The sequence below is a fragment of the Microvirga sp. jy35 genome, assembly GCF_056148915.1.
Genome location: NZ_JBWBEW010000042.1, coordinates 1 through 45,048, shown reverse-complemented (window position 1 = coordinate 45,048; position 45,048 = coordinate 1). Strand labels below are relative to the sequence as shown.

At 62.4% G+C, this 45,048-nt stretch carries 48 protein-coding genes and 2 tRNA genes; 21 read left to right on the top strand and 29 right to left on the bottom strand.

Features of this window, described 5'->3' with window-relative positions; genetic code table 11:
* Positions 1–243 precede the first annotated feature (243 nt).
* A tRNA-Ser gene (locus tag AC0QTX_RS22740) sits at positions 244–333 on the bottom strand.
* Between the two features lie 263 nt (positions 334–596).
* Between AC0QTX_RS22740 and rplU the strand changes: the two genes are divergently transcribed.
* The 5 genes from rplU (at position 597) to proB (ending at position 4,411) form a co-directional block, all read left to right on the top strand.
* The gene (rplU, locus tag AC0QTX_RS22735) at positions 597–908 is read left to right on the top strand and encodes a 50S ribosomal protein L21 (RefSeq protein WP_036355934.1); all 312 of its coding nucleotides are present in this window, start codon (positions 597–599) and stop codon (positions 906–908) included.
* A 116-nt stretch (positions 909–1,024) separates the two neighbouring features.
* On the top strand, positions 1,025–1,291 hold the full coding sequence (gene rpmA / locus AC0QTX_RS22730) for a 50S ribosomal protein L27 (RefSeq protein WP_036355650.1): 267 nt from the start codon (positions 1,025–1,027) through the stop codon (positions 1,289–1,291).
* A 177-nt stretch (positions 1,292–1,468) separates the two neighbouring features.
* Entirely contained in the window at positions 1,469–2,119 is a 651-nt protein-coding gene (locus AC0QTX_RS22725) for a GNAT family N-acetyltransferase (protein WP_474606090.1), read from the top strand.
* A 145-nt stretch (positions 2,120–2,264) separates the two neighbouring features.
* The gene (obgE, locus tag AC0QTX_RS22720; protein ID WP_474606089.1) at positions 2,265–3,299 is read left to right on the top strand and encodes a GTPase ObgE; all 1,035 of its coding nucleotides are present in this window, start codon (positions 2,265–2,267) and stop codon (positions 3,297–3,299) included.
* A complete protein-coding gene (proB, locus tag AC0QTX_RS22715; RefSeq protein WP_474606088.1) occupies positions 3,296–4,411 on the top strand; it encodes a glutamate 5-kinase in 1,116 nt (371 codons plus the stop codon). The genes obgE and proB overlap by 4 nt, the downstream gene beginning before the upstream one ends.
* Here the strand turns inward: proB and AC0QTX_RS22710 are convergent.
* On the bottom strand, positions 4,381–5,145 hold the full coding sequence (locus AC0QTX_RS22710) for a DUF72 domain-containing protein (protein WP_474606093.1): 765 nt from the start codon (positions 5,143–5,145) through the stop codon (positions 4,381–4,383). The two genes, proB and AC0QTX_RS22710, sit on opposite strands and share 31 nt — an antisense overlap.
* A 187-nt stretch (positions 5,146–5,332) precedes the next feature.
* Here AC0QTX_RS22710 and AC0QTX_RS22705 point away from each other — a divergent pair, with 187 nt between their 5' ends.
* The 8 genes from AC0QTX_RS22705 to AC0QTX_RS22670 all read left to right on the top strand — a co-directional run bounded on the left by AC0QTX_RS22705 (position 5,333) and on the right by AC0QTX_RS22670 (position 12,736).
* On the top strand, positions 5,333–6,574 hold the full coding sequence (locus AC0QTX_RS22705; RefSeq protein WP_474606092.1) for a glutamate-5-semialdehyde dehydrogenase: 1,242 nt from the start codon (positions 5,333–5,335) through the stop codon (positions 6,572–6,574).
* 68 nt (positions 6,575–6,642) lie between these two features.
* A complete protein-coding gene (locus AC0QTX_RS22700; RefSeq protein WP_474606091.1) occupies positions 6,643–7,227 on the top strand; it encodes a nicotinate-nucleotide adenylyltransferase in 585 nt (194 codons plus the stop codon).
* Positions 7,228–7,325: 98 nt separating this feature from the next.
* The gene (gene rsfS, locus AC0QTX_RS22695) at positions 7,326–7,706 is read left to right on the top strand and encodes a ribosome silencing factor (RefSeq protein ID WP_190846999.1); all 381 of its coding nucleotides are present in this window, start codon (positions 7,326–7,328) and stop codon (positions 7,704–7,706) included.
* Between the two features lie 74 nt (positions 7,707–7,780).
* Positions 7,781–8,275 (top strand): 23S rRNA (pseudouridine(1915)-N(3))-methyltransferase RlmH, encoded by a 495-nt coding sequence (rlmH, locus tag AC0QTX_RS22690; RefSeq protein ID WP_474606087.1) that lies wholly within the window; start codon positions 7,781–7,783, stop codon positions 8,273–8,275.
* Positions 8,276–8,279: 4 nt separating this feature from the next.
* A complete protein-coding gene (locus AC0QTX_RS22685) occupies positions 8,280–9,623 on the top strand; it encodes a murein hydrolase activator EnvC family protein (RefSeq protein WP_474606086.1) in 1,344 nt (447 codons plus the stop codon).
* Positions 9,623–10,939, top strand: coding sequence for a S41 family peptidase (locus AC0QTX_RS22680; RefSeq protein ID WP_474606085.1), 1,317 nt, complete (start codon positions 9,623–9,625; stop codon positions 10,937–10,939). The genes AC0QTX_RS22685 and AC0QTX_RS22680 overlap by 1 nt, the downstream gene beginning before the upstream one ends.
* Before the next feature lie 225 nt (positions 10,940–11,164).
* Positions 11,165–11,713: an RNA pyrophosphohydrolase gene (locus AC0QTX_RS22675; protein WP_474606084.1), complete on the top strand. Its 549-nt coding sequence runs from the start codon at positions 11,165–11,167 to the stop codon at positions 11,711–11,713.
* Between the two features lie 267 nt (positions 11,714–11,980).
* The gene (locus tag AC0QTX_RS22670; RefSeq protein ID WP_474606083.1) at positions 11,981–12,736 is read left to right on the top strand and encodes a DUF1236 domain-containing protein; all 756 of its coding nucleotides are present in this window, start codon (positions 11,981–11,983) and stop codon (positions 12,734–12,736) included.
* Positions 12,737–12,865: 129 nt separating this feature from the next.
* Here the strand turns inward: AC0QTX_RS22670 and AC0QTX_RS22665 are convergent, their stop codons facing one another.
* Positions 12,866–13,060: a hypothetical protein gene (locus AC0QTX_RS22665; protein ID WP_474606082.1), complete on the bottom strand. Its 195-nt coding sequence runs from the start codon at positions 13,058–13,060 to the stop codon at positions 12,866–12,868.
* A gap of 506 nt (positions 13,061–13,566) precedes the next feature.
* Here AC0QTX_RS22665 and AC0QTX_RS22660 point away from each other — a divergent pair.
* The 3 genes from AC0QTX_RS22660 (at position 13,567) to AC0QTX_RS22650 (ending at position 16,676) form a co-directional block, all read left to right on the top strand.
* Entirely contained in the window at positions 13,567–14,772 is a 1,206-nt protein-coding gene (locus AC0QTX_RS22660) for a tyrosine-type recombinase/integrase (RefSeq protein ID WP_474606081.1), read from the top strand.
* A 97-nt stretch (positions 14,773–14,869) separates the two neighbouring features.
* A complete protein-coding gene (locus tag AC0QTX_RS22655; protein WP_474606080.1) occupies positions 14,870–15,571 on the top strand; it encodes a hypothetical protein in 702 nt (233 codons plus the stop codon).
* 517 nt (positions 15,572–16,088) lie between these two features.
* Complete coding sequence (locus AC0QTX_RS22650; RefSeq protein ID WP_474606079.1) at positions 16,089–16,676, top strand: helix-turn-helix domain-containing protein; 588 nt, start codon at positions 16,089–16,091, stop codon at positions 16,674–16,676.
* Positions 16,677–16,785: 109 nt separating this feature from the next.
* On the opposite strand, the gene AC0QTX_RS22645 is transcribed toward AC0QTX_RS22650, so the two are convergent.
* From AC0QTX_RS22645 to AC0QTX_RS22620, 6 genes are all read right to left on the bottom strand, one after another.
* Positions 16,786–18,597 carry an ABC-three component system protein gene (locus AC0QTX_RS22645; RefSeq protein WP_474606078.1) on the bottom strand — a complete coding sequence of 604 codons (1,812 nt, stop codon included), beginning with the start codon at positions 18,595–18,597 and terminating at the stop codon, positions 16,786–16,788.
* Complete coding sequence (locus tag AC0QTX_RS22640; protein ID WP_474606077.1) at positions 18,594–18,848, bottom strand: ABC-three component system middle component 6; 255 nt, start codon at positions 18,846–18,848, stop codon at positions 18,594–18,596. The genes AC0QTX_RS22645 and AC0QTX_RS22640 overlap by 4 nt, the downstream gene beginning before the upstream one ends.
* Positions 18,845–19,786, bottom strand: coding sequence for an ABC-three component system protein (locus tag AC0QTX_RS22635; protein WP_474606076.1), 942 nt, complete (start codon positions 19,784–19,786; stop codon positions 18,845–18,847). Before AC0QTX_RS22635 ends, AC0QTX_RS22640 begins: the two co-directional genes overlap by 4 nt.
* A 199-nt stretch (positions 19,787–19,985) precedes the next feature.
* The gene (locus AC0QTX_RS22630) at positions 19,986–20,843 is read right to left on the bottom strand and encodes a toll/interleukin-1 receptor domain-containing protein (RefSeq protein WP_474606075.1); all 858 of its coding nucleotides are present in this window, start codon (positions 20,841–20,843) and stop codon (positions 19,986–19,988) included.
* A 628-nt stretch (positions 20,844–21,471) separates the two neighbouring features.
* Positions 21,472–22,257: a hypothetical protein gene (locus AC0QTX_RS22625; protein WP_474606074.1), complete on the bottom strand. Its 786-nt coding sequence runs from the start codon at positions 22,255–22,257 to the stop codon at positions 21,472–21,474.
* Positions 22,258–22,516: 259 nt separating this feature from the next.
* Positions 22,517–22,601: transfer RNA gene (locus AC0QTX_RS22620), tRNA-Leu, on the bottom strand.
* 147 nt (positions 22,602–22,748) lie between these two features.
* Between AC0QTX_RS22620 and AC0QTX_RS22615 the strand changes: the two genes are divergently transcribed.
* Positions 22,749–23,330, top strand: a complete 582-nt coding sequence (locus AC0QTX_RS22615) for a YqaA family protein (RefSeq protein WP_474606073.1) — start codon at positions 22,749–22,751, stop codon at positions 23,328–23,330.
* Positions 23,331–23,342: 12 nt separating this feature from the next.
* Positions 23,343–23,843: a disulfide bond formation protein B gene (locus AC0QTX_RS22610; protein WP_474606072.1), complete on the top strand. Its 501-nt coding sequence runs from the start codon at positions 23,343–23,345 to the stop codon at positions 23,841–23,843.
* A gap of 21 nt (positions 23,844–23,864) precedes the next feature.
* Here AC0QTX_RS22610 and AC0QTX_RS22605 read toward each other — a convergent pair whose 3' ends face one another.
* From AC0QTX_RS22605 to AC0QTX_RS22565, 9 genes are all read right to left on the bottom strand, one after another.
* Positions 23,865–24,434 (bottom strand): HNH endonuclease, encoded by a 570-nt coding sequence (locus tag AC0QTX_RS22605; RefSeq protein ID WP_474606071.1) that lies wholly within the window; start codon positions 24,432–24,434, stop codon positions 23,865–23,867.
* Positions 24,435–24,579: 145 nt separating this feature from the next.
* Positions 24,580–25,461, bottom strand: coding sequence for a 3-hydroxybutyryl-CoA dehydrogenase (locus AC0QTX_RS22600; RefSeq protein ID WP_474606070.1), 882 nt, complete (start codon positions 25,459–25,461; stop codon positions 24,580–24,582).
* Between the two features lie 73 nt (positions 25,462–25,534).
* Positions 25,535–26,479: an electron transfer flavoprotein subunit alpha/FixB family protein gene (locus tag AC0QTX_RS22595; RefSeq protein WP_474606069.1), complete on the bottom strand. Its 945-nt coding sequence runs from the start codon at positions 26,477–26,479 to the stop codon at positions 25,535–25,537.
* 14 nt (positions 26,480–26,493) lie between these two features.
* Complete coding sequence (locus AC0QTX_RS22590; protein WP_474606068.1) at positions 26,494–27,243, bottom strand: electron transfer flavoprotein subunit beta/FixA family protein; 750 nt, start codon at positions 27,241–27,243, stop codon at positions 26,494–26,496.
* A gap of 104 nt (positions 27,244–27,347) precedes the next feature.
* Complete coding sequence (locus tag AC0QTX_RS22585; protein WP_474606067.1) at positions 27,348–28,055, bottom strand: rhomboid family intramembrane serine protease; 708 nt, start codon at positions 28,053–28,055, stop codon at positions 27,348–27,350.
* Positions 28,056–28,222: 167 nt separating this feature from the next.
* Positions 28,223–28,798 (bottom strand): cob(I)yrinic acid a,c-diamide adenosyltransferase, encoded by a 576-nt coding sequence (locus AC0QTX_RS22580; protein WP_474606066.1) that lies wholly within the window; start codon positions 28,796–28,798, stop codon positions 28,223–28,225.
* Between the two features lie 85 nt (positions 28,799–28,883).
* The gene (locus AC0QTX_RS22575; protein ID WP_474606065.1) at positions 28,884–29,480 is read right to left on the bottom strand and encodes an acyloxyacyl hydrolase; all 597 of its coding nucleotides are present in this window, start codon (positions 29,478–29,480) and stop codon (positions 28,884–28,886) included.
* A 206-nt stretch (positions 29,481–29,686) separates the two neighbouring features.
* On the bottom strand, positions 29,687–29,878 hold the full coding sequence (locus AC0QTX_RS22570; protein ID WP_190847014.1) for a twin transmembrane helix small protein: 192 nt from the start codon (positions 29,876–29,878) through the stop codon (positions 29,687–29,689).
* 75 nt (positions 29,879–29,953) lie between these two features.
* Complete coding sequence (locus AC0QTX_RS22565) at positions 29,954–32,575, bottom strand: TIGR02302 family protein (RefSeq protein WP_474606064.1); 2,622 nt, start codon at positions 32,573–32,575, stop codon at positions 29,954–29,956.
* Positions 32,576–32,840: 265 nt separating this feature from the next.
* Between AC0QTX_RS22565 and AC0QTX_RS22560 the strand changes: the two genes are divergently transcribed.
* Both AC0QTX_RS22560 and AC0QTX_RS22555 read left to right on the top strand, forming a co-directional pair.
* Entirely contained in the window at positions 32,841–35,138 is a 2,298-nt protein-coding gene (locus AC0QTX_RS22560) for a VCBS domain-containing protein (RefSeq protein ID WP_474606063.1), read from the top strand.
* Positions 35,139–35,394: 256 nt separating this feature from the next.
* The gene (locus AC0QTX_RS22555) at positions 35,395–36,192 is read left to right on the top strand and encodes a cadherin domain-containing protein (protein WP_474606062.1); all 798 of its coding nucleotides are present in this window, start codon (positions 35,395–35,397) and stop codon (positions 36,190–36,192) included.
* Positions 36,193–36,265: 73 nt separating this feature from the next.
* On the opposite strand, the gene lysA is transcribed toward AC0QTX_RS22555, so the two are convergent.
* Together lysA and lptM are read right to left on the bottom strand one after the other, a co-directional pair.
* Positions 36,266–37,534 (bottom strand): diaminopimelate decarboxylase, encoded by a 1,269-nt coding sequence (gene lysA, locus AC0QTX_RS22550; RefSeq protein WP_474606061.1) that lies wholly within the window; start codon positions 37,532–37,534, stop codon positions 36,266–36,268.
* A 10-nt stretch (positions 37,535–37,544) separates the two neighbouring features.
* Entirely contained in the window at positions 37,545–37,790 is a 246-nt protein-coding gene (gene lptM, locus AC0QTX_RS22545) for an LPS translocon maturation chaperone LptM (protein ID WP_474606060.1), read from the bottom strand.
* Between the two features lie 170 nt (positions 37,791–37,960).
* Between lptM and tlpA the strand changes: the two genes are divergently transcribed.
* Complete coding sequence (tlpA, locus tag AC0QTX_RS22540; protein WP_474606059.1) at positions 37,961–38,608, top strand: thiol:disulfide interchange protein TlpA; 648 nt, start codon at positions 37,961–37,963, stop codon at positions 38,606–38,608.
* A gap of 16 nt (positions 38,609–38,624) precedes the next feature.
* Here tlpA and AC0QTX_RS22535 read toward each other — a convergent pair whose 3' ends face one another.
* From AC0QTX_RS22535 to AC0QTX_RS22495, 9 genes are all read right to left on the bottom strand, one after another.
* On the bottom strand, positions 38,625–39,362 hold the full coding sequence (locus AC0QTX_RS22535; protein ID WP_474606058.1) for an adenylate/guanylate cyclase domain-containing protein: 738 nt from the start codon (positions 39,360–39,362) through the stop codon (positions 38,625–38,627).
* A 136-nt stretch (positions 39,363–39,498) separates the two neighbouring features.
* Positions 39,499–39,813, bottom strand: coding sequence for a hypothetical protein (locus tag AC0QTX_RS22530; RefSeq protein WP_474606057.1), 315 nt, complete (start codon positions 39,811–39,813; stop codon positions 39,499–39,501).
* A 237-nt stretch (positions 39,814–40,050) separates the two neighbouring features.
* Positions 40,051–40,386 (bottom strand): Grx4 family monothiol glutaredoxin, encoded by a 336-nt coding sequence (gene grxD / locus AC0QTX_RS22525; protein ID WP_183452452.1) that lies wholly within the window; start codon positions 40,384–40,386, stop codon positions 40,051–40,053.
* A gap of 102 nt (positions 40,387–40,488) precedes the next feature.
* Positions 40,489–40,725: a BolA family protein gene (locus AC0QTX_RS22520; RefSeq protein WP_474606056.1), complete on the bottom strand. Its 237-nt coding sequence runs from the start codon at positions 40,723–40,725 to the stop codon at positions 40,489–40,491.
* Between the two features lie 26 nt (positions 40,726–40,751).
* The gene (gene purL / locus AC0QTX_RS22515) at positions 40,752–42,962 is read right to left on the bottom strand and encodes a phosphoribosylformylglycinamidine synthase subunit PurL (protein ID WP_474606055.1); all 2,211 of its coding nucleotides are present in this window, start codon (positions 42,960–42,962) and stop codon (positions 40,752–40,754) included.
* Between the two features lie 278 nt (positions 42,963–43,240).
* Positions 43,241–43,939, bottom strand: coding sequence for a phosphoribosylformylglycinamidine synthase subunit PurQ (gene purQ, locus AC0QTX_RS22510; RefSeq protein WP_474606054.1), 699 nt, complete (start codon positions 43,937–43,939; stop codon positions 43,241–43,243).
* Positions 43,940–43,946: 7 nt separating this feature from the next.
* Complete coding sequence (gene purS / locus AC0QTX_RS22505) at positions 43,947–44,186, bottom strand: phosphoribosylformylglycinamidine synthase subunit PurS (protein WP_190847026.1); 240 nt, start codon at positions 44,184–44,186, stop codon at positions 43,947–43,949.
* Between the two features lie 123 nt (positions 44,187–44,309).
* A complete protein-coding gene (locus AC0QTX_RS22500; RefSeq protein ID WP_474606053.1) occupies positions 44,310–44,849 on the bottom strand; it encodes a hypothetical protein in 540 nt (179 codons plus the stop codon).
* 4 nt (positions 44,850–44,853) lie between these two features.
* On the bottom strand, positions 44,854–45,048 hold a 195-nt coding region (locus AC0QTX_RS22495; RefSeq protein WP_474606052.1), incomplete at its 5' end, for a hypothetical protein.

The window sequence follows — 45,048 nt, the reverse complement described above, 5'->3', positions numbered from 1 at the left end:
GCCCGATCCTCCGCTGAGAATGCCCGATCAGGGAATCACGATCCGTCGCTAATCACGAGGACTTTTTCAACGAAATCGGCACATCCTGGAAGTACGTCGAATTTCCGTAAAGGCGTGGTTAGCCGACTACTCGTATCACACGCAGAGAAGCGGAGCCGTGCTTCGATGTTGGGGCCAATGTTAGGGCCAAATCTGAGGCTTCGGAAATTTCTGGAGGAGTTTCAATGTCTTATCATGAAGTTATGGCGGAGAGGGGGAGATTCGAACTCCCGATACGGTTCCCCGTATGCCGCATTTCGAGTGCGGTGCATTCAACCACTCTGCCACCTCTCCGGGGTGCGAAGGCCTGGAGGCCCGCTGGTTGAGGCGGGGTGGATATCATGGGCTTGGCGGGTCTTCAAGCGCCAAAAGCAAGGTTTTTGATTGACAAGGACGGGGGGCGCCGGTAGGTAGGCGTCCTCTATGGGCGGGCACGAGTGCCTGCGCATATCCATGCGGCGGCTTGAGCCTGCCGTGAACCGAAGCCGGAAACTGCCAAAAAGCCAATCCGGCGGGTCTTTCCCCGCTGAGACTTGGGTTTGAACACGAGGATCAAGATGTTCGCAGTGATCAAGACCGGCGGCAAGCAGTATCGCGTTGCCGCCAACGACGTCATCACCGTCGCCACGCTCGCAGGCGAGCCGGGCACCGCCGTTACGTTCGACCAGGTTCTCATGGTCACGAACGACGGCAAGACCCAGGTGGGCGCCCCCCTCATGCAGGGCGTGACCGTGGCGGGCGAGGTGGTGGAACACACCCGCGGCGAGAAGGTCATCTCCTTCAAGAAGCGCCGTCGGCAGAATTCGCGCCGCAAGCGCGGGCATCGCCAGGACTACACCGTGGTGCGGATCACCGAGATCCGCGCGTAAGGTGAGGCGAGAGCCGCTCAGCGGCTCAAATTTGGTAGAACACAAGGCTGCGGCCGAAAAGGCTGCGCCGGCTCCGCCGAAAGGCAGGGCTCATTCAAGGAACACGGGAGTTACCCATGGCTCATAAAAAAGCAGGCGGTTCGTCTCGCAACGGTCGCGACTCGGCAGGCCGTCGTCTGGGCGTCAAGCGCTTCGGCGATCAGCAGGTTGTCGCCGGCAACATTATTATTCGTCAGCGCGGCACCAAATGGCATGCCGGCGCGAATGTCGGCATGGGCAAAGACCACACCCTCTTTGCCACGGCCAATGGCCGAGTCCGATTCCTGACGCGTCAAGGCCGAGCCTTTGTATCGGTCGTACCGGCCCAAGAGGCCGCAGAGTAAACGGCGAGAGCGAAACGAAGGAGCTCCCGCCGGCATCACACCGACCCGGCGGATGAAGAGCTCCAGACAGGCCCCATAAAGGCCAAGCTCCAATCCGAAACGACAGGGGAGGTGGGATGTCCACCTCCCCTTCGTGTTTTCCGGGCCAGGGAGGCCCATTCGGATCGGAGCAAGACGATGTTTCCCGACCTCACCCGTGACGATGTTTTCCGCCTCGAGACCCGCCGCCTGTGGCTGCGCTGGGCCCGTCTTGCGGATGTCCAAGCCATCGTACGCCTCGCCGGGGAGAAAACGGTCGCGGAGATGACGGCGCGAATTCCGCATCCGTACCATCCGGACGCCGCCGAGCGGTTCATCTACCAGTCCCGGCGGTCCAATGCGGACGGCCAGGGCCTGCAGCTCGCCATCACGCCGGTGGCTAAGCCCAACAGCCTCATCGGCATGGTGGGCATCGGGCCGGACCCGGACACGGGCAAGCCGAACCTGGGCTACTGGCTCGGCACCCCCTACTGGGGCAAGGGCTATGCCACGGAAGCCGTCCGCGCGATGATCGACGCCTTCTTCGCCTATGGCGAGGAGGATGAGATCACGGCCTGCGCTCGGGTGATCAATCCGGGGTCCCGGCGGGTGCTGGAGAAGTGCGGCTTTGCCTATCAGGGAGCCGGGCTCTCCGAGCTGCCCGCCCGGTGCGGCCTCTATCCGGTGGATCACTTCCGGCTCGACCGGCGCACCTGGGAGAGCCTGAAGAGCTGGGGTCATACCGGATTCGTGCGCGAGCCTCTCTCCGTGGAGGTCGAGGTGGAGCGGGAGATGTCTCTCGCCAGCTAGCATCGAAGTGCTCCCGAATGGGTTCGGGAGCACTTCTCTTTTGTCCGCGTTGCTCCCGCACGATCGACGTGGACGGCAGCATTTTAACCGCGAGAGCAGATCCGCTTTTGCGAAAAATGCTCCGGTCTCGTAAAGGATGCGGGTTATGAAATTCCTCGACCAAGCCAAGATCTATATTCGCTCCGGCAATGGCGGTGGCGGCGCCATCTCCTTTCGCCGTGAAAAATTCATCGAGTTCGGCGGGCCGGACGGCGGCGACGGCGGCCGCGGCGGCGACGTGTGGGCGGAATGCGTGGAGGGTCTCAACACCCTCATCGACTACCGCTACCAGCAGCATTTCAAGGCCAAGACCGGCGGCCACGGCATGGGCAAGAACCGGCATGGCGCCAAGGGGGCCGATGCGGTGCTGAAGGTTCCGGCCGGCACGGAAATCCTGGAGGAGGACGGCGAGACCGTCATCGCCGACATGACCCATGTGGGCCAGCGGGTCCTGCTGGCGAAGGGCGGCAATGGCGGCTTCGGCAATGCCTATTTCACCTCCTCGACCAACCGTGCGCCGCGCCGGGCCAATCCCGGTCAGGAAGGCATCGAGCGCACGCTCATCCTGCGCCTCAAGCTGATTGCGGATGCGGGCCTGGTCGGGCTTCCCAATGCCGGCAAGTCCACGTTCCTGGCAACGACCACGGCGGCCAAGCCGAAGATCGCCGATTACCCCTTCACCACGCTTCATCCCGGTCTCGGCGTGGTGCGCGCCTATAACCGCGAGTTCGTGCTGGCCGACATTCCCGGCCTGATCGAAGGCGCGTCGGAAGGCGTGGGACTCGGCGACCGATTCTTAAGCCACGTGGAGCGCTGCCGGGTACTGCTGCATCTGGTCGAAGGCACCAGCGAGAATGCGGGCGAGGCCTACAAGACCGTGCGCCACGAGATCGAGGCCTATGGCCATGGCCTGGACGAGAAGCCCGAGATCGTTGCCCTGTCCAAGGCGGATGCCCTCGACGAGGATACTCTGAAGGACCAGCTGAAGAAGCTGAAGAAGGCCAGCAAGCGGACGCCCTATGTGATCTCTTCCGCATCAGGCCAAGGCGTCCAGGAGGTGCTGCAGGCGCTCCTCGCCGTGATCGATCAGGCCAAAATCGAAGACGAGCCGGCTCAAACCCAGGACGAGTGGCATCCGTGAGACCGCAACTCAGCCAGTTCCGCCGCGTCGTCCTGAAAGTCGGCTCCGCGCTGCTTGTGGATCGCGGGAGGGGACGGCTGAACCATGCCTGGCTTGCGGCGCTCGCCGAGGACATTGCCGATCTCCATGCCAAGGGCGCCGACGTTCTCGTGGTCTCCTCCGGGGCCATCGCCATGGGCCGCACGGTGCTGGGGCTCCCGTCCGGGCCCTTGCGTCTGGAGGAGAGCCAGGCGGCCGCGGCCGTCGGACAGATCGCGCTCGCGCGCATCTGGTCGGAGGTGCTGGCCCATCACGGCATCACGGCAGGGCAGATCCTGGTGACGCTCGCGGATACCGAACAGCGGCGGCGTTACCTGAACGCCCGCGCAACGACCCTGAAGCTCCTGGAAATGCGCGCCGTTCCGGTGATCAACGAGAACGACACGGTTGCAACGTCCGAGATCCGCTACGGCGACAACGACCGGCTGGCGGCCCGGGTCGCCACCATGATCGGCGCCGACCTCCTGGTGCTGTTCTCAGACATCGATGGCCTCTATACGGCGCCGCCAGCCTCCGATCCGAAGGCCGAGCACATCCCGGTGGTCGAGCGCATCACGCCGGCCATCGAGGCCATGGCGGGCGGCGCGGCCTCCGAACTGTCGCGCGGCGGCATGCGCACCAAGATCGAGGCCGGCAAGATCGCCACGGCCGGCGGCACGCACATGATCATCGCCGACGGCCGCACGAAAAATCCCCTCAAGCGCGTGGCCGAGGACGGGCGCTGCACCTGGTTCCTCACGCCGTCCAATCCCGCCACCGCCCGCAAGACCTGGATCGCCGGAGCCCTTGAGCCGCGCGGCACGCTCACTGTGGACGACGGTGCGGCCCGTGCGCTCCAGAGCGGCGCGAGCCTGCTGCCGGTGGGCGTGCGCCGGGTTGAGGGCTCCTTCCATCGCGGCGACGCGGTGATCATCCGCAGCGAGGCCCGCGTGCTCGGCCGGGGGCTCGTGGCTTACGACGCGGAGGATGCGGTACGCATCCTCGGTCGTCCGAGCCGCGAGATCGAAGGCATCCTCGGCTATCCCGGCCGCACCGAGATGGTTCACCGGGACGACATGGCGCTGAGCGACTGATCCTCATCCAGGAGCCTCAGCAAGGTCTGCGCGTCCCCGGGCGCGGCGCTCTTGATGTCGTTGTCGAAATAGACATAGACGCTGCGCTCGTCCTTACGCCAATCGGCGATGCAACGGGTCCAGTCCTGCAGGGTCTCGGCCGAATAGCTGCCCGCATAGCGTCCATTGGTGCCGTGCGCGCGCACATAGACGAAATCCGCCGTAGCTTCCCAGGGCGCCGGCGCGTCCGCGTGGTCGGATATGCAGAGCGCCGCGTTGTGATCGCGTAAAATTCGGAAAGTGTCTTCCTCGTACCAGCTCGGATGTCGGAACTCGAAGGCGCAGCGCCGCCCTTGCGGCACGAGCGAAAGACAGCGCGCCACCCGCTCCCGCGTCTCCGCATCGGCCTTGAAGGTGGGCGGCAGCTGGAACAGGACCGGGCCGAACCTGTCGCCTAAGCCGTCCATCCGGCCGAAGATGAGGTCGATGCTCTCCTCGATCCCTTTCAGCCGCTTCATGTGGGTGATGAAGCGCGAGGCCTTCCAGGCGAACAGAAACCCCTTCGGCGTGGAATCGTGCCAGGCCCGAACGGCCTGCTCGGTGGGAAGCCGGTAAAAGGAGTTGTTGATCTCCGCCGTGTCGAAGCGCTGGACGTAGTAGGACAGGAAATCCTTGATCTTCAGACGCGCCGGGTAGAAAGGTCCGTGCCAGGACCGATAGTGCCAGCCCGAAGTTCCGATGCGGATCTCAGGCAAGGTGGAGCGGCTTGGCTCCGGAGCCACCTGCCGTGCTATGGGTTCCGAATGAGGCATTTCCCCTGAGGCCATCAGGGGCCGGGACTTGGACATGGACGACATTCGCGCCTTGATTTCAGAAGTGCTCGCCGACTATCTCAACGCGCCAGGTGCGGCTTCGGTTGGAGAGCCGGACGTTCCTGCTCTCATGCGCGAGCTTGGCCGCCGCGCACGGGTCGCCGCCCGGCGCGTGGCCCTGGCTTCCCCCGAGGACAAGAACACGGCCCTGCGGGCGATGGCCGGCTGCATCCGGGCGCAGGCGGATGCGATTCTCGCCGCGAATGAACAGGACCTGGCCGAGGCGAGGGCCAAGGGGCAGCCTGCCTCCTTCATCGACCGCCTCATGCTGAATGCCGAGCGTCTCGAAGCTATTGCAGCTGCGGTCGACAGCATCGCCGATCTTCCCGATCCCGTCGGGCGCGTGCTCGCCCGCTTCGAGCGCCCCAACGGCCTCCAGATCGAGCGCGTGGCGACGCCGCTGGGCGTCGTCGGCGTCATCTTCGAGAGCCGCCCCAACGTGACGGCGGATGCGGGCGCGCTGTGCCTCAAGGCCGGCAACGCCGCGATCCTGCGTACAGGCTCCGAGAGCTTCCGAACGTCGCTCGCTATCGCGCAGGCGATGGGGGCGGGGCTGGAGCAGGCCGGCCTGCCTTCTGACGCCATCCGCCTCGTCCCGACCCGCGACCGGGCGGCGGTGGGCGCCATGCTGTCGGGGCTCGACGGCCATATCGACGTGATCGTGCCGCGCGGGGGAAAGAGCCTCGTGGGGCGGGTGCAGGAGGAGGCCCGGGTGCCGGTCTTTGCGCATCTGGAGGGCATCTGCCATGTCTTCGTGCATGGCTCGGCCGATCTGGAGATGGCGAAGAACATCGTGCTGAACGCCAAGATGCGCCGCACGGGCGTTTGCGGTTCGGCCGAGACGCTGCTGGTGGACCGCGCCTGCGCCGAGACGCATCTGAGGCCTCTTGTTTCCATGCTGCTCGAAGCGGGCTGCGCCGTGCGCGGCGACGAGGCCGTGCAGGTGGTCGATCCCCGTGTGGTTCCCGCCACGGAAGAGGATTGGCGCACCGAGTACCTCGACGCCATCATCTCGGTCCGGGTCGTCGACGGTCTGGACGAGGCGATTGCCCATATCGAGACCCATGGCTCCCACCACACCGATTCCATCGTCGCGGACGACGAGGCCGCCGCCGGGCGCTTCCTGACGGAGGTGGATTCGGCCATCGTGCTCCACAATGCCTCGACCCAGTTCGCCGATGGCGGCGAGTTCGGCTTCGGGGCCGAGATCGGCATCGCCACCGGCCGGATGCACGCCCGCGGGCCCGTGGGGGTCGAGCAGCTAACCTCGTTCAAGTACCGCATCCGCGGCTCGGGCCAGACGCGCCCGTGAAGCTTAGCCCCTCCCGCTTCCGCATCGGGCCCTCGGGCCTGGCCCGTCTGCCGCGGGCCGCCCCCGGCATGCGGATCGGCCTCTATGGCGGGTCCTTCAATCCGGCCCATGCGGGGCACCGGCACGTGAGCCTCATGGCCCTCAAGCGGCTTCGCCTCGATCGGGTCTGGTGGATCGTCACGCCGGGCAATCCCCTGAAGGACACGGGCGAACTTGCCACCACGGCCATGCGGGTGGAGGAGGCCCGGCAGGTCGCCGAGGATCCCCGCATCGACGTGACCGCCTTCGAGGAGGAGATCGGCGCCCGCTACACCGTGGATACCCTGTCCTATCTCAAGCGGCGCTATCCGAATGTCCGGTTCGTCTGGATCATGGGGGCGGACAATCTGGCGAGCTTCCACCGCTGGCGGGGGTGGCGGCGCATCGCCCGCATGATGCCGGTCGCCATCATCGACCGACCCGGCTGGACCCTGAAGGCGGTCCGCTCCCGCAGCGCCACGGCTCTGTCGGGAGCCCGGATTGATGAGGCCGATGCCCGCGCTCTACTGGGCCTGAAGCCGCCCGCCTGGGTCTTCCTGCACGGGCCCCGGTCCCATCTGTCGTCCACCCAGCTGCGCCGGTTGCGACGAACTTCTCCCACCGAAGGACGTTGAAAAATGGGGCCTTCCCGCATTATCTTAAGGGTCGGCACCTCCGAGTGCTGATGAGAAAGGGTCTGAACCTGAACCGACTATCCTCCGTCGAAGCGGACATGAACCCGCTTCCTCCTCTCGCCGGAGCGGACGCTCCTGCCGCAGAGGACATCCGGGCCGCTGCCCTGGCCTCCCTCGAGGACATGAAGGCCGAGAACACGGTCGAGATCGACCTGGCCGGAAAAACCTCGCTTGCCGACACCATGATCGTGACCTCAGGCCGCTCCGACCGTCATGTCGGCGCGATCGCCGAGCGCGTCATCAAGGACCTCAAGGACAAGGGGTTCGGGAACGCGCGCGTCGAAGGCCTGCCGGCCTGCGATTGGGTGCTCATCGATGCCGGCGACGTGCTCATCCACGTTTTCCGTCCCGAGGTTCGCGGCTTCTACAACCTCGAGAAGATGTGGGGCGCCGACCGCCCGCAGGACCGCGCCAGCTAAAAGCATGATCCGGGCAAGTGGTCATCGGTTGCCCGATCAAGATCATGCGATGCTGACATGACAAGGCTTTTATCGTGCGACTGAGCTTGCTGGCCGTGGGCCGTCTCAAAAGCGGCCCCGAGCGGGAGCTGGTCGAGCGATACAGGCAACGGGTCGAGGGCATGGGCCGGGCTCTGGGTCTGGCCGGGCTCGACATGGTCGAGCTGCCGGAGAGCCGCGCGCGCCGGGACGACGACCGCCGGGCCGAGGAGGCCGCAAGCCTTCTGGAGAAAGCCGGTTCCTCCGTGCTGGTCGTCTTCGACGAGCGCGGCAAGAGTCCGTCGAGCGAGGCTTTCGCGGACCGAATCAGGCAGTGGCGGGATGAAGGCCGCGCGGGAATAGCCTGCGTCATCGGCGGGCCTGACGGCCTCGATCCCAAGCTCCGCCAGCGCGCCGAGCTCGTAGTTTCCTTCGGGGCGCTCACGATGCCGCACCAGATTGTGCGGGCGCTGGTGGCCGAACAGCTCTATAGGGCCCTGACAATCATCGCCGGTCACCCTTATCATCGCGCCGGCCACGATGATTCCTGATCGGATGACGCGCTTTCATTTTTTTTCCTCCCGCAAGGCCATCGGATTTGCCGCATGGATCCTTGCTGCCAGCCTGAGCCCCGCCGGGGCCCAGCAGCCCGCGCCTGCGCCTGCGATCCAGGCCGAAACGGCCGAGGAGAAGGCGCGCCGGGAGCAGGATCTCAAGGTACTGGAGGAGGCCATCACGGCCAATGCCGAGGCGCGCCGGCGCCTCGAGGCTGAAATCGAGACCATCAAGGCGGATCGGGCAAAGCTCAATGCCGCTCTGATCGGGACGGCCGAGCGGGTGCGCGGCATCGAAGACCGAATTCGAGGCCTGGAGCAGAGGCTTCAGACCCTGATCTCCAGCGAGGCCGCGATTCGCCGCTCCCTGCAGAGCCGGCGGGGGGTGATCATCGAGGTTTTCGCCGCCCTGCAGCGCATGGGCCGCAGGCCGCCGCCGGCTGTGCTGGTGCGGCCCGAGGACATGCTCGAGGCGGTGCGCGCCTCGATCATGCTGGGGGCTGTTCTGCCTGAGCTGCGCGTCGAGGCCGAGATCCTGGCGACGGACCTGACCGAGCTCGTTCGCCTGAAGGACGCGATCACCGCGGACCGCGCGACCTTGAACGGAGAGCTCACGGGGCTGACCCGCGAGCAGGAGCGCCTCGCTGCCCTCATGGGGGCCCGGCAGGACCGCATCGCCGAGGTCGAGCGCAATGCCGGCGCCGAGCAGCGGAAAGCCGAGGAGCTGGCCCGCCAGGCAGGAACGCTCAAGGAACTCGTCGACCGCATGGAAGCGGAGATTGCAGGGGCGCAAAGAGCTGCCGATGAGGCCCGCAAGGCAGCCGAAGCCCAGCAAAAGGAGACCCGCGAGAAATTCGCCCAGCTGGCCTTCCGGGACCCGGCGCGGCTGGCGCCGAAAATCCCCTTCGCCGAGGCGCGGGGCCTGCTGCCGCGCCCGGTCAGCGGGGAGACGACCCTGGAGTTCGGCGCCTCGGACGGGTATGGCGGAACGACGCGTGGCATTTCGATCACGACGCGGCAGAATGCAACCGTGGTATCCCCGGCGGACGGGTGGGTCTCCTTTGCGGGCCCCTTCCGCTCCTATGGTCGACTCTTGATCATCAATGCCGGTGGGGGATACTATGTTCTTCTGGCCGGTATGGACCAAATCAATGTCGATGTCGGGCAGTTCGTGCTCGCCGGCGAGCCCGTTGCAACCATGGGAGAGGCTCCTCTCATGAGTTTGATCGGCGCCGCCATAGAAAAGAACAATCCCGTCCTCTATGTTGAGTTCAGGAAAGACGGCGGTTCAATCGATCCAAGTCCCTGGTGGGCAAAATCGCAAAGCGAAAAGGTTCGCGGATAATGCGCAAACTATCCCTCTTGATTCTCGGTGCGGCCATCGGCGCAGGCAGCGCGACCATGGTGTCGCAGACCAGCCTCCTGTCGGGCATGAGCGCGGTTGCCGCCTCGGCCGACACGTACCGCCAGCTGAGCCTTTTCGGAGACGTCTTCGAGAAGGTCCGCACGGATTACGTCGAAAAGCCTGAGGAGGCCAAGCTGGTCGAGGCTGCCATCAACGGCATGCTGACCTCCCTCGATCCGCATTCGAGCTTCATGGACGCCAAGAGCTTCCGCGACATGCAGGTGCAGACCCGCGGCGAGTTCGGCGGCCTCGGCATCGAGGTCACCATGGAGGAAGGCCTCGTCAAGGTGGTAACCCCGATCGACGAGACTCCGGCCTCCCGGGCCGGCGTGATGGCCAACGACATCATCACCCACATCAACGACGAGCAGGTCCAGGGCCTCAACCTGAACCAGGCGGTCGACAAGATGCGCGGCCCGGTCAATTCCTCGGTCACCCTCAAGATTCAGCGTAAGGAAGCCAAGGATCCGGTGGTGGTGAAGCTGACCCGCGAGACCATCAAGGTGCGCCCCGTAAGGGCCCGCGTCGAGGGCGACATCGGCGTGCTGCGCGTGACCCAGTTCAACGAGCAGACCTACGAGGCTCTGCGCGCGGGCATCGACAAGCTCACCACCGATATCGGCGCCGATAAGGTGGCAGGCTTCGTCATCGACCTGCGCAACAACCCGGGCGGACTGCTCGACCAGGCGATCATGGTGTCGGACGCCTTCCTCGACCGAGGCGAGATCGTTTCGACCCGCAGCCGGAACGCCGAGGACACCCAGCGCTTCAGCGCCAAGGCTGGCGATCTCACCAAGGGCAAGCCCCTGGTGGTGCTCGTCAACGGCGGCTCGGCCTCGGCTTCCGAGATCGTGGCCGGCGCCCTTCAGGACCACAAGCGGGCGACGGTTCTCGGAACCCGTTCCTTCGGCAAGGGCTCCGTGCAGACCATCATCCCGCTTGGCGGCAACGGTGCCGTGCGCCTGACCACGGCGCGCTACTACACACCGGCCGGCCGTTCGATCCAGGCCAAGGGCATCGATCCTGACGTCGAGGTGCTGCAGGACATCCCCGAGGAGTTGAAGGGCAAGGACGAGACCAAGGGCGAGGCCGGTCTGCGCGGCCACCTGCAGAATGGCGGCGACAAGGAAGAGCGCGGCGGTTCCTCAGCCTACATTCCGCCGGATGCGAGCAAGGACAAGCAGCTGATCGCGGCCTATGACCTGCTGCACGGCGTCCGTAAGGGCGCGGCCAACACGACCACGACGCCGAACTAAGGACAGACTCGTCCTTTCGTTCAAGAGACAGTGATGCAAAAGGGCCTGACGGGATGGAATCCCGTCAGGCCCTTTCTTTATCGGGGCCTCCGCAGCCCTGCGGAAAAGCTTGTGCGAGGGCCGGCGAAGCGGCACTCTCTCTTCCTGCTTCGGAACCATGACCAAGCGCCGGCACTATCAAGAACCGGCTGCATTCGGGTTTCGTGATCAAGGGAGTGAGTGTTGATGAGGAGCGCAAGAGGATCACAGGCCAGAAAGGATCTGCCCTACCGCTCCTGCGTCGGCGTGATGCTGATCAACAAGCAAGGCCTGGTCTTCATCGGCCGGCGCCGCTCCGACGCCGATGCGGCGTCCGATGGCTATTCCTGGCAGATGCCCCAGGGCGGAATCGATCCTGGAGAGGAGCCCTATCAGGCCGCCCTGCGCGAACTCTATGAGGAAACCAGCGTCCATTCCGTGAGTCTCATGGCCGAGGCGCCCGAGTGGTATGCCTACGATCTGCCCACCATGGTGGCAGGGCGTGCCTGGCGCGGGCGCTACCGCGGGCAGAACCAGAAGTGGTTCGCCTTCCGGTTCGAGGGGGATGACAGCGAGATCAACATCCACCAGCCGGGCGGAGGCGGCCACAGGCCCGAGTTCGACGAATGGCGCTGGGAAGAGATGCACCGCCTGCCGGACCTGATCATCCCGTTCAAGCGGCCGGTCTATGAAAAGGTGGTCGCCGCCTTTGCGCCGCTTGCACCACAACGCCTGACTAGTTCCGCCCATCCCTGACCGTTGCGGTCCCCGGTTCGACCGAGCCCCGCATGCCTGCGCGAAACGGGTTCCGCACGGCGCCCGCGGTCCATCTGGATGCGGTGCAAAACACCACGCTGTTCATTGAAAAAAAGCCGCTTTTTCAAGGGTTTTCGTTCATGTTCATGAACCGCAGATGTACAGCCCCGACACTTCCGGATGGGAACGGAACCCTAGCTGAAAACCTCCGTTGATACCCATTGCGGAGGGCCATTTCGGCCCTCCATCACAGGGAGGTTTCATCCAATGCGTGTTACTTTACTGGCCAGTGTAGCGGCAGCGACCCTTTCCCTGAGCGTGGCTGCGATGGCCCAGACGGGTGGCAGCTCGGGCGGCAGCAGCTCCGGCGGGGCTTCGGGTGGCTCCTCGGGCGGCTCGACGGTCATGACACCCGGCGGCTCGTCCGGCGGCACCTCTGGCTCGACCACAGGCGGCGCATCCGGTTCGACGAGCGGAACGTCGTCGGGCGGCTCTGCTTCCAGCAGCACCGGCGGCTCCTCCGGCACCTCCACGACGGGCGGCAGCTCGACCGACAGCGCCCAGTCCGGCAAGTCCGGGACCTCTGGCACCTCCGGCACGGCTCAGGGTACGACGCAGCAAGGTCAAGGCACCACATCCGGCACCGCCTCCAGCGGCACGAGCGGCAACTCGAGCACGACGGGCAATGCATCCAACACGACGGGCGGCGCTGCCAATACCACCACCACCGGCAGCACGAACTCGTCGAGCTCGACGAATATCAGCGTAACCTCGGAGCAGCGGACGCAGATCTCGCGGTCGTTCAGCAGCGTGAACGTGCAGCCGCTCACCAATGTGGAGTTCAGCGTCAGCGTCGGCTCGACCATTCCGGCCTCGGTGACGACCCTGTACGACTGCCCGGACAATGTTGAGCGCATCCTGACCGGCCTGCCGGAGTGCAAATACATCGTCGTGCGCGATCAGGTCGTTATCCTTGAGCCCCGCACCCGTCGCATCGTGACGGTGATCGAACGTCGCGGCTGATCGATAGAGCGGCAACGACGCTTCTCGGGTCCAGCGCCCACGGCTCACGCGAGCCGTGGGCATTCTCATTCCGAGATCGAGAATTATGCCTGCAAGTGCCGATCGTGAGAGACGAAAGGGAGCAGGGGCTTACGCAGCATATGGAAAGGCAACGGCCTGCAAATCGTACCGCTCCTGCCTGCGGTGCTGCGCAAGCAAGGCCAGGGCGGTCCGAGCATGCTCGCGGAACTCATTCTTGATGATCTCCGGCTCTTGCTCCCACACCTGAGCATCATCTTCGGCAGAATACAGGGCGCGCGCGACTGCTTCGATTTCAAATTCCATGACTTGCCCCTCTCGGCTTGGATTGATCGCATTCTCGATGCGGCGTGATCGCCTCGGGACTCCCTGTCCATGGGCAGCCTCAAGTTCCCCGTTCGCACCCGACGTCCCCAGCCCGGGCATTTGTTCCAAACGCAGCCGTCTACGCAACGTGGAAGATGGAGTAGCCCGAAAGCGATAATCCATTGAGATGGTCAAGGAGCAGCCATGCGGGGCCAGCAATGGGCGAAGCGCTCAGAGTGTTCGGCTTGTTGGTTGCTCTTCGGCTTTCCGCCGTGCCATCTCAAAAGGGATGGTGCCCCTGGCCGGGATCGAACCAGCACTCCTTGCGGAACTCGATTTTGAGTTTAGCTCGGATGATTTCCGGGCGTGTCCTCACGTGTCCGGACTATGCGCTAAGGGCTTGAAAGCCCTCAACATAACTTGCATCATCTTTCCTGAACGATCCTCATGTTTGCTTCTTCGTGCCGACATGGTGACGACATGAGGAGAAAGGACTGTGGGGCATCATGCCAAAGATCACAAAGCGTTTAGTTGATCGATTGGGTTCTGAGGATGTCGGGCGTGTTATCCGGGATGACGAACTGACCGGGTTCGCTGTGCGGCTCAACGCCGACGGATCGAGAACCTACCTTGTTGAGTACCGAGCTGGGCGGGGGAGAGGCTTTCCTACACGGAGGCTGTCGATTGGTCGGCACGGTCCTCTGACACCTGATGAGGCACGAAACGAGGCCAAGAGGATCCTCGCTCGTGTTGCTCATGGTGAGGATCCAGCAGGGGCCAGAATGGCACGGAAGAGGGAGCTTACGGTCAGGGACGTCCTCGTGATGGCTCTAGAGCAGCATTGGAAGCCCAAGCGCAAGGCAAGTACGGCTAAAGCCTTCGAGGAGATGATAAATCGAACCCTAATTCCGGAATTCGGGGCTATCCGTCTCTCAGATCTTACTCGCGCCCACATTCGAAGCTGGCATGCAAAGCAGACTACACGGCCAAGACAGGCTAACCTTGACCTTGCGATACTTCGTAAGGCGCTTACTCTTGCCGTCGCAGATGAACTGATCGCTGACAATCCGGCGCGTGGCATCTCCCCTCATCCTGAGAAAGCTCGGGATCGGGTTCCAACTGATGGCGAATTAAGAGCAGTTTGGAAAGCCATTGATGAGACACCTATCCGAGCATCGGCACGGCTGCTGTTTAAGCTCCTGGCGCTCACTGGCACAAGAAAGGGCGAGTGGCAGAATGCGGAATGGGCCGACGTGGACTTTGCTAGTGCCGTTCTCCGACTGCGAGATGCAAAAGCAGGAGGAAGAATGGTCCCGCTCTCAGGTCCAGTGCTGGCTCTTCTTCGGTCTGTGAAGAGCCCCGGGAAGTGGGTCGTTCCCAACGATAAGGGTGATGGCCCACTTACCAAATCGAACATACGTGATGCCTGGGCAGCAGTTCTGGCTGCTGCGAAAGTTAGGGATCTACGTATTCACGACATGCGCCACGCTTTCGCAAGCCGAGGTGCGTCGTTAGGCGCCAACGCACTCATTCTTCGTGATGCGCTCGGACATAAAACCCTCGCGATGACTGGGCGGTATGTAACGCGTCAGGTTGATCCTGTGCGTGAACTCTCCGAGCGTATTGCGGGTGTAATCTTGTCCACAGCCGACGCTCTGTCGCCTGAGACTCAGCAAGTAACTGTCGAGCTTCGTAGGAAAGCTGATAAATAGCACGTTAAGAGGTGCAGGAACCGTCAGGCTGCCGGTCATCCGATGCGGCTGAGGCACCTGCTCTTTGCTACCTATCAGCAGTGCGGCGGTGATTCGTATGGAGTATCCATTCATGACTGCTGGGGAAGCGGTCGCCTGGATAGCATCAAGGGATAGTGACTTCGCAGATCGGATGAAAAATGGCGATCTGGAAAGCATCTCAATTTATCTGATTGAGAGAAATCCTGGCGTTGGACCCGTTTTCGATGCAGAAGCAGCGGCTAAGCTCCTTCAACTGCAATGTGTTACAGGGCGTGTCAGCGTGACAGGCTTCTCAGGAGATCATCGAGGCGCTGATTCCACCCGCCGTCAGATAATCACTGCTCTCGATTGGGTTGACCTCGAAATCGATGGTCACATGGATCTCATTGTAGCCAAGCCAAAGAGGTTTTCAGCTGCCACCAACTGGTGGCACGGACTCGCTTTCGACAGAGCAGAACTGTTTCAAGCCTTTCCCTCGATTACAGGAAGCCAATCCGGGGACGTACCTTCGGAAGTCCGATCTGCGGGGCAGGCTGATGCTGGGCGAGGCTATTCATCAGGGGCTCCTGGCCGTCCCAGCTCTATGCATGTGGTTGAGGCAGAGTTCAGGCAGAGGGTAGCCGCTGGCCACGTTGAGAACAGCCTAGCAGAACAGGCACGTAGCTTACTTACTTGGTTTGAGGAGGTTCGTCGGTTGAAGCCTGATCTTCCCCCGCTAACCGTCAAGACAATCTCTAACAGGCTTAGAGATGCGTACCGAGTTGCCAAGGCGACATGAGGTACATGCCCCGAAATTATCGTTTCGGGACATTTTCGGGCCGGTATTCAGGCTAGAGGCGATCCTCGTAAACGATAGTCGTTCCCGGCGAGACCGGGTGTTTCCCAAAGAGGGAGCGACTATGACCTTCAAGGAATACGTCAGCGTTCGAACGCTTTCTGAGTTAACCGGCATCAGTGTAAGCACTTGGAACAAGCGCCGACTGACAGGGAATACACCGCCCTACATGAAGGTGGGTCGGTCAGTTCGCTATCACATCCCAACCGTCAAAGCATGGATGAATGCACATCAGCGGCGCTCTACTTCGGAGGCTGACGTAGCTGAAGAGGCCACCCAAAGAGACGGTGCTTTTTGCGGCCGTGAACGAAGCGCCTTTAGGCATTCGCATAACGGCTAAAGAGACTGCAGGCCTTGCAGTCACAGCGCCAGTCGGATGGGGGCATGCCGTCACCCACAGGGTGCATTGAGTGCTCCGGATCTAGATCTGGCAACGCATCAAAGTCATCGGTGATCTCCGATGCACACACTTACTCTTCTCAAGGACAAGCTCATGAAACGGACTCGGCGACATGATGCAACAGGTCGTACTAGAGGCGAACTACGCCATGTGCGCCTCTACTACTGGGTATTGGAGAGCCCTGCTTGGCGAAACCTCGGGACAGTCGAGAGAGCGCTCTATCTTGAACTCTGCCAGCTTTATAATGGGGCTAACAATGGCCGCATCGGGCTATCGGTCCGCGATGCAGGGACGGCAATGGGAGTGAGCAAGAACACCGCCGCACGAGCATTCCAACGCCTCGTAGAACACGGATTCATTGAGGCAGTTCGTCGAGGTCACTTTGATCGCAAGAAAAGGCATGCATCAGAGTGGCGTCTAACCGCATGGGCATGTGACGTGACAAGGAATCCACCGTCCAAAAACTTCATGCGATGGGGGCGGGATGGAAAAACCGGTGTCCCTTGTGGGACTGACGCTCCCTCCGAGAGGACAATGCCTATCGAAACGGCGGCTTCTGGGCAGATAAAGAAGCCTCTCGGTCCACCAGCTGGGACTAACAGCATGAATGGAGGCGAGTTTCACGTCCCATCACAGGTACACATGTAGTTTACCATGTAGGGAGTGGTTAGGCGGACTTAGGAAAGCATGAGATGATAGCCGCACAGTGCGCCTGCTCAGATACGTAAGATCATTGAGATAGGCTGCACTGGCCGCTTCAGCGCTGTGCCGTTTCTGCTTGATTAAAACGAATGCCGAATAGACCTCCAGTCTCGTCATCAGAAAGTCTTGGAGAGAGGATGGCATCAGGATCAATCCCAGCAAGCACAGGCGAAAAGGGATCGCTAATTAGCTCGAGCGTCTCCGAGTTCAGAGTAACGATGTACTGACAATCGTTGTCGAAAGCGATTTCCGAACCCAATAAGATGGCAGACCTAATCTGCCTTGGGTCTACGCCGTCGAAAAGATGGCTATCATGTATTAGAAATCCGGGGCCGCCATCGAAGCGCTCAGCGGCGGTCTCTAACAGCATTAGATCGAAGCAGAATATCTCCATCCGGTCGATGCCGCCGCGATTTCCGTCACCCTGTATAGAGATCCTAAATTCTGGTCCTTTGGCCGTTGCATCGACGATGAAATTGCCATTTCGGTCGTCGTAAAGTTCGGAGATCGAACGGTCAACTTTTAGAATGGCGCTACGGAGTTCTGCCTCGTGCTGCTGATGGTCCGCTTGAAGCCGCTGCAGGAGGGTTGCGCGTTCCTTCTGAGAGAGCGTCTTCCGGCCCTCCAGAATTTCGGCATTCCTAAGTTTCTCGCGCAAGAGGGTCGCTTGACTCTCCAAACCCGCAAGTTCCTCAGCCATGCGTATGTGGTCTTCCAGCGCACCCTTACCTTCCAGCATACGCATAATGGCGGATTGGTGTTGGTCGAGGCTGGCCAGCTCGGCATCGAGATCAGCAATCCGAGCCGTTGTCTCGGTAATCTGCTCTTGAAGATGTATCCGGCGATTTTCGACCACCGAGCTCTGGAATGCCGCTACATCTTCAAAGCGTCGTAAGGCTACTCCGGGCAGCTCCACGCCTGCAGTTCGGTAAAGACGTTCGATTTCTGCGTATTCTGGCGGACGCTCCTCTGTGACAATCCGTTCGAGATGAGCAAGCGTCTGTCGCTCTCTTACAAGCTCGTGGCTAATCTCCTGCATTCGCCGCTTGGTTCTCGCGGCAGCCACTGAGAACTCACGGTATTCATCCAGCACCTCGAAGGATTCAAGTTGGCGGCGAAGACGCTCCGTCCGGCTTTCGATACGTGCGAGTTCCGGTCGGATCTCGGCCACGCTGCCAAAGATTTGGCCAAAGGCTCCCTCCTTAATAGCCTTACGGAGTTCTCTGAGCGTCGCATCATCCAGACGCAGTTCTTCCATCGCTCGTGGTATCGTCCAGTCGAGGCCTAGCAGATAAGACAGGTTGATTTGATAGTCGTAAGGCTGTTGCTTCTCTCCCTGTTTTTCAGGGGTCGCAAAGCCACCAAACTTGTTGCGCCGCGCGAAGTAACTCACCAATGAGCGAAAACTCGGTGAGAAGGACTCGCCGAAAGGGGTGCCTTTCGGATCGTGAGGTAATTCAAACCAGAAGTGGCCCAGAATTTCTCGCCATCGCTTTAGCGGGAGATAATCTGTACGAGTCTTAGTGTCGTGGGTGAGTTCAACGCCAATCCGTTCCGCGTCTTCGGAAGATAGAATAATGCGATTAGCGTCATTCCCTTTACGGGCTACTTCAATCTCATGCTGACCGAGCCGCAACCTGCCTCTGAAATAAAAGTTAGCGAGTGCTGATGTCTGGAAGAGGGAGCCTTTGTTAGCTTCGGCGCCAAGCAGGAAATGAATGACCTCAATGACGCTGGTTTTCCCTGCGCTGTTGCGAGTTTGGCCCTCTGTGGACTCTTGCGTACGGTCAGCCAGTAGGATGTTCAATCCTTCATGGAACGTCAGAGCCTTGAAAGTCGGCAGATCACTACTGATCGAGACGATCATGACTGGCTCCTGGATCGTGCTACGAGACCTTCATCAGTGAGTTCGATAGCATCGATAGCGTTTAGGAAGCAAAGCGCAAGCACGAACCAATCGAATGACAACGAGGAGTTGCCACGTCGAATAGCTCGGCGGCCTCGTACTTGATCCCAGATTGCCGAGACTGTTTGCGGCTCGTCGAGTTCATTAAGGATGTCGGCACCTACTCCGATCAGAGCCCGGTCTTGGCGAAGGTGTTTGCTCGGAAGTATCAAGCGTCCTCCTCCACTGGAGCATCCTCAAAGATTGTGCACCGCTCAAACAGGTATGCGAGGAGGCTCCAAGCGGCAACATCGCGCTCTGGTGAGACACTGCCAGTACCAACAAGCGAGTTATAGAGTCCGGTCATAACGGCATTCTGATCAAGATCTTGGTAGCGCAGATCTTGGTAACGCCGCTTGAACTCGTTGGCGACGGTCGTGGCAAATAGCGGATTGGGATGCCCCTCAAGCAGCGACTGTACGATTGTCTCATTCTGGCGTCCCATCACGATCTTTCGTTGGTATGCGCCGGAGAGATTGTTGAATGAGAGCTTGTCAAGGGGAACGGCTTTGAATTTAAGGTCCAAGGGGAGATCATCGGATGTCGCCTTCATGATCGCATCCATGATCGCGACAATCTCGGGCGACTGAAGGTTTAGAAAATCTGCCTCAGTGGTGGCTTTACCAATTAGGGCCTCAACCTGAGAAGGTTCGAGATCAAAGATGACCTGCTCGAATCTAGGCTTGCCGAAAAATGACAGCTTATGGTGAGGGTTGATCTTTTTAAGCTCTTGCAGCTTGGCGAGGGGTTTCGCGCCAACACCATCAACGAAGTTGTGGACCATGTACCACGCTGTCATTTCTGACCAGTGGCCACATGCGCCGTGATAATCGGTCTCCATCTTGGCTGTCAGTGTAGCGTTTACAGAGTCCTTCTTAGCCCCTCCATTATCAGCGCCGTAGCACTGGAAAATTTCCACCGACGACTGGAGGAAACCGTCACATTTCATGTCGCCGAGAGACCCGGAGGCTTTTACACGAATGAAGTCGTCGGGATGACGAGCCTCCATCATGTCTGAGAAGAAGTTCTGAAAGGCGTCCCCGGAGAGACGCCGAAGTTTCAACTCCAGTGCATCAGACCATCGTGCTTTTTGCTCAACTGAGATCGACATCAACGTTTCTTGGGTGGCAGGGCTAGTTTGAGGATGAAGGGCAATGTTCCTAAACTGCAAGGATTATGACAAGGGCATACTTGTTAACTGATCCTAACAAGCCTGATGTGTCATCAAACCGTTCCCTAACAGGAACGTCGCCGTTTGGCCGTCGCAAAAAGGCCAAGCTAAACCGGCTCCAGCCCGACCTGTAGGCGTATTATCTCTTCGGGCTGAACAGGACGTCGTCCATGCGTTCGAGAGCCATGCGAAGGTTGTTGTCGAGATGAACGACAGTGTCCATTCCGTTGTCGACGCCCATTCGTCTGTAAGTGAACAATATTTCGTATTGGTAACTGCTAGACCCCTTAACTTCCCAAGCTACAAACTTTTCAAATTGATCCTCAATTCTTACGCTTAGAGGCTTGGTCTCAAATTCAGCAACAATTGACCTAAGCACATTGCGCAAGAACTCTGGATGTTCTTCTCGTTTCTGCGACGCTAGCAGGTCCCGGCTTGCATCTTTGTTGCAAAGTATGTTGCACTGGCTGTGAACTACGTATGGCCACTCATGGCCATGATCCACGAAGGTGCAACGGATGAGCATCAGCTCATCTTCCCGCTTCATCCAATCGATTGCCCAGTCAGTGTGGAACTTGGGTTGCTCAGTTCGCCCCTGCAGAGGATTAGAAATTTTTCGCAGAGAGCGATCAACGAGATCGAATGCCTCGTCTGAATTGCGCCGGAAGTCAGCATACAGCTTATCGCGGAGGAACAGAGGGATCTGGCAATCATCGATCACGCAAGGCATCACGACGGTTTGCTTCTCCTCAAGCTCACGGATCAGGCCTGCGGAGAGTTCGCGCTTGCACCAGTCGGACTCCACCGAGTTCTTGGAGAGAATGACCAGCATCGCGTCTGCGTCGGTGAGGGCGCCTTGAATCTTCTGCGTAAGCGAATCCCCGAGCGACAGCTCCCATCGATCCATCCAGACGTGGTGCTTTGCTGCCACCAAGTTCTTGGCGAGATTGTCGACGAAGTCTTTGTCTTTCTGGCTGTAGCTGATGAAGATTGGCATGGAGTCCAGTCAAGTCTCAGGTCATGGGCGTGAAGAGATACAACATTGAGACGCCTGAAGCCACGGATGGGTAGGCAGCAACCCCGCAAAGCAATGTGGCGTCGTCTGACCACTTGGTTGATAACGAGCAGCTTGCCTTTCCCTTGGGCGGCCATGTTGCTGGTAAGCTTCGCCGGTATGGCTTTCTCACCTTTTCAGCGCCATCTCCACAAAGGTCTCAACCGTTTTCATGCTATCGAAGCAAACAGAGCGATTTAATGCTCTCAGAAATTAATTTTCCTTTTATAGTACGCAACTCGCCATGCCGCAGACTTTTAGGCCTTAGGCTTAGGTCTTTACGTGAATAATGAATATCGAAATGCAGCTTAACGCAATTTAATGGGTACTCTTGCTGTCGCCGGTCATCGAAAATTGGCCTTTTGTGAGTTTATTTCTCTGGAGCACTTCCCAACATGGCCGGGGGTGCCTCATAAAAAAACGTTACAATGTATTGTTCGCGGATTTAAGCTTGGACCTAGCATCCTTCTTCGAGTGCGAGATCCAAGAAGCGGGACAGTGGACGGCGCATCAGGCAGAAGCGATGGACGGAAGAGACACTATCCCTCTTCCTTTTGGCTGTAGTCAGCTCTCAGGGCTTCTGAAACCGAGCAGGAGTTCGTCCACTGAGATGAAAAACCTCAGCTTCGGTTAACGTGAAAGCTTGGCCAACAAATTTGCCCCCATCCGGGAAGATCATGTTTGGACCAATCCAAGTGCCGTCATAGTGACCAAGAACGCGGATAATCTCGACGATCGTATCGCCTGGATTAGGATCAGGTGCCGTGGTCCAGCCCTGGATGATGCCTTCGATACGCTCAAGCTTGCTGTATGTCTCAGCAGAGCATCTCGATTGCAGAAAGTTTCTCAGCTTCCGCCGGTCATCATCCGATCCAACACCCCCTGGAGCTATGATGCTCACAAACGGAAGCAGAAATTTTACAGCAGGGTCTTTGCTCGTCATCGAGCGAAGTTCTCTTCTGACCCGAGGAAAGGTTTTGGCGTCTGCATCGCAATAGAATTTTTCTGGTGGGAAACCAGCATCAATGAACCGCTGGAAGAAGCGATGGTGCTGAAGTTCATTATCGAGTATTGATAGCAAAACTCTTAGCTCACGCCCTCGAGTTGTGACAGTTACAGAATTAAGGTGTTGTACATATCCAGAATTCTTCAGGTCTGCATGAAGTAGTTCATGATAAAGGGCCGCCTCCGGATGCTTGGTCGGCGCCACCTCTATTGTTGTTTTTCCTTCAGTTGTTGCGCTAGCCCAAGTTTCTCCATCAATTTCATTGATGGTTATTGGCGTAACTGCTTCAACTTTGCGGTACAACGCTCCAACGGCTTGATTTTTGTTTCGTGCTTCGTCGATGATCTGCATCAGGCGTTCATACTGGTGACCTGGCTCCCGGACAAGGGCTCACATGACTGGCGATCCACGCTATCGGTAAAGGCTGTTGAAGAAGGGCGCTGATACGGAGTGAGGATGAGATCGAAGTCTATCCCTCGAACACCGCTGGAATCAAAAGCGCGAAGAAGCGTGTCCACTTCCGTTCGTGTGCCGACAGGGTGCCGACATAGCTTTGCAAGAACCAATTGTAATGGAGTTCTGGCTTAGAAAAAGCTTAGTAAAATCAAAGTGGTGCCCCTGGCCGGGATCGAACCAGCACTCCTTGCGGAACTCGATTTTGAGTCGAGCGCGTCTACCAATTCCGCCACAGGGGCAAGGACCTGCGACGTACCATGAGGCATGAAGGCTGGTCAATGAGCCAGATGCAAGGGGACGCCGCACAGCCAGCCTCTCGCCTTTCGGGACGCCTTGTGCTCAAAGGGGCGCGGGGCGCGGTGAGCCCCTCAGCCGGTCGGAACCTCATGCTCAGACGCCTCTACGATTGGACCCTCTCCCTCGCGGCGCGGCCCTCGGCCCCTTATGCGCTGGCGGCCGTGTCCTTCTCGGAAAGCTCCTTCTTCCCGGTCCCGCCGGACGTGATGCTCGTGCCCATGATGCTGGCGCGGCCGGACAAGGCCTGGTCCTATGCCCTGATCTGCACCATCACCTCGGTCCTGGGCGGCATCCTGGGCTATTTCATCGGATTGGGGCTCTACGATTCCATTGGGGCGTGGCTTTTCAAGCTCTATGGCCTTGCGGAAGGAGCGGAGACGTTCCGACACGCTTACGCGGATTACGGCCATTGGGTGATCCTGCTGAAGGGCCTGACTCCAATCCCCTACAAGCTCGTGACGATCACCTCAGGCTTCGCGGGCTATCATCTGGGCTGGTTCATTGCGCTGTCGATCCTGACCCGCGGCGCCCGGTTCTTCCTCGTGGCCCTGCTCATGAGCCAGTTCGGACCGCGCATCAAGACGATCATCGACAACAACTTCAACCTGGTGGCAGGGCTGGGGATCGCCGCCCTCGTCGGCGGGTTCGTGGCCTTCCGCTATCTGTTCTAGGGGAGGGGAGCGATGCGCCTCGCTGTTTCGATGCGCCAAGCCGCCCTGGTCGTCGCCCTGGGGGCTGCGGCCACCGTCGGCGGCGCGCTCGTGTTCGAGCATGCCTTCGGCTATGTGCCCTGCAAGCTCTGCCTGACCCAGCGCAATCCCTACTACATCGCCATTCCTCTCGGCCTCGCGGCAGCCCTCCTGCCGCCGCGCTGGACGAGGGCGGGCCTGTGGCTCCTCGCCCTGATCTTCCTCGTGAGCGCGGGGCTCGGCGCCTATCATTCAGGGGTCGAGTGGGGCGTCTTCGCGGGTCCGAGCGATTGCGGCGGCGGGGCAGGCCAGGGCGCGGGCAATGTGGGCGATTTCCTGAACCAACTCCAGAACACCCGCGTGGTCAGCTGCACGGAAGCCGCATGGCGCTTCCTCGGCCTGTCGCTGGCGGGATGGAACGTGGTGATCTCGCTGGGTCTTGCGGCGTTCGCGGCCAAGGCGGCTGCCGGGAAGGGGTTCTTCCTCGACCGCTGACGACCTGAGAGGTGAAGGGCCTTACGGCTCCAGCTCGCTGTCCCAGTAGAGATAGTCCATCCAGCTGTCGTGGAGATAGTTCGGCGGGAAGAGGCGGCCGTTGGAATGGAGGTCGTGGATCGTGGGAGCGAAGGGGCTCTGCCTCGGCCACATCTCCACCTCGCGGGGCAGCTTGTCCCCTTTCCTGAGGTTGCAGGGCGCGCAGGCGGCGACGACGTTTTCCCAGGTGGTCTGCCCGCCCTTGGACCGGGGAATCACGTGATCGAAGGTGAGGTCCTCGCGAACGCCGCAATATTGGCAGCTGAAGCGGTCGCGCAGGAAGACGTTGAAGCGGGTGAAGGCCGGGTGCCGGGACGGTTTGACGTAGGTTTTTAAGGAGATGACCGAGGGGAGGCGAAACTCAAAGGTCGGACTTCGCACGACCTTGTCGTATTCCGAGACGATGTTGACCCGGTCGAGAAAGACCGCCTTGATCGCATCCTGCCAGCACCAGATGGACAGGGGATAGTAGCTCAAAGGCCGGTAATCGGCATTGAGAACGAGAGCCGGGCAGGCCTCCGGTCGCACAACAGGCTGGACGTGTATCGTCACCTCACCTCCTCTTCAGATAAGAGAAGACTAATATCCAGTCTGAATAGACTATAGGCAGTGTGACGCTGTTGTGAAGATCAAAGGCTAAGACGTCTGTGACGCACCCACAGGATGTGATGCGTTCTCAGGCCTGCGCGGGGCATGTTCAGCGGGTCGGAACCGGCTTCTCGCCGCGGTAGTCGTAGAAGCCGCGCTTGGTCTTGCGGCCGAGCCAGCCCGCCTCGACATACTTCACCAGAAGCGGGCAGGGGCGGTATTTGGAATCGGCCAGGCCCTCGTGCAGCACCTGCATGATCGACAGGCAGGTGTCGAGGCCGATGAAGTCGGCGAGCTGGAGCGGCCCCATGGGATGGTTGGCGCCCAGCCGCATGGCGGTATCGATGGCTTCCACCGACCCTACGCCCTCGTAGAGGGTGTAGATCGCCTCGTTGATCATCGGCAGAAGGATGCGGTTGACGATGAAGGCCGGGAAGTCCTCGGCGGCCGTCGAGGTCTTGCCGAGCTTGTGGATGAATTCCTTGGAGGACTCGTAGGTCGCGTCGTCGGTGGCGATGCCGCGGATCAGCTCGACGAGCTGCATCACCGGCACGGGATTCATGAAATGAATGCCGATGAACTTCTCGGGCCGATCCGTGGCGGCCGCGAGTCTCGTGATGGAGATCGACGAAGTGTTCGTGGCGACCATCGCGTCCGGCCGGAGCGACGGGCAGAGATTGGTGAAGATCTTGCGCTTCACCTCCTCGTTCTCGGTCGCCGCCTCGATGACGATGTCGCAGGTGCCCAGATCGTCGTAGGTGCGGGCAGGCTTGATGCGCTCGAGGGCGGCCTGCCGGTCGGCCTCTGTGATGGCTCCCTTGGAGACCTGCCGGGCCATGTTGCCGTTGATCGTGGCAAGGCCGGCATTGATCCGTTCCTCGGAGAGATCATTGAGCCGGACGTTGAACCCCGCGTTCGAACAGACATGGGCGATGCCGCTTCCCATCTGTCCCGCGCCGATCACGCCCACCGTTTTGATCTCAATGCCCATCGATCTGCTGCCTGCATCCAACCGTCAAAGCGGCCGGGCGGAGGTTCCGCCCGGTCCGTCACTATTCCTGACCTTATTGACCGGCTTTGGTCAACTCCTCCTTCAGTTCGGGGAGGATGGTGAAGAGGTCGCCCACAAGGCCGTAATCGGCCACCTGGAAGATGGGAGCCTCCTCGTCCTTGTTGATCGCCACGATCACCTTCGAGTCCTTCATGCCCGCCAGGTGCTGAATGGCGCCTGAAATGCCCACCGCGATGTACAGATCGGGCGCCACCACCTTGCCGGTCTGACCCACCTGCCAGTCGTTGGGCGCATAGCCCGCATCCACCGCGGCCCGCGATGCGCCCATGGCGGCTCCCAGGGTGTCGGCGATCGGCTCGATGTACTGCTTGAAGGCGTCGGCCGAGCCGAGCGAGCGGCCGCCCGAGATGATGATCCGGGCCGAGGTCAGCTCGGGCCGGTCGTTCTGGGCGATCTCCTCGCCCTTGAAGGTCGACAGGCCCGAATCCTCGGCGGCGTTCACCGTTTCGATCGAGGCCGAACCTCCTTCGCCGGCCGCCGGGAAGGCGGCTGTGCGCACGGTGATCACCTTCTTGGCGTCGGTGGCCTGCACGGTCTGGATGGCGTTGCCGGCATAGATCGGCCGTTCGAAGGTGTCGGGCGACACCACCTTGATGATGTCCGAGACCTGCATCACGTCGAGCAGCGCCGCCACGCGCGGCATGACGTTCTTGCCCTTGCTGGTGGCGGGCGCCACCAGGGCATCGTAGGAACCGGCCAAGGATACGATGAGCGCCGCGGTCGGCTCGGCGAGCTGGTGCTCATAGGCGGGCGCATCCGCCAGCAGCACCTTCTCCACGCCCTGTAACTTGGCGGCGGCTTCGGCCGCCGCGCGGGCGTTCGATCCGGCCACCAGCACGTGCACGGGGGCGCCGAGCGCTTGTGCGGCGGAGAGCGCCTTGTGGGTGGCGTCCTTGAGATGAGCGTTGTCGTGCTCGGCAAACAGCAGGGTGGTCATTGTCTTTGTTCTCCTTAGAGCACGCCGGCTTCGACTTTGAGCTTCTGGACCAGTTCGGCCACGGAGCCGACCTTCACGCCCGCCTTGCGGCCGCCGGGCTCGGCGGTCTTCACCACCTTCAGGCGCGGCGCCACGTCGACGCCCAGCGTCTCCGGCGAAGTCTCGTCCAGGGGCTTCTTCTTGGCCTTCATGATGTTGGGCAGGGACGCATAGCGCGGCTCGTTGAGGCGCAGGTCCGTGGTGACGATGGCCGGCAGCTTGAGGCCTACCGTCTGCAGGCCGCCGTCGACCTCGCGGGTCACGTCGATGGAGCCCTCAGACACATTGACCTTGAACGCGAAGGTGCCCTGGGGCCAGCCCAGCAGGGCTGCCAGCATCTGGCCGGTCTGGTTGGAGTCGTCGTCGATGGCCTGCTTGCCCATGATGATCAGGTCGGGCTTTTCCTGCTCGACCACCTTGGCCAGGATCTTGGCCACGGCGAGCGGCTCCACGGTGGCGTCAGTCTTGACCAGGATGCCGCGATCGGCCCCCATGGCGAGCGCGGTGCGGATGGTCTCACCGGCTTGGCTCGGGCCGATGGAGACGGCGACGATCTCGGTGGCCTTGCCCTGCTCCTTGAGGCGAACGGCCTCCTCGACGGCGATCTCGTCGAAGGGGTTCATGGACATCTTGATGTTGGCGAGTTCCACGCCGGAGCCGTCCGGCTTCACCCGGATCTTCACGTTGTAGTCCACAACCCGCTTCACACACACAAGAAGCTTCATTCGTCCGTCCTCACCAATGGTCAGATCCCCGGGATATGGCTGAAACCAGCCCTCCGGACATATAGGAAAAAGGCGGATGGACCGTAATGGTCGGCATCCGATTGTCAACGCGGCGCTTGCAGTTCCTGCGCCTGTACGCGGGCGAGCACGGGGTCGTAGCGGCGGCGCATGAGGGGGATGAGAATAGCGCCGACAAGGAATCCGCCAAGATGGGCAAACCAGCCGACGCTGTCGTCTCCGCCGAGGAAGGCCGAGGCGAACTGGAGTGCGAACCAGAACCCGATGGTCCAATAGGCCGGCAGGTGCAGCGGAATGCCCTTCAGGAAGAGGCCCCAGATCTTCACCCGCGGATAGAGGATGAGATAGGCCGCCACCACGCCCGAGACGCCGCCGGAGGCCCCGATCAGGGGCCGGTGCGGCTCCGGGGTGATATAGGCATGGGCCAGGCTCGCCGCTGCGCCGCAGAGCAGGAAGAATGCGATGAAACGGAGGTGCCCCATGGCATCCTCCACATTGTCGCCGAACACCCACAGGAACAGCATGTTGCCGATCAGGTGGAACAGGGATCCGTGCAGGAAGATGTTCGTGACCAGCGTCAGCTGCACCGGCACGAAGGGATAGCCCTCGGGCAGCACCTCGGTGCCGAACAGGACCGAGGGGATGAAGCCCAGGCCGCCCACCATCGCATCGGGCCCGGGCGGGGCATAGAAGGTGACCAGGTAGGCGACGATGCAGAGGCCTATCAGAAACCGCGTCGCGAGCGGCGTCTTCATGTGCTTGAGCGGGACGCCGTCGTGAAGCGGTAAAAACATGGCGCTGGTTCCTAGAGCATCGTGCGGACCCGGAGGGCCACGTCAGTGAAAAGCGGACCCGGTTTTCGCTGGCGCGGCCCGCAGGGTCCGCCCGAACGATGCTCTCACCCAAGAATAAAGCATCGGATGGATCCCAAAAGTGCAAATCCACTCATGGGTCCGATGCTTTACCGGTTCTGCCCCGGCACCCAGAGAACGTCGAGCGCACCCTTATCATTGACGTAGCGGGATGCGACGAAGAGGAAGTCGGACAGGCGGTTCAGGTATTTCACCGCTTCCGGGGAGACCGTCTCGTCCGGCTTTTCCGTGAGCTCGACCACATGGCGCTCAGCGCGGCGGCAGATCGTGCGGGCGAGGTGAAGTGCGGCGGCGGCGGGCGTGCCGCCCGGGAGAACGAAGGAGCGCAGCACCGACAATTCGCCGTTCAGGCGGTCGATCTCCTGCTCGAGACGGTCCACCTGGGCTTGGCTAATGCGCAAGGGTTCGTAGGGCAGGGGCTTGTCCGTCTCCACCGTTGCGAGATCGGCGCCGAGATCGAACAGGTCGTTCTGGATGCGGCCCAGCATGGGATCGATCTCGTGACCCACCGTGTGAAGGCGAACGAGCCCGATGCAGGCATTGGTCTCGTCCACCGTGCCATAGGCTTCGATGCGCAGATCATGCTTGGGGCGGCGCCCGCCGGCGGCCAGCGCGGTGGTGCCGGTGTCGCCGGTGCGGGTGTAGATACGGTTCAGAACGACCATGAAAGGCCTACAGGTTGGATGTGCTCTTCTTCAATGAAGCATCGGATCGATCCCAAAAGTGCAATCCACTTTTGGGTCCGATGCTCTAGAACGAATACCCAACCCGCGCGCCGACATTCGTCAAGCCTCTATTCTCGTCCGAGCAGGTTCCGCCATCGGACAGGTGCTCGATGGTGGCCATTACGCTCCAGTTGGCGGACAGGCGCACACCCACCGATCCGGACTCGCGGAACAGGGGCGAGCAGCCCATGGCCTGGCGATCCGAGAGGGGGTGCGAGGAATCCCTGCCGTTATGGATGGCGCCGCCCAGGCTGCCCTCGACGAAGATGTTCGGCGTGACGTCGATCGTCCAGGACAGGCCTGCATAGGCGAAGCTGGTGCCGTTGTCGAAGTTCAGGCTGCCGCCGATGTGCGGCCGGGGAATGAAATAACTGGTGAAAAGGTCCGATGCGGTGAAAGGCTTATCGAAAAGGATTTCGCCGGTCAGGTTGGCCGATCCGTCACGTCCTTCTCGGCCCCACGGATCCTGGGCGGACAATCCAAAGCGGAACTCCGACAGAATGCTCGGTTGAGACGACGTTGGGGAAGCGTTGACCTGTCGCTTAAAATCGGAGCCCAAGGCGCCTGACGATCCCATGAACAGGACCAGAAGGCTCAAGCCTATGGCCGGGCTGGTGCGCATTAAGAGGTCCATAACTCAATAAAAATTAAGGCCAACAGGCTACGCCCTTATGGCTAACGATCTCTTAATACAAACCGTGGCGAAAACGTGTCAAGACGGAGAAGCCCAGAGCTTTATCCGCAAAGGCGATGCCAGTTTTCCACGCTTGAGATGCGCCACCGGGAGACCGGTGCTGCATGGCAGTCACCCGCGGACTGCACCGAGGTTCAGGCGGCCCTCCACCAGATCACGCCCATGATGACGATGATGGCGACGAACTGCAGCAGCACGCGCAGCCGCATGAGATGCTGCGACCGATTGGCATTGCCGCCGCGCAGCATGTTGAATAGGCCGAGAAGCAGGACGAGGGCGACAGCGACAACCGCTATCGGCACAAGCAGATCGACAAAACCGGACATCGTGAATCCATGAGAAGGGCCGGGCGAACGTCGCCCGAACCCAGGGGAGTGGCAAGGGTCGTGTTTACCCTGTCATCAGTTTCTGCGCAGCAGCCTCTCGAAATACTCGAGTTCCTCCTGCGCGCGGGTCGGATCGCCCAGCTTGCGTCGCAATTCCTCCAGGATCTGCTGGGCGCGTTGGGCTGGTGACGCACCGGCACTCGGCACCTCGACACGGCCATCGGAATAGTCCCTGTTCCGCAAGGGACGTCCCAAGGGATCGTTGTCGCGCTGGCCGGCCTGCTGGTTGCCCTGCGGATTGCCCTGGCCGGGCTGGTCCCCCGCCTGCTCGTTCCCCTGGCCGTCCCCCTGCTGCATCTGCTGCATCTGCTGGGCCATGCCCTGCATGCCGCGCCGCAGGCTCTCCAGGGCGCGGCCCTGGGCGTCGACCGCCCGGCCGTCCTGGCCCTGGCCGAGGGCGCCCTCGGCGTCGCGCATGGCCTGCTCGGCCTCGCCGAGGCCCTGCTCGCCCTGCATGCCCATGCCCTGCATGCGCCGTTGCAGCTCTTCCAGCCTTTCTCTCAGGGCCTGCTGCCGCTGCTGCAGCCCCTGCTGGCCCTGACCGTTCTCGGCCTGCTCCTGACCCTCGCCCTGCTCGCCCTGCTGACCCTGCTGGCCTTGCTGGCGCTGCCCCTGCTGCCGCTGGCCCTGCTGGCGCTGGGAGTTGCGGTCGCCCTGCTGCATGCGCCGGTTCTGTCCGTCGCGGAACGTCTCGTCGCGCAGGTTCTGCTGCTCGCGCGCCATGTCCTCCATATCCTGCATGGCCTGGTTCATTTCGCGACCGAGAGGGTCGGTCATGCGGCTGTTGGGCTGGGCGGTCTGCAGGTTCTCGAGGATGTTGCGCAGCTGCTCGAGCAGGCGCTGGGCCTCGGCCACGTCGCCGCGGCGCATGGCCTCCTCCATCTGCTTCAGCATGCGGTTGAGATCGTCCTGCGAGATCATCCGGTCCGGTGCGCGCTGGTTCTGGTTCTGCGACTGCTGCTGGTTCTGCTGCATGCGCTGGGCGAATTCCCGCAGGAACTTGTCCATGGCCTGGCGCAGCTCCTCGGTCAGGCGGCGGATCTCCTCGTCCGCCGCGCCTCGGTCCATGGCCTCCTTCAGGCGCTCCTGGGCGGCGCGGAGCTGCTGCTCCGCATCGGAGAGGTTGCCGTCCTCGATCTGCAGCGCCATGGTCCAGAGCCATTCGGCCACGTCGAGCAGGTCCTGGTCGGTCCTGGCGGCCCGCAGGCGCTCCGTTCCCGTGCGCAGCCCCATGAACACGCCCCATTGCGGCGTGTACTGATCCGGGGCGATCAGCAGCGCATCGAGGGCCACCTGCACCCGCTTGCGGTCGTCGGGAGCGAGCACGAGGTTGCGCCGCTGCTCCACCAGGGCCTTGGCCAGCGGGTTGGTGAAGGGACGCTGCGGCAGGGTGAAGGTGATCTTGTCGCTCGCAGCCTCCTGGCCCGCCTCGTCCTTGGCCTTGAGCTGGATCGTCACCGGCGCGCCGGCCCAGGCATGGTTGGTGAGATCGACGGGAGACTTGGTATCCGGCGCGTTCTCCTCGTGGCTCGGGAGCGCCAGCGTCAGCTGGGGCGCGGGCACGAGGGAGCGGCCCCTGCTGTTGTCGGCCTTCTCCACCACGCCTTCCAGCGAGGCGATGCCGTAATCGTCCTTGCCCTTGTAGGAGAGGGTGAAGGTGCCGCGCGCATTCACCTCGGGCGGCGTGGTGAAGGCGATCTCGGGCAGCCGGTCGGGCATGGCCTCGATGGTGAGGGTCACGCTGTTGGCAAAGCCCGTGCTGACCGTCAGCTCGCTGCTTCCCTCGAGCTTGTAGCGCTCCTCGCGCATGTCGGTGCGCTGGCCGGCTTTGGGCGGAAGGGACATGAGGCCCTTGCCTGGCTTGACCTCGGCGCTGCCTTCGCCGGCAATGCGGATGACCACGGTCGAATGGACAGGCGCCTTCAGGCTATGCCCGCGGGCGAGGTCGATCATGAGAGGCGGGGTGCGTGTGTAGAGGGGCGGATCAATCCAGCCGTCTATGCGGAAGGAGGCGGCGGCCGTCTCGGCGTCGCGCCAGTCGAAGGCTGCGGCAAGGCGCGAGCCGATCTCTGGACCGGCCACGAACGCGCTCGTCACCAAGGCGAGCAGGCCCGCCGCCCGCAAGGCGTAGCGGTCGCGCCGCGGCATGTCCGGCCGCGGCAGGCCCACCCGCATCCGGCCCACGGCCTCTTCCGCGCGCTTGCGATGGAGGGCCCACAGGGCCCGGGTTCCCGGATCGGCCGAGCCGAGGGCGAGGGAATCGTCGAGGACCCTGGCCGGGCCGGTGGCGAGGCCGGTCTCCCGGTCGAGGCGGTCGAGGGCCCGCGTCCGGTTCGGCATCCTCAGGCGCAGGAGAGGCCAGAGGGACAGGAGGAAGGTGGCCGTGAAGAGGCTGAGCCCGATCGTCCGCCACAGGACGGGCATGTCGAGCCACAGGCCGAGCCAGGACAGGGTGAGGAACGCCAGGACGATGGCGAGCGGCAGCCATAGCCGGGGCCAGGCCTCTTCCCACCAGAGGGACCAGCGCGCATGAGCCACAAGACGCCCGAACCGCTGGTTCAGACGGCTCTGCCCAGGTGCCGGGCTCTGCCCAGGTGTCCGGCTTTGCCCTGGCGTCGGGTTCGAGCCTTCACTCATGCAAAAAGTCTCCCGCTGCACCGGATGTGCAGACGCCCCCCACAGAAAGCTAGCACGCACGACCCGGATGACCAGCGGTCAAATCGGCACGGAGCTTCAAGAAGAGGTGACCGGACGGCCTGCTCCGAACCGCCTGCAGGAGCCGCCGCCTGCGTGAAATGCCTAGGCCGGATGGGCCATTCGCAGCCTTGACCTTCATAATATAATATCAGTACAAGCGCATCATATTACGCAAAGACAACAAACGATACCTCGGGGCAGCTTCATGGCGACGATCATTCTCACGTCCAGTACCATTGCCGAGAACATAGAGAGTCGGGTTCGCATCGGCACCCTCAGCCTCCAGGACAGGCTGGACGAGGCCTTCGTCTTCTCGCTCGCCGATCATCCCTTTTTCGAGATCGTCCCAGCCGACGACAACGGCCAAGCTCGTTATGATCTCTTCAAGAAAGCGGGCGTGTTCGACTACGAAACCGATCCCCGGCAGTTCGAGCTGTCCATCATAGTCACGGACCGTACAGGCGAGCCCGTCGAGACCGACCCGGTAATCATCGCCGTCACCGACGTCAACGAGGCTCCCACGGATATCCTAGTGACGGCGGATACCATCCCCGACAATGCGGATCTCGGCGCGGTGGTCGCGGAGTTGCAGGCCGAGGATCCCGATGAAGGCCAAGCATTCACCTATGCCCTGGTGCAGGACAAGGCGGGGACGCCGCTTCCCGATCATGCGCTGTTTGAGATCAGCAGCAACCAGATCCTGGTGAAGGGGCAGCTGCCGGTCGGAAGTCACAGCCTCTGGATCAAGGTCACGGATTCAGGCAGTCCCGCCCTGTCTTTCGTGAAGCAGGTTACGCTCACCGTAACGGATGCGAACGAGCCTCCTGACGTCGACTTCGAGATGGCGGAGGTCGTCGAAGGGGCCGGACGCGGCACTATCGTTGGCACCCTGACGGCGAGCGATCCGGATGCGGGCGACACAGTCGCGTACAGCCTCGTCGAAATCGACGGCGGCATCGAACGGCCCAGCACGATGTTCACGATCGACGCAAACGGCAATGTCGTGGTGCTCGAGGGAGTAAAGCTTCTCAAGAATGGTGAAGTGGATCCCACGTTCACCGTCAAGGCATCCGATGGCACCAACACAATCTATAGAACGTTTGAGGTCGTGCTCGGTGAAAACCAGGAGCCCGACGTCACTTTCGACGGCGTCGAGGACCTGCCCAAGACGATAGCGGGCGGCACATTCATCGGAACGATCGCTGCAGATGATCCCGAGGACGACGCCGTCAGCTATACTCTCGTGGGAGACAGCAGGGATCTGCTCCGCATCGATGAGAGCGGAAGAGTTTACGTTCTGAACGGCGCCGAACTCAGCTATGGCAACCTGGGGCATCGCAGCTTCGCCGTCGAGTGGTTCGACGGATTCAACCGGCACACGGAGAGCTTCGATCTAACCTTCGTGAACGAAGCTCCGACCGTGACGCTGACGGCGCAAGCAATCCCGGAAGGCAATGCGGTCAGCCGCGTCGTCGCGAAACTCTCGGCGCAGGATCCCGAGGGCGACGCAGTCAAATGCGAACTCGTCGGCGACAATGCCTCCCTGTTCGAACTCGTGAAGACAAGCGCCGGCTATGACGTTGTCCTCCGGCCCGGTGTCGTGCTCGACTACGAGAATGAAGATCACCAATCCCTGACCATCGACGTGGAGGTCTCCGACGGCGCCAACGAAGACGTGCATACGATCGGGATCGAGCTCACCAATGTGGACGAAGCGCCCGTTCCGACTTTCTTCACGCGGAGTGTGAACGAGGGTGCCAAGGGCGGCACGATCGTCGGCCGGCTGAACGCGGTCGATCCGGAGGATGAGAATGTCGCCTATGAACTATCCTCCACCAGCGCGCAGTACTTCATGCTGGAGGACAACGAAGACGGCAGCTGCAGCGTGCTGGTCCGCTCCGGCGTCACCCTCGATTACGAAACCCTCGGCCATCGCTCCCTCGGCGTGATCGTTTCCGCAGGTGGGCACGAGGTCTCAAGGACCCTTGCACTCGATCTCGTCGATCAGGTCGACAGGCTGACCGGAACACAGCGCAAGGACACCCTGAGGGGCGCGTCGGGAAGCGACATCATCAAGGGCCTCGGCGGCGATGATCTCCTGATCGGCAATGGCGGGGCCGACACGCTCCATGGCGGCTTGGGCAAGGATGTCCTGACCGGCGGTGGCGGCCAGGATGTCTTCGTGTTCGACACCAAGCCGAGCAAGGCGACGAACCGGGACAGGGTGACGGACTTCGATGCGAATGAGGACTCGATCTGGCTCGAGAACAAGGTTTTCGCCAAGCTCGGCAAGGCCGGGTCGGCCGGCGAGCCGGCTGCGCTCAAGAAGGGCTATCTCACCAATGATCGTGCCAAGGATAAGAACGATTACCTGATCTACAACAAGAAGACCGGCGTCCTCTCCTATGACGCGGACGGTTCGGGCTTCAAGTCCATGGCCGTGGAGATCGCCCAGTTGAAGAAGGGCCTCGACCTGAACTTCAAGGACTTCTTCGTGATCTAGCACGCTCAGCCCAACGGCGGCTCCGGCGCAATCCACGCCGGGATCTTATCCATGAACAACCGGCGCCGCATTGATCTGGCTGAACACCTCAATGCGGCGCCGGTTGGGGACCAAGCCATCGCCAGCGGGAGGCCTTGATCCAGATCTCCTCATGAAGTCAGGCGCCCAGTCAGCTTGGGGTGCATTGCACGGTGGGCCGGGCTTCCTGCGCGAATGTTGCAGAAAATCACCCGAGTTCCAGCCAGAAAATATTCATTTGGAAGCCGAGGCAGTGGTCAGGGTCAATGCGGTGATCGCTGACAGGCCTCCGTCGCAGCCGACCTTGTCCAACAGCAGGATCGACGAACTGGCGAAAGATGGAGCGCCCGTCGGCACGCTCTCTGCGCAGGACAGCAATGGTCAATCCATCACATACTCGCTCGTCGGCGCGGGGTATGCACCTTTCGAGATCGTCGGCAACGAGCTTCGGGTGAAGAACGGCGTTGCCCTCGATCATGAGCAGACAAAGGCCTATACCTTCACCATCCGGGCTTCTGCAGGCGGGCTCTCCAACGATCGCGTCGTGACCATCCTTGTGAACGATGTGGGCGTCGAGAACACGAGCGGGAGCGCAGCCAATGATCAGATCGTCGGCGGTGCCGGCAAGGACACGCTCGGGGGCGGACTGGGTGACGACCGGCTCTGGGGCGGGCTGGGCAACGACGTGCTCTCGGGTGGCAAGGGCAAGGACGTCTTCGTGTTCGGCACGAAGACGAACAAGAGCACCAATGTCGACAGGATCAACGACTTCTCGGTGAAGGACGACACGATCTGGCTCGACAATGCGGTGTTCACCAAGATCGGCAAGGGCACGGAAGCCAAGCCCGGCAAGTTGGGCAAGGATCTGTTCTGGACCGGCAAGGCGGCGCACGATGCCTCAGATCGGATCATCTACGACAAGGCCACGGGCGCGCTGTACTACGATCAGGACGGCACCGGCCGGGCGGCGCAGGTGAAGATCGCCACCCTGAGGAAGAACCTCTTTCTTACCGAGAAAGACTTCTTCGTCATCTAAGCGAGGAGAGCCCCGATAAAAAATCCCGGCACTGCTTAGCCGGGATCTTTGTTGCGAGCGAGGATCGATCTTCTCAGCGCAGCCAGCCGGGAACCTGATCCAGGCCGATGAGGTCCTCATAGGTCGGGCGCGGCCGCACCACGGCGTGGTCATCGCCGCGCACGAGAACCTCGGGCACGAGAAGGCGCGTGTTGTAGGTGTTGGCCTGAACGGCCCCGTACGCACCGGCGGTCATGATGGCGATGAGGTCGCCGGCCTTCACGGCCGGCATGTCGCGGGAGAGCGCCAGATAATCGCCCGTCTCGCAGACGGGGCCGACCACGTCGGCGACCATGCGCGGGGTGTCGGGCGAGGCCTCCCTCACCGGCTTGATGTCGTGATGGGCCTCGTAGAGCGTCGGCCGGATGAGGTCGTTCATGGCTGCATCGACGATGACGAAAGGTTTGTCGGCGCCCTGCTTCACATAGATCACCCGGGCGACCAGCACGCCCGCATTGCCGGCGATCATGCGGCCCATCTCGAACACGAGCTTGAGGCCGAGATCCTTCGTGTGGCGCTTGATGATCGCCGCATAGGCCTGCGGATCGGGAGGCGGCTCGTTGTTCTCGCGGTAGGGCACGCCAAGGCCGCCGCCGAGATCGATGTGATGCAGCTTGTGCCCATCGGTCATCAGGTCGCGGGCGAGTTCGGACAGCAGCTCGGTGGCGTTGTCGAAGGGGCTCAGATCCGTGATCTGGCTGCCGATATGCATGTCGACGCCGGTCACGGTGATGCCCTTCAGGGCGGCGGCCCGCGCATAGACCTCCCGGGCACGGGCGATCGGAATGCCGAACTTGTTCTCCGACTTGCCGGTCGAGATCTTGGCGTGGGTCTTGGCGTCCACGTCCGGGTTGATGCGGATGGAGATCGGGGCGCGCAGGCCCTTCGATACGGCGACCTCGGAAAGCGCCTCGAGTTCGGGCTCCGATTCCACGTTGAAGCACAGGATGCCGCTGTCGAGCGCGAAGGCCATCTCGGGCTTCGTCTTGCCGACGCCGGAGAACACGATCCTCTCGCCCGGCGTGCCGGCGGCGAGCGCCCGGCGCAGCTCGCCCTCCGAGACGATGTCCATGCCGGCGCCCAGGCTCCTCAAGGTCCTGAGCACCGCCTGGTTGGAATTCGCCTTCATGGCGTAGCAGACGAGGGCGTCCGTGTCGGCGAAGGCCTCGGCGAAGACCCGGTAGTGCCGCTCGAGCGTTGCGCTGGAATAGCAGTAGAACGGAGTGCCGACCTCATCCGCGAGGCGGCGCAGATCGACGCCCTCCGCATGGAGGACGCCGGCACGATAGGCAAAGTGGTGCATCGAAAAAAGCCTAAAGCAGCGGATCGAGGATAAAGGGCTTGTCGGGAATCGTGTAGCCCTGGCGTGGCGTGGCGCGGGGCGTGCCCACCGGGGAGGGCAGGGTGGATTCGCCAGCCGTGGCCTGCTGGGTCCCGGCAGCCTGAGCCGAGGCGCTCGGCGGCGGCTCGAGCGCGCCGCGGCGGCCGCAGGCCGAAAGACTTAAGGCGACAAGGCCCGCGACCAGGAGCGGGCGGGCGAGAGACAGGCTGGGCGACATCGAGAGGCTCCGAAACGTGGCCGCACCATAACGGGAAGTCACCGGAGATGCGAGAGGCAAGGTGAGGACGACAACAGGCTCTGCCGCCACAGGATTGTGACCTGTCAAACCGGAGCCGTGCCCCATTTCGGGACTTGAGGCCGGAGCCGAAACGCGCCACATCACCGGCGATGTCGAACGCAGTGAAATTCAGAAAAGCTTGGCTCATGGGCCTTGCCGCCCTCGTCCTCGCCGGGGCCGGTGCGGCCTGGTACGGTCTGGCGCCCCGCGATCCCATGGCAGCGGGGGTCGCCGAATGCCGGGCCTCCCGGGAGACGACCGAGCGCCTGAAGCCGCTGGCCAAGGGCGAGGTGGCGGCTGTCGGGGTGAGCAGCGCCCCCAAGCCCCCTCCGGCGATCGCCTTCACGGGTCCCCAGGAGAAGCCCATGAGCCTTGCCGACTTCAAGGGCAAGACCATCCTGGTCAATCTCTGGGCGACCTGGTGCGTGCCGTGCCGGGAGGAGATGCCCGCGCTGGACAAGCTGCAGGCGGAGCTGGGCGGGCCGGATTTCCAGGTGGTCGCGATCAACGTGGACACCCGCAACCGGGAGAAGCCGAAGGCCTGGCTCCAGGAGAACGGTATCACGAATCTGGCCTACCACGCCGATCCCGAGGGCAAGATCCTGCAGGTCCTGCAGAAATCGGGCCATGTGGTCGGCCTGCCGACCACCTTCGTGGTCGACGCTTCCGGCTGCGAGATCGCGCTGCTGAAAGGTCCGGCCGAGTGGGCCTCGCCCGATGCGGTGGCTTTCATGAAGGCGGCCTTGAACCGTTCCTGAGCGGCGAAGTCCGTGATCAGGCGGCGTAGAGCTGCACCGGAGCCTCGAAGCCTTTCAGCTGGTAGTCCCGCCCTTCGCCTCTGATCAGGTCGCGTCCGGCTCGCTCCAAAACGGTCCGGGTGACCAGGATTTCGCCCGTACCGGCCGCAGCCTGGGCGCGGGCGGCCGTGTTCACCACGGGTCCGATGGCGGTCAGGTCGCGATGCGCCCGGCCGAACTCCCCGAAGCTGGCCGTGCCTGAGTCGATGCCGATCCCGACCCCGAGCTCGCCTCCCTCGAGGCCCCGGTTCTCAGCCAGGAGGGTCTTGCGGCGGGCCTGGCAGCGGCGCTGGATCTCGCGGGCCGCCCGTACGGCCTGCTCCGCGTGGTTCGGCTGCTGGATCGGGAAATTGAAGATGGCCATGACGGAATCGCCGATGGTCTTGTTGAGGAGGCCGTCATACTCCCAGATGGCCTCCGCGCACACGTCATAGAAGGCATCGAGCAGGGACGAGACCGCGTCGGACGGGAGCGTCTGCGACAGGGCCGTGTAGCCTCTGAGGTCGGCAAACAGGATGGAGACGTCGACCGGAATCTTGCGGGCCTTCATGATGCGCGTGAACATGAGCTCGCAGACCGTGCAGGTGTTCGGGTTCATCCGGCTCGGGCGGATGCCGAAGGCGCGAAAGGGCATGGATGCCAGGCCGTGAAGGGGCACGGGAATCCGCATCTGCTGCCAGCAGCCCTTGCAGATCCGGGATTGGGCGGGCGACATTCGCAGGTCCCCTTCCAGGCCGTATGGCCGTGCAGATCGGCAGGCAGCGGACCTGAACCGCAGATCACGCCGTCTCCGGCCCCCAATCCGGAGAGACTACACCCAGCCTGGCCAAGCACCAACAGAGCAGTCGGGGCTAGGTTGGAACGGCTCCGCCGTCGGGAACCCCGATGGCTCCGGAGAAGGCCGGCTTCGAGAGCCGCCAGGGCCGGTCCATGGCTCCCTTCGCCTCGCCGCGCTGGAGCCGGCGCGGTGCGCCGTCCGCCGTGATCTCCTCGATCACCAGGAAGCCCAAGGCCTGCAGCATCACGGCCGCCGCCTTGGTGGCCCGGTCGTCGGCCCGCAGCGAGAGAGAGCCGGAGGCGTAGACCCGCTCCATCAGGCTCTTGGGATGATGCACGACGGCCGCGCGCGGCTTGAAGGCGACGACGTTCGTCTCCGTTTCCAGCATGAAAAGCCCCCAATTCAAGCCGCTGCATTCTGTTTGTTGTCGGCGGCCGATCCAGTCAGAACCGCCATTGTGCCGGAAACTAAGCCGTTTAAGGAATGCGACATAAGACGCCCCCTGTTCCGGAGGGGCACCCGGGCGAGCGATGGAGAAGCAGGGGGCGGTTCACCTTCGTGCTTCCGAGACGAAAAAGGCGGGACCAACGGCCCCGCCTCAATCTGCTCAGAAAACCCGCCTGCGTCAGGCGCTCTGCTGAACCTGGATGCCCTTGTCGGCGAAGAGCTGCTGCAGCTCGCCGGCCTGGAACATCTCGCGGGTGATGTCGCAGCCGCCGACGAACTCGCCCTTCACGTAGAGCTGGGGAATGGTCGGCCAGTTGGAATAGTCCTTGATGCCCTGGCGCACGGTCTCGTCCTCGAGCACGTTGACGCCCTTGTAGGGCACGCCGAGGTAGTTGAGGATCTGGACCACCTGGCCGGAGAACCCGCACATGGGGAATTGCGGCGTGCCCTTCATGAAGAGCACGACGTCGTTGGACTTCACTTCGTTGTCGATGATCTGGTTGGCGTCAGCCATGGGATGCTCCTGTAAGCATAGCATTTTCCGCAAAAGTGGTCCCGGTTTTGCGAAGAAAATGCGCAAATGGATCTTGGGCGGTCAAGGCGCCGGGTTCATATCTCAATTGTCGGGTGCCAGCGTCGTCAATGCAAGGGCATGGAGGGTGCCGCCCATGTGGCCCTGCAGCGCTGCATAGACCATCTGGTGCTGCTGGACCCGCGACTTGCCCTTGAAGGCCGAAGACGTGACGGTGGCGGCGTAGTGGTCGCCGTCCCCCGCCAGATCCTTGATCTCCACGACCGCATCCGGCAGGGCGGCCCTGATCATGCTCTCGATTTCACGCGCATCCATTGGCATGGATCAAACTCCTCAAGACCTTCTGGTTACGATTTGCCGGTCATGTAGGTCGGCAGCCAGGCTTCGTGCGCCGCCTTCAATTGCTTCACGGATATGGCCTGTTGCCCCGGCAGAATCAACGCATCGCCTCCGGTCAGCCCCAGGGTCACGGCCGGGATGCCGATGGCGCCGGCCTCGTAGAGGATGTCGGCGGCCACGTCCTCGTCGACGGCGATGAGGTAGCGGGCCTGGTCCTCGCCGAACAGGAAGGCATGGAGGGGGAGGTTCTCCGGATAGGCCGTGATCTCGGCGCCCACATTGCCGGCCATGGCCATTTCGGCGAGCGCCAAAGCGATGCCGCCGTCCGAGCAGTCGTGGACCGTCGTCACCTGGCCGGAGCGGATGAGCTGGCGCACGAAGTCGCCGTTGCGCTTCTCCTGGGCGAGGTCCACCGGCGGCGGAGCGCCTTCCTCCCGGCCGCAGACGTCGCGCAGGTAGATCGACTGGCCGAGCCAGCCCTGGGTGGCGCCGATGAGGATGATCGCCTCGCCCTCGCGCCTGAAGGCGATGGAGGCGTTCACCGTCACGTCGTCGAGAAGGCCGACCCCGCCGATGGCGGGCGTCGGCAGGATGCCCTGGCCGTTGGTCTCGTTGTAGAGGGAGACGTTGCCGGACACCACGGGGAAGTCGAGCGCCCGGCAGGCCTCGCCGATGCCCTTCAGGCAGCCCACGAACTGGCCCATGGATTCGGGGCGCTCGGGGCTGGCGAAGTTGAGGTTGTCGGTGATCGCCAGCGGCAGGCCGCCCACGGCCGTGATGTTGCGCCAGGCCTCCGCCACCGCCTGCTTGCCGCCCTCGAACGGGTCGGCCTCGCAGTAGCGCGGCGTCACGTCGGTGGTGAGCGCCAGGCCCTTCGGCCCGTCCTCCACGCGCACGATGGCCGCGTCGCCGCCCGGCGTCTGGACCGTGTTGCCGAGGATCAGGTGGTCGTACTGCTCCCAGACCCAGCGCTTGGAGCACTGGTCCGGCGAGCCCACGAGCTTCAGGAGCGCTTCCGCTTCCGACATCGGCGCCTTGACGCTGTCTGGCGCGATCACCGGCTGCTTGGGACTTTCCACCCACGGGCGGTCGTAGAGCGGCGCCTCGTCGCCGAGCTCCTTGATCGGCAGATCCGCCTTGACCTCGCCCTGATGCTTGATGACGAAGCGGAGCGTATCGGTGGTCTTGCCGATCACCGCGAAGTCGAGGCCCCATTTGTGGAAGATGGCCTCGGCTTGCCTCTCCATGCCGGGCTTGAGCACCATGAGCATGCGCTCCTGGCTCTCGGACAGCATCATCTCGTAGGCCGTCATGCCCTCCTCGCGGCAGGGCACCTTGTCGAGGTCGAGCTCGATGCCGAGATTGCCCTTCGCGCCCATCTCGACCGCGGAGCTGGTCAGCCCCGCCGCGCCCATGTCCTGGATCGCGATGACGGCGCCCGACTTCATCAGTTCGAGGCAGGCCTCCAGCAGCAGCTTCTCGGCGAAGGGGTCGCCCACCTGCACGGTTGGGCGCTTCTCCTCGGACGCATCGTCGAACTCGGCCGACGCCATGGTGGCGCCGTGGATGCCGTCGCGGCCGGTCTTGGAGCCGAGATAGACGATCGGGTTCCCGATGCCGGTGGCCTTCGCGTACCAGATCTCGTCGGTGCGGGCGAGGCCCACCGCCATGGCGTTGACCAGGATGTTGCCGTTGTAGCGCTTGTCGAAGCCCACGGAGCCGCCGACGGTGGGCACGCCGAAGGAATTGCCGTAGCCGCCGATGCCCGCCACCACGCCCGAGACGAGGTGCGGGGTCTTCGGATGATCCGGCTCGCCGAAGCGCAGGAAGTTCAGCGCCGCGATCGGCCGCGCCCCCATGGTGAACACGTCGCGCAGGATGCCGCCTACCCCCGTCGCCGCACCCTGATAAGGCTCGATGAAGGACGGGTGGTTGTGGCTCTCCATCTTGAAGATGCAGGCGAGCCCATCGCCGATGTCGATCACGCCCGCATTCTCACCGGGACCCTGGATGACCCAAGGAGCCTTGGTGGGCAGGCCGCGCAGGTGGATGCGGGACGACTTGTACGAGCAATGCTCGTTCCACATGGCCGACACGATGCCGAGCTCGGTGATGGTCGGCTCGCGGCCGATCAGGTTCACGAAGCGCTCGTATTCATCGGGTTTCAGCCCGTGCTCCTTGACCAGCTCCGGGGTGATGGCGACGTCGTTGCGGATCATCGGGGTCTCGCTTTGTTACCCTCTCCCGTGCGGGAGAGGGAATGGACAATCAGGTGTCCTCATGTCTGGCCGGAAAAGCGCCGGCAGCCCTCCTCCCCCTTGTGGGGAGGAGTTGGAGGTGGGGGTGTGAGCGTCTCGCTGGTCCAGTTCAGCGCCAACACCCCCACCCCGGTCGCTGCGCGACCACCCCTCCCCACAAGGGGGAGGGGAAACACGCGCCATACTTCTTTATCGGTCAGACACCAAGGCTGCGGGGCACCTCGTCCCAGCTTTCGGTATCAGGCCGCTTTCGAGAAGCTCGACACGAGGCTCTCGAACAGGCCGCGCCCGTCGGTGCCGCCCACGAGGTCTTCGATCAGATTTTCCGGATGAGGCATCATGCCCAGCACGTTGAGCTTGTCGGAGTAGATGCCCGCAATCGCGTTCATGGAGCCGTTGCGGTTGGCGTCCGTCGTGATGTGCCCTTGAGCATCTGAATAGCGGAAGGCCACCAGGCCTTCGCCTTCGAGGCGCTTCAGGGTCTCCTCGTCCGCCGTGTAGTTGCCCTCGCCATGAGCCACGCAGACGTCGATGGCCTGCCCCTTGGCATAAGCCTTCGTGAAGGCGGTGTCGTTGCGCTCGACCCGCAGGAACTGGCGGTGGCAGATGAACTTGAGGTTCGCGTTGCGCATCAGGATGCCCGGCAGAAGCCCGGATTCGCAAAGAATCTGAAAGCCGTTGCAGATGCCGAGCACCAGGCCGCCGCGCGCCGCATGGGCGCGGACCGCATCCATCACCGTGGCACGGCCGGCGATGGCGCCGCAGCGCAGGTAGTCGCCGTAGGAGAAGCCGCCCGGAAGGACCACAAGGTCCGTGCCCTGCGGCAGCTCGGTCTCGGCATGCCAGACCTTCTCAGCTTGAGAGCCGGCGGATTTCAGCGCCCGCAGCACATCGCCTTCGCGATTGGAGCCGGGGAAGACGATGACGGCGGATTTCATGGAAGCCTCACGCGATCTCGACGCGGTAATTCTCGATGACGGTGTTCGCCAGCAGCTTTTCGCAGGCGGCCTTGAGCTGGGCTTCGGCCTGGGCCTTGTCGGCGGTGCCGAGCTCGATGTCGAAGACCTTGCCCTGGCGCACCCCGTCGATGCCCTCGACACCGAGGGACTTGAGGGCGCCTTCGATGGCCTTGCCTTGGGGGTCGAGAACGCCGTTCTTGAGGGTCACGGTGACACGCGCTTTCATGGGGGCCTCGGCTGTTTCAAGATGTGCCCCACGCCATAAAGGCAAAGACTTCAAGAAACAACGCCTTCGAAGCACGATCCGGTGAAGTGGAAGCCGGTCCACCGTAATATCGTGCGGCAGGCCTCAGGAGCCCAATTCGCGGGCGGCGACCTGCTTGGCCGTTTCACGCACGGCATCCTGAACTTCGCCGATCACCAGCACCACCGACAGGGCCTCGCCCTCGCGCCTGCCGAAGGCGGCGCCGTAGGCCGGACGCTTGCTGCCATCGGCCGGGGCGAGGTCGATGGCAAAGCCCGGATAGCGACCGTCCGTCAGGCGCTCGACCGTGATGTGCGTCCTGACCGGCTTGTTTCGACCTGCCGGCGAGCGCAGGGCGCGGGCCAAACGCTCGGGGTCCTGCAGGACGGCTTCCGTGATGTCCGCGTCCTTGCCGCTCAGACGAACAACACTCACGGCGAGGCCAGGCCCGCATTCGGGTGGGGCGCAGAAGGCCAGCGCAACAGGCTCCGACCGATCCTCGGCCAGCCATTTCCGCAAAGGCAGAGCGTCCCAGGACGCATCGACCGACAGGCCCGCCACCTGCCGGGGGATGTATCCGCAGCTGGCGACAGCCAGGGCGATGGTCAGGACCGGAAAGAAGGAACGCAACAGGCGGAAGGGCATGGCCTTATCTATGCGCGAAACGGGCGGAAAGGGGAATGGGGCGGAAGCCGCCACCTCTCCTCTCTTCTGAAATCGCACGAGTGACACCTGGTGTCATCCCCGGCGGCCGTGAGGCCGGGGGGCCTGTGCCGGCCATCCCGATGATGTAAGGCGCCGCGGTCTTCTCAATCGAGATCACCGGCACAAGGCCGGTGATGAC

Bases quoted from the DNA above. Each gene is read 5' to 3' on its own strand.
- rplU (WP_036355934.1), top strand. From the start codon at position 597: ATGTTCGCAGTGATCAAGACCGGCGGCAAGCAGTATCGCGTTGCCGCC.
- rpmA (WP_036355650.1), top strand. From the start codon at position 1,025: ATGGCTCATAAAAAAGCAGGCGGTTCGTCTCGCAACGGTCGCGACTCG.
- AC0QTX_RS22725 (WP_474606090.1), top strand. From the start codon at position 1,469: ATGTTTCCCGACCTCACCCGTGACGATGTTTTCCGCCTCGAGACCCGC.
- obgE (WP_474606089.1), top strand. From the start codon at position 2,265: ATGAAATTCCTCGACCAAGCCAAGATCTATATTCGCTCCGGCAATGGC.
- AC0QTX_RS22705 (WP_474606092.1), top strand. From the start codon at position 5,333: ATGCGCGAGCTTGGCCGCCGCGCACGGGTCGCCGCCCGGCGCGTGGCC.
- AC0QTX_RS22700 (WP_474606091.1), top strand. From the start codon at position 6,643: ATGCGGATCGGCCTCTATGGCGGGTCCTTCAATCCGGCCCATGCGGGG.
- rsfS (WP_190846999.1), top strand. From the start codon at position 7,326: ATGAACCCGCTTCCTCCTCTCGCCGGAGCGGACGCTCCTGCCGCAGAG.
- AC0QTX_RS22685 (WP_474606086.1), top strand. From the start codon at position 8,280: ATGACGCGCTTTCATTTTTTTTCCTCCCGCAAGGCCATCGGATTTGCC.
- AC0QTX_RS22680 (WP_474606085.1), top strand. From the start codon at position 9,623: ATGCGCAAACTATCCCTCTTGATTCTCGGTGCGGCCATCGGCGCAGGC.
- AC0QTX_RS22675 (WP_474606084.1), top strand. From the start codon at position 11,165: ATGAGGAGCGCAAGAGGATCACAGGCCAGAAAGGATCTGCCCTACCGC.
- AC0QTX_RS22670 (WP_474606083.1), top strand. From the start codon at position 11,981: ATGCGTGTTACTTTACTGGCCAGTGTAGCGGCAGCGACCCTTTCCCTG.
- AC0QTX_RS22665 (WP_474606082.1), bottom strand. From the start codon at position 13,060: ATGGAATTTGAAATCGAAGCAGTCGCGCGCGCCCTGTATTCTGCCGAA.
- AC0QTX_RS22660 (WP_474606081.1), top strand. From the start codon at position 13,567: ATGCCAAAGATCACAAAGCGTTTAGTTGATCGATTGGGTTCTGAGGAT.
- AC0QTX_RS22655 (WP_474606080.1), top strand. From the start codon at position 14,870: ATGGAGTATCCATTCATGACTGCTGGGGAAGCGGTCGCCTGGATAGCA.
- AC0QTX_RS22650 (WP_474606079.1), top strand. From the start codon at position 16,089: ATGCACACACTTACTCTTCTCAAGGACAAGCTCATGAAACGGACTCGG.
- AC0QTX_RS22645 (WP_474606078.1), bottom strand. From the start codon at position 18,597: ATGATCGTCTCGATCAGTAGTGATCTGCCGACTTTCAAGGCTCTGACG.
- AC0QTX_RS22635 (WP_474606076.1), bottom strand. From the start codon at position 19,786: ATGTCGATCTCAGTTGAGCAAAAAGCACGATGGTCTGATGCACTGGAG.
- AC0QTX_RS22630 (WP_474606075.1), bottom strand. From the start codon at position 20,843: ATGCCAATCTTCATCAGCTACAGCCAGAAAGACAAAGACTTCGTCGAC.
- AC0QTX_RS22625 (WP_474606074.1), bottom strand. From the start codon at position 22,257: ATGCAGATCATCGACGAAGCACGAAACAAAAATCAAGCCGTTGGAGCG.
- AC0QTX_RS22615 (WP_474606073.1), top strand. From the start codon at position 22,749: ATGCTCAGACGCCTCTACGATTGGACCCTCTCCCTCGCGGCGCGGCCC.
- AC0QTX_RS22610 (WP_474606072.1), top strand. From the start codon at position 23,343: ATGCGCCTCGCTGTTTCGATGCGCCAAGCCGCCCTGGTCGTCGCCCTG.
- AC0QTX_RS22600 (WP_474606070.1), bottom strand. From the start codon at position 25,461: ATGGGCATTGAGATCAAAACGGTGGGCGTGATCGGCGCGGGACAGATG.
- AC0QTX_RS22595 (WP_474606069.1), bottom strand. From the start codon at position 26,479: ATGACCACCCTGCTGTTTGCCGAGCACGACAACGCTCATCTCAAGGAC.
- AC0QTX_RS22590 (WP_474606068.1), bottom strand. From the start codon at position 27,243: ATGAAGCTTCTTGTGTGTGTGAAGCGGGTTGTGGACTACAACGTGAAG.
- AC0QTX_RS22585 (WP_474606067.1), bottom strand. From the start codon at position 28,055: ATGTTTTTACCGCTTCACGACGGCGTCCCGCTCAAGCACATGAAGACG.
- AC0QTX_RS22580 (WP_474606066.1), bottom strand. From the start codon at position 28,798: ATGGTCGTTCTGAACCGTATCTACACCCGCACCGGCGACACCGGCACC.
- AC0QTX_RS22575 (WP_474606065.1), bottom strand. From the start codon at position 29,480: ATGCGCACCAGCCCGGCCATAGGCTTGAGCCTTCTGGTCCTGTTCATG.
- AC0QTX_RS22570 (WP_190847014.1), bottom strand. From the start codon at position 29,878: ATGTCCGGTTTTGTCGATCTGCTTGTGCCGATAGCGGTTGTCGCTGTC.
- AC0QTX_RS22565 (WP_474606064.1), bottom strand. From the start codon at position 32,575: ATGAGTGAAGGCTCGAACCCGACGCCAGGGCAAAGCCGGACACCTGGG.
- AC0QTX_RS22560 (WP_474606063.1), top strand. From the start codon at position 32,841: ATGGCGACGATCATTCTCACGTCCAGTACCATTGCCGAGAACATAGAG.
- lysA (WP_474606061.1), bottom strand. From the start codon at position 37,534: ATGCACCACTTTGCCTATCGTGCCGGCGTCCTCCATGCGGAGGGCGTC.
- lptM (WP_474606060.1), bottom strand. From the start codon at position 37,790: ATGTCGCCCAGCCTGTCTCTCGCCCGCCCGCTCCTGGTCGCGGGCCTT.
- tlpA (WP_474606059.1), top strand. From the start codon at position 37,961: ATGTCGAACGCAGTGAAATTCAGAAAAGCTTGGCTCATGGGCCTTGCC.
- AC0QTX_RS22535 (WP_474606058.1), bottom strand. From the start codon at position 39,362: ATGTCGCCCGCCCAATCCCGGATCTGCAAGGGCTGCTGGCAGCAGATG.
- AC0QTX_RS22530 (WP_474606057.1), bottom strand. From the start codon at position 39,813: ATGCTGGAAACGGAGACGAACGTCGTCGCCTTCAAGCCGCGCGCGGCC.
- grxD (WP_183452452.1), bottom strand. From the start codon at position 40,386: ATGGCTGACGCCAACCAGATCATCGACAACGAAGTGAAGTCCAACGAC.
- AC0QTX_RS22520 (WP_474606056.1), bottom strand. From the start codon at position 40,725: ATGCCAATGGATGCGCGTGAAATCGAGAGCATGATCAGGGCCGCCCTG.
- purL (WP_474606055.1), bottom strand. From the start codon at position 42,962: ATGATCCGCAACGACGTCGCCATCACCCCGGAGCTGGTCAAGGAGCAC.
- purQ (WP_474606054.1), bottom strand. From the start codon at position 43,939: ATGAAATCCGCCGTCATCGTCTTCCCCGGCTCCAATCGCGAAGGCGAT.
- purS (WP_190847026.1), bottom strand. From the start codon at position 44,186: ATGAAAGCGCGTGTCACCGTGACCCTCAAGAACGGCGTTCTCGACCCC.
- AC0QTX_RS22500 (WP_474606053.1), bottom strand. From the start codon at position 44,849: ATGCCCTTCCGCCTGTTGCGTTCCTTCTTTCCGGTCCTGACCATCGCC.